Annotated in this window: 48 protein-coding genes and 2 pseudogenes (1 of these 50 running past the window's edge); 18 read left to right on the top strand and 32 right to left on the bottom strand. The window is 73.8% G+C overall.

The window, feature by feature from the left end; translation table 11 throughout:
• The 3 genes from JQX11_RS21595 to JQX11_RS21585 form a co-directional block, all read right to left on the bottom strand.
• A protein-coding gene (locus tag JQX11_RS21595) for a SigE family RNA polymerase sigma factor (RefSeq protein WP_204926787.1) crosses the window boundary here: on the bottom strand, positions 1-51 show its 5' end (the start). Its footprint begins 459 nt before the window's first position; the window shows 51 of its 510 coding nt (coding positions 1-51); its start codon is at positions 49-51; its stop codon lies off the left edge, out of view.
• A 146-nt stretch (positions 52-197) separates the two neighbouring features.
• Positions 198-3,194, bottom strand: coding sequence for a UPF0182 family membrane protein (locus JQX11_RS21590; protein ID WP_204926786.1), 2,997 nt, complete (start codon positions 3,192-3,194; stop codon positions 198-200).
• A 129-nt stretch (positions 3,195-3,323) separates the two neighbouring features.
• On the bottom strand, positions 3,324-4,337 hold the full coding sequence (locus JQX11_RS21585) for a YlbL family protein (RefSeq protein ID WP_204926785.1): 1,014 nt from the start codon (positions 4,335-4,337) through the stop codon (positions 3,324-3,326).
• A 182-nt stretch (positions 4,338-4,519) separates the two neighbouring features.
• Here JQX11_RS21585 and JQX11_RS21580 point away from each other — a divergent pair, with 182 nt between their 5' ends.
• Complete coding sequence (locus JQX11_RS21580) at positions 4,520-5,749, top strand: zinc-dependent metalloprotease (RefSeq protein WP_204926947.1); 1,230 nt, start codon at positions 4,520-4,522, stop codon at positions 5,747-5,749.
• A 178-nt stretch (positions 5,750-5,927) separates the two neighbouring features.
• Here JQX11_RS21580 and JQX11_RS21575 read toward each other — a convergent pair whose 3' ends face one another.
• Together JQX11_RS21575 and JQX11_RS21570 are read right to left on the bottom strand one after the other, a co-directional pair.
• The gene (locus JQX11_RS21575) at positions 5,928-6,527 is read right to left on the bottom strand and encodes a hypothetical protein (protein WP_204926784.1); all 600 of its coding nucleotides are present in this window, start codon (positions 6,525-6,527) and stop codon (positions 5,928-5,930) included.
• A 137-nt stretch (positions 6,528-6,664) separates the two neighbouring features.
• A complete protein-coding gene (locus JQX11_RS21570) occupies positions 6,665-7,195 on the bottom strand; it encodes a M48 metallopeptidase family protein (protein WP_088644234.1) in 531 nt (176 codons plus the stop codon).
• Between the two features lie 511 nt (positions 7,196-7,706).
• Here JQX11_RS21570 and JQX11_RS21565 point away from each other — a divergent pair.
• The 3 genes from JQX11_RS21565 to JQX11_RS21555 all read left to right on the top strand — a co-directional run bounded on the left by JQX11_RS21565 (position 7,707) and on the right by JQX11_RS21555 (position 10,759).
• On the top strand, positions 7,707-7,874 hold the full coding sequence (locus tag JQX11_RS21565) for a DUF5679 domain-containing protein (protein ID WP_007464795.1): 168 nt from the start codon (positions 7,707-7,709) through the stop codon (positions 7,872-7,874).
• A 282-nt stretch (positions 7,875-8,156) separates the two neighbouring features.
• Entirely contained in the window at positions 8,157-9,224 is a 1,068-nt protein-coding gene (locus JQX11_RS21560) for a ThiF family adenylyltransferase (RefSeq protein WP_204926783.1), read from the top strand.
• A 203-nt stretch (positions 9,225-9,427) separates the two neighbouring features.
• Positions 9,428-10,759 carry an ABC1 kinase family protein gene (locus JQX11_RS21555; protein WP_204926782.1) on the top strand — a complete coding sequence of 444 codons (1,332 nt, stop codon included), beginning with the start codon at positions 9,428-9,430 and terminating at the stop codon, positions 10,757-10,759.
• Between the two features lie 312 nt (positions 10,760-11,071).
• Here the strand turns inward: JQX11_RS21555 and JQX11_RS21550 are convergent, their stop codons facing one another.
• The 3 genes from JQX11_RS21550 to JQX11_RS21540 form a co-directional block, all read right to left on the bottom strand.
• Positions 11,072-11,437 (bottom strand): WhiB family transcriptional regulator, encoded by a 366-nt coding sequence (locus JQX11_RS21550; protein WP_204926781.1) that lies wholly within the window; start codon positions 11,435-11,437, stop codon positions 11,072-11,074.
• 131 nt (positions 11,438-11,568) lie between these two features.
• Positions 11,569-11,826 (bottom strand): hypothetical protein, encoded by a 258-nt coding sequence (locus tag JQX11_RS21545; protein ID WP_088644283.1) that lies wholly within the window; start codon positions 11,824-11,826, stop codon positions 11,569-11,571.
• A gap of 124 nt (positions 11,827-11,950) precedes the next feature.
• Positions 11,951-14,131 (bottom strand): ATP-dependent DNA helicase UvrD2, encoded by a 2,181-nt coding sequence (locus tag JQX11_RS21540; RefSeq protein ID WP_204926780.1) that lies wholly within the window; start codon positions 14,129-14,131, stop codon positions 11,951-11,953.
• Between the two features lie 88 nt (positions 14,132-14,219).
• Here JQX11_RS21540 and JQX11_RS21535 point away from each other — a divergent pair, with 88 nt between their 5' ends.
• Positions 14,220-14,462 (top strand): mycoredoxin, encoded by a 243-nt coding sequence (locus JQX11_RS21535; protein ID WP_204926779.1) that lies wholly within the window; start codon positions 14,220-14,222, stop codon positions 14,460-14,462.
• A 66-nt stretch (positions 14,463-14,528) separates the two neighbouring features.
• On the opposite strand, the gene JQX11_RS21530 is transcribed toward JQX11_RS21535, so the two are convergent.
• Positions 14,529-15,815 (bottom strand): MFS transporter, encoded by a 1,287-nt coding sequence (locus JQX11_RS21530; protein WP_204926946.1) that lies wholly within the window; start codon positions 15,813-15,815, stop codon positions 14,529-14,531.
• A gap of 233 nt (positions 15,816-16,048) precedes the next feature.
• Between JQX11_RS21530 and JQX11_RS21525 the strand changes: the two genes are divergently transcribed.
• The 3 genes from JQX11_RS21525 (at position 16,049) to JQX11_RS21515 (ending at position 17,814) form a co-directional block, all read left to right on the top strand.
• A complete protein-coding gene (locus JQX11_RS21525; protein WP_204926945.1) occupies positions 16,049-17,023 on the top strand; it encodes a helix-turn-helix domain-containing protein in 975 nt (324 codons plus the stop codon).
• Between the two features lie 73 nt (positions 17,024-17,096).
• Positions 17,097-17,315, top strand: coding sequence for a DUF397 domain-containing protein (locus JQX11_RS21520; protein WP_204926778.1), 219 nt, complete (start codon positions 17,097-17,099; stop codon positions 17,313-17,315).
• A gap of 235 nt (positions 17,316-17,550) precedes the next feature.
• On the top strand, positions 17,551-17,814 hold the full coding sequence (locus tag JQX11_RS21515) for a hypothetical protein (RefSeq protein WP_204926777.1): 264 nt from the start codon (positions 17,551-17,553) through the stop codon (positions 17,812-17,814).
• A 116-nt stretch (positions 17,815-17,930) separates the two neighbouring features.
• Here JQX11_RS21515 and nudC read toward each other — a convergent pair whose 3' ends face one another.
• Genes nudC through JQX11_RS21495 form a run of 4 tightly spaced genes read right to left on the bottom strand, consistent with a single transcriptional unit; the run spans position 17,931 to position 22,706 of the window.
• A complete protein-coding gene (gene nudC / locus JQX11_RS21510; protein WP_204926776.1) occupies positions 17,931-18,878 on the bottom strand; it encodes an NAD(+) diphosphatase in 948 nt (315 codons plus the stop codon).
• Entirely contained in the window at positions 18,875-20,200 is a 1,326-nt protein-coding gene (locus JQX11_RS21505) for a M16 family metallopeptidase (RefSeq protein ID WP_204926775.1), read from the bottom strand. Before JQX11_RS21505 ends, nudC begins: the two co-directional genes overlap by 4 nt.
• 55 nt (positions 20,201-20,255) lie before the next feature.
• On the bottom strand, positions 20,256-21,566 hold the full coding sequence (locus JQX11_RS21500) for a M16 family metallopeptidase (protein ID WP_204926774.1): 1,311 nt from the start codon (positions 21,564-21,566) through the stop codon (positions 20,256-20,258).
• 54 nt (positions 21,567-21,620) lie between these two features.
• A complete protein-coding gene (locus tag JQX11_RS21495) occupies positions 21,621-22,706 on the bottom strand; it encodes an LLM class flavin-dependent oxidoreductase (protein ID WP_204926773.1) in 1,086 nt (361 codons plus the stop codon).
• A gap of 188 nt (positions 22,707-22,894) precedes the next feature.
• On the opposite strand from JQX11_RS21495, the gene JQX11_RS21490 reads away from it, so the two are divergent.
• From JQX11_RS21490 to JQX11_RS21475, 4 genes are read left to right on the top strand one after another with little or no spacing between them, the layout of a single operon-like run.
• The gene (locus JQX11_RS21490) at positions 22,895-23,956 is read left to right on the top strand and encodes an ABC transporter substrate-binding protein (RefSeq protein ID WP_204926944.1); all 1,062 of its coding nucleotides are present in this window, start codon (positions 22,895-22,897) and stop codon (positions 23,954-23,956) included.
• Complete coding sequence (locus JQX11_RS21485) at positions 23,953-24,732, top strand: ABC transporter ATP-binding protein (RefSeq protein WP_204926772.1); 780 nt, start codon at positions 23,953-23,955, stop codon at positions 24,730-24,732. Before JQX11_RS21490 ends, JQX11_RS21485 begins: the two co-directional genes overlap by 4 nt.
• Positions 24,722-25,606, top strand: a complete 885-nt coding sequence (locus tag JQX11_RS21480) for an ABC transporter permease (protein WP_204926771.1) — start codon at positions 24,722-24,724, stop codon at positions 25,604-25,606. Before JQX11_RS21485 ends, JQX11_RS21480 begins: the two co-directional genes overlap by 11 nt.
• 1 nt (position 25,607) lies before the next feature.
• Entirely contained in the window at positions 25,608-26,096 is a 489-nt protein-coding gene (locus JQX11_RS21475; protein WP_204926770.1) for an RrF2 family transcriptional regulator, read from the top strand.
• Between the two features lie 109 nt (positions 26,097-26,205).
• On the opposite strand, the gene JQX11_RS21470 is transcribed toward JQX11_RS21475, so the two are convergent.
• The 7 genes and pseudogenes from JQX11_RS21470 to JQX11_RS21440 form a co-directional block, all read right to left on the bottom strand.
• Positions 26,206-26,406, bottom strand: a complete 201-nt coding sequence (locus JQX11_RS21470) for a hypothetical protein (RefSeq protein ID WP_088644250.1) — start codon at positions 26,404-26,406, stop codon at positions 26,206-26,208.
• Between the two features lie 347 nt (positions 26,407-26,753).
• Positions 26,754-28,121 (bottom strand): DEAD/DEAH box helicase, encoded by a 1,368-nt coding sequence (locus tag JQX11_RS21465; protein WP_204926769.1) that lies wholly within the window; start codon positions 28,119-28,121, stop codon positions 26,754-26,756.
• A 221-nt stretch (positions 28,122-28,342) separates the two neighbouring features.
• Positions 28,343-28,546, bottom strand: a complete 204-nt coding sequence (cspE, locus tag JQX11_RS21460) for a transcription antiterminator/RNA stability regulator CspE (RefSeq protein ID WP_007464836.1) — start codon at positions 28,544-28,546, stop codon at positions 28,343-28,345.
• Positions 28,547-28,746: 200 nt separating this feature from the next.
• The gene (locus JQX11_RS21455) at positions 28,747-32,214 is read right to left on the bottom strand and encodes an ATP-dependent helicase (protein WP_204926768.1); all 3,468 of its coding nucleotides are present in this window, start codon (positions 32,212-32,214) and stop codon (positions 28,747-28,749) included.
• A 61-nt stretch (positions 32,215-32,275) separates the two neighbouring features.
• On the bottom strand, positions 32,276-36,016 hold the full coding sequence (locus tag JQX11_RS21450) for an ATP-dependent helicase (RefSeq protein WP_204926767.1): 3,741 nt from the start codon (positions 36,014-36,016) through the stop codon (positions 32,276-32,278).
• 127 nt (positions 36,017-36,143) lie between these two features.
• On the bottom strand, positions 36,144-36,689 hold the full coding sequence (locus tag JQX11_RS21445; RefSeq protein WP_204926766.1) for an LOG family protein: 546 nt from the start codon (positions 36,687-36,689) through the stop codon (positions 36,144-36,146).
• 103 nt (positions 36,690-36,792) lie between these two features.
• Positions 36,793-37,614, bottom strand: a pseudogene (locus tag JQX11_RS21440) (LOG family protein); the annotation flags it as partial.
• 155 nt (positions 37,615-37,769) lie between these two features.
• On the opposite strand from JQX11_RS21440, the gene JQX11_RS21435 reads away from it, so the two are divergent.
• Positions 37,770-37,937 (top strand): hypothetical protein, encoded by a 168-nt coding sequence (locus JQX11_RS21435; RefSeq protein WP_204926964.1) that lies wholly within the window; start codon positions 37,770-37,772, stop codon positions 37,935-37,937.
• A 243-nt stretch (positions 37,938-38,180) separates the two neighbouring features.
• On the opposite strand, the gene dapE is transcribed toward JQX11_RS21435, so the two are convergent.
• Positions 38,181-39,254: a succinyl-diaminopimelate desuccinylase gene (dapE, locus tag JQX11_RS21430; RefSeq protein ID WP_204926765.1), complete on the bottom strand. Its 1,074-nt coding sequence runs from the start codon at positions 39,252-39,254 to the stop codon at positions 38,181-38,183.
• An 81-nt stretch (positions 39,255-39,335) separates the two neighbouring features.
• Here dapE and dapD point away from each other — a divergent pair, with 81 nt between their 5' ends.
• Positions 39,336-40,292, top strand: a complete 957-nt coding sequence (gene dapD / locus JQX11_RS21425; protein ID WP_204926764.1) for a 2,3,4,5-tetrahydropyridine-2,6-dicarboxylate N-succinyltransferase — start codon at positions 39,336-39,338, stop codon at positions 40,290-40,292.
• 50 nt (positions 40,293-40,342) lie between these two features.
• Here dapD and JQX11_RS21420 read toward each other — a convergent pair whose 3' ends face one another.
• Positions 40,343-43,681, bottom strand: coding sequence for a S8 family serine peptidase (locus JQX11_RS21420; RefSeq protein WP_204926763.1), 3,339 nt, complete (start codon positions 43,679-43,681; stop codon positions 40,343-40,345).
• 223 nt (positions 43,682-43,904) lie between these two features.
• Between JQX11_RS21420 and JQX11_RS21415 the strand changes: the two genes are divergently transcribed.
• Positions 43,905-44,462 carry a sugar O-acetyltransferase gene (locus JQX11_RS21415; protein WP_307826293.1) on the top strand — a complete coding sequence of 186 codons (558 nt, stop codon included), beginning with the start codon at positions 43,905-43,907 and terminating at the stop codon, positions 44,460-44,462.
• A 91-nt stretch (positions 44,463-44,553) separates the two neighbouring features.
• Positions 44,554-47,124 carry a hypothetical protein gene (locus JQX11_RS21410; RefSeq protein WP_204926762.1) on the top strand — a complete coding sequence of 857 codons (2,571 nt, stop codon included), beginning with the start codon at positions 44,554-44,556 and terminating at the stop codon, positions 47,122-47,124.
• Here the strand turns inward: JQX11_RS21410 and JQX11_RS21405 are convergent.
• The 5 genes from JQX11_RS21405 to fdxA all read right to left on the bottom strand — a co-directional run bounded on the left by JQX11_RS21405 (position 47,107) and on the right by fdxA (position 50,989).
• Positions 47,107-47,748 carry a nucleoside/nucleotide kinase family protein gene (locus JQX11_RS21405; protein ID WP_204926761.1) on the bottom strand — a complete coding sequence of 214 codons (642 nt, stop codon included), beginning with the start codon at positions 47,746-47,748 and terminating at the stop codon, positions 47,107-47,109. The two genes, JQX11_RS21410 and JQX11_RS21405, sit on opposite strands and share 18 nt — an antisense overlap.
• A complete protein-coding gene (locus tag JQX11_RS21400) occupies positions 47,748-48,386 on the bottom strand; it encodes an SIMPL domain-containing protein (protein ID WP_204926760.1) in 639 nt (212 codons plus the stop codon). The genes JQX11_RS21405 and JQX11_RS21400 overlap by 1 nt, the downstream gene beginning before the upstream one ends.
• Positions 48,387-48,433: 47 nt before the next feature.
• Positions 48,434-49,438, bottom strand: coding sequence for a prephenate dehydrogenase (locus tag JQX11_RS21395; protein WP_204926759.1), 1,005 nt, complete (start codon positions 49,436-49,438; stop codon positions 48,434-48,436).
• Between the two features lie 10 nt (positions 49,439-49,448).
• Positions 49,449-50,552 carry a succinyldiaminopimelate transaminase gene (dapC, locus tag JQX11_RS21390; protein WP_307826292.1) on the bottom strand — a complete coding sequence of 368 codons (1,104 nt, stop codon included), beginning with the start codon at positions 50,550-50,552 and terminating at the stop codon, positions 49,449-49,451.
• A 110-nt stretch (positions 50,553-50,662) separates the two neighbouring features.
• A complete protein-coding gene (gene fdxA / locus JQX11_RS21385; RefSeq protein WP_007072862.1) occupies positions 50,663-50,989 on the bottom strand; it encodes a ferredoxin in 327 nt (108 codons plus the stop codon).
• 79 nt (positions 50,990-51,068) lie between these two features.
• Between fdxA and JQX11_RS21380 the strand changes: the two genes are divergently transcribed.
• Positions 51,069-52,073, top strand: a complete 1,005-nt coding sequence (locus JQX11_RS21380) for a GNAT family N-acetyltransferase (protein WP_204926758.1) — start codon at positions 51,069-51,071, stop codon at positions 52,071-52,073.
• A gap of 105 nt (positions 52,074-52,178) precedes the next feature.
• On the opposite strand, the gene JQX11_RS21375 is transcribed toward JQX11_RS21380, so the two are convergent.
• The 3 genes from JQX11_RS21375 to mshB all read right to left on the bottom strand — a co-directional run bounded on the left by JQX11_RS21375 (position 52,179) and on the right by mshB (position 54,202).
• Positions 52,179-52,643 carry a hypothetical protein gene (locus tag JQX11_RS21375; protein WP_204926757.1) on the bottom strand — a complete coding sequence of 155 codons (465 nt, stop codon included), beginning with the start codon at positions 52,641-52,643 and terminating at the stop codon, positions 52,179-52,181.
• Positions 52,644-52,724: 81 nt separating this feature from the next.
• On the bottom strand, positions 52,725-53,168 hold the full coding sequence (locus tag JQX11_RS21370) for a hypothetical protein (RefSeq protein ID WP_204926756.1): 444 nt from the start codon (positions 53,166-53,168) through the stop codon (positions 52,725-52,727).
• Between the two features lie 17 nt (positions 53,169-53,185).
• Positions 53,186-54,202 (bottom strand): N-acetyl-1-D-myo-inositol-2-amino-2-deoxy-alpha-D-glucopyranoside deacetylase, encoded by a 1,017-nt coding sequence (gene mshB, locus JQX11_RS21365; protein ID WP_204926755.1) that lies wholly within the window; start codon positions 54,200-54,202, stop codon positions 53,186-53,188.
• 86 nt (positions 54,203-54,288) lie between these two features.
• Here mshB and JQX11_RS21360 point away from each other — a divergent pair, with 86 nt between their 5' ends.
• Complete coding sequence (locus JQX11_RS21360; RefSeq protein ID WP_204926754.1) at positions 54,289-56,433, top strand: S9 family peptidase; 2,145 nt, start codon at positions 54,289-54,291, stop codon at positions 56,431-56,433.
• A 148-nt stretch (positions 56,434-56,581) separates the two neighbouring features.
• Here JQX11_RS21360 and JQX11_RS21355 read toward each other — a convergent pair whose 3' ends face one another.
• On the bottom strand, positions 56,582-57,346 hold the full coding sequence (locus JQX11_RS21355; protein ID WP_204926753.1) for a class I SAM-dependent methyltransferase: 765 nt from the start codon (positions 57,344-57,346) through the stop codon (positions 56,582-56,584).
• Positions 57,347-57,555: 209 nt separating this feature from the next.
• Positions 57,556-57,671: pseudogene (locus JQX11_RS33705) on the bottom strand (IS30 family transposase); the annotation flags it as partial.

The raw sequence follows: 57,671 nt of genomic DNA, 5'->3' as shown, positions 1-57,671 counted from the left end.
CCGCGCCGAGGTGCTCCGGTAGAACTCGTCGAAACTCCGCTCGTCCCTCATGCCCGCACCACGTCCCCCCGTCCCGGCCACCTGCACTGGAGACGGTCAGCGGCATCGTCAGGTTGCGGGACGACTGGTCGGAAAAGCGACGGGGCCCACGATCCCGGTGGCGGATCGTGGGCCCCGTCGACGCGGGAGCGGGCCGGTCAGCCGCCGCCGGACGGCGTCGGCGTGGCGGGCGGGTTACCGCTGGGCGTGCCCGCCGGGTTGCCCTGCTGGGCCTGCTGGAAGGCGGTGATCGCCTCGTCCAGTGCCTTCAACGCGCGGCCGTACCGCTCGAAGTCGCCGGACGCCTGCGCGGCCTTGACCTCGGCGATCGCCGCCTGGACCCGCTGCGTGGCGGCGGCCAGGTCGGCGCTGGGCGGTGGGCTGCTCGCCCCGGGCGAAGCCGTGGGCGAGGGGGACGGCGGGGTGCCGCCCGAGGGCGGCGGCGTCTCGCCACCCGGTGGCGGGGTGGTTCCCTGCCCGGCCCGTTTGCCCTGCTCGACGAGCTGCTTGATGCCGTCGGTGACGTTGTTGGCCAGCACCACGTACGAGCCGCCGTCGCCGTAGGACAGGAGCACCTTCTGCAACAGCGGGTACGCGTCCTGCTGGTTGCTCTTGACGTAGACCGGCTCCACGTAGAGCATCCCGTTGCCGAACGGCAGGGAGAGCAGGTTGCCGTACTGCACCTGGGCCTGGTTGGAGGAGAGCAGGTTCAGCTCGGTGCGGATGGTCGCGTTGTTGGTCATCTGCTGGTGCACCTGCACCGGGCCGGAGATCCGGGTCTGGTCCGGTAGCTCCAGCACCTCCAGCTTCGGCCGCCCGTCGACGTACGACCCGGAGATCAGCGCGGCGAGGTTCTGCCTGCCGTTCGGGGTGACCGCCGAGGTGAGCTGGAACCGGGGGGCGTCCTGGTTGGGGAACTGGGTGAACAGGTAGTACGGCGGCTGCTTCTGCCCGCTGTCCGGCGCGTCCGGCACGTTGGGCACCTGCCAGAAGTCCTGGCCGGAGTAGAAGTCGCCGGGGTTGGTGACGTGGAACTTGGTGAGCAGGTTGCGCTGCACCTTGAACATGTCGGCCGGGTAGCGGAAGTGGGCGGCCAGGTCGGCCGGGATCGCGCTCTTGGGCAGCACCAGGTCCCCGCCGAACGCCTTGTTCCACGCCTTGAGCACCGGGTCGGCGTCGTCGAACTCGTAGAGCCGGACCGTGCCGTCGTACGCGTCGACGGTGGCCTTCACCGAGTTACGCATGTAGTTGACGTTCTCCCGGGCGAGCTGGAACGTGCCCCGGTTGGTCAGCTCGTCGGTGGTCTCCTGCTGGAGGTTGATCCGCTCGGCGTACGGGTAGGTCGCGGCCGTGGTGTAGCCGTCGATGATCCACTGGACCTTGCCGCCCACCACCGCCGGGTACGGGTCGCCGTCGAGGGTGAGGAACGGCGCGACCTTCTCCACCCGGTCCCGGGGGTTACGGACGTACAGCAGCTTGGAGTTGTCGTTGACCGCCTCGGAGAGCAGGAAGTTCGTCTCCTGCTCCTTGATCGAGTAGAGCAGCCGCCTGGTGAACGAGCCGATCTCGACGCCGCCCTCACCGGTGTAGGTGTAGTACTGCTCGCCACCGGTGGTCGGGGTGGGCCGGTCGAACTCGACGTCCTTGTCCGGGCTGGTCTGGCCGACGATGGCGTAGTCGTCGGGCTGCATCCGCTCGCCGTAGTAGATCCGCGGCTGGCTGGCCGGGATCTGCTCGGCCTGCGAGGAGCACGCCTCCTGTGCCTTCTCGCCGAGGAAGCCGGAGACGAAGTACGGCTGCCCACCGCAGACCACCTGGTTGGCCGGGGCCGCGACCAGGCCGTAGCCGTGGGTGTAGACGGTGTGCCGGTTGATCCAGTTGTTCTGCTGGTCGGTCAGCTCGCCGTAGTTGATCTCCCGGACCCCGACCACGTAGTCGGAGGTCTTGTTCTCCACCGAGTAGCGGTCGATGTCCAGCTTGGGGCCGAAGTCGTAGAACCCCCGGACCTGCTGGAGCTGGGTGTACGTCTCGGAGACGAGCTGCGGGTCGAGCAGCCGGACGTTCGGCACCACCGAGGTGTCGGTGGCCAGGCTGGCCGGGGGCACCAGGTTGCTCGCCGCGTACCCCTCGGTCTGCACCTCGGATATGTCGAACGCGTTGCGGGTGGCGTCGATGCTGCGCTGGATGTACGGGGCCTCCTTGTCCCGGGCGCTCGGCTTGACCTCGAAGGTCTGCACCGCCCAGGGGTAGATGCCGCCGATCGCGACGGCGGAGACGCCGAGCAGGGCCAGCGAGATGCCCGGCCAGACCAGGTTCCGCATCACCGCGTTGGAGAACACGATGATGGCGATGGCCACCACCACCGAGATGTACGCCAGGATCTCCTTGGCCGGCAGCAGCGCGTTGACGTCGGCGTAGCCGGCGCCGTACAGCTTGGCGCCCTCGTTGTACTCCAGCAGCATGGCCCGCCGGTCCAGCACGTACGCCACGGCCTTGAGCAGGACGAAGACCGCGACCAACGTGCTCAGGTGGGCTCGCGCCGCGCCTGTCATCCGGTCACCGACGCCCTGCAGGCGCACCCCGCCGAAGATGTAGTGCACGGCCAGCGCGCCGATCAGGGCCAGCACCACGGCGGTGAAGCCGACCCCGAGCAGGTAGCGCCAGAACGGCAGCTGGAAGACGTAGAAGCCGACGTCGATGCCGAACTCCGGGTCCTTGACGCCGAAGTCACCGCCGTTGCGGAACAGCAGCCACTGCGACCAGCGGCCCTGCGCGGAGAGCCCGGCGAACAGGCCGAGCACCACGGCGGTCAGGCTGATCCAGGTGCCGATGCGCGGGGTGAGCAGCATCCGGTACCGCTCCAGGGTGGCCTGCTCCAGCGAGTGCGGGCGCAGCTTCGGCCGCAGCCGGTACGCCAGCCACAGGTTCCCGCCCACGAACGCGGCCAGGCCGAGCCCGACGGCGAGGAAGAGCAGCAGCCGGGTGAGCAGCACGCCGGTGAACACCTGGGTGTAGCGGACCTCGTCGAACCACAGCCAGTCCGTCCACGCCTGCACCCCCCAGCCCAGCAGGGTGAACAGGAGGAACACCCCGACCAGGACCCCGATGGTGACGCGTCCGCGCCGACTCATCCTCGGCAGGGGGCTGCTACGCATGGCCACTGTTTGGCTCCGCACGCTCGATGTGATCGGCTCCGGACAGGCACCCAGAGTACGGGGTGTTCCTGAACGTGTCGGGTCAGGTCGTGCCCGGGTCGCCGCCGGTGTTCCGGCGTGGCCCCGCCCTCAGCAGCGGGCCGGTTCCCCACCGGCGCGCAACGTGTCCAACGCGGTCAATGCCTCGTCGAGCGAGCCGACCCTGAGCATGGGCAGACCGGGCTGCGGGTTGCGGACCGCCTCGGCGCAGTTGTCGGCGGGGACCAGGAACACCTTGGCCCCGGCCTTCTTCGCCCCGACCAGCTTCTGGGCGATGCCGCCGATCGGACCGACCCGACCCTCGTCGTCGATGGTGCCGGTGCCGGCGATGATCTTCCCGCCGGTCAGGTCCTCCGGCTTGAGCTTGTCGATGATGCCGAGGGCGAACATCAGCCCGGCGCTCGGGCCGCCGATGTCCTTCAGGTCGATCTTCAGGGTGAACGGGTGCGGCTGCCGCTGGTCGGGGACCACGCCGATACGCGGGCGGCCGTCGGATTCCCGGCTGGTGACGGTGGCGGTGCCGGCTGCGCCGTCGCGGACGTACCCGATGGTCAGCGCGGTGCCGGCGGGCTTGCCCCGGACCAGCTCGACCAGCCGGGACGCCGAGGTGACCTTCGCGCCGTCGACGGTGGTGACCACGTCGCCGGCCTTGAGCGCACCGGCCGCCGGCCCGTCCGCGGCGACCTCCTTCGCCACCACCTCGACCGGGTAGCCGAGCTTGACCAGCGCCGCGGTCTCGGCGCTGCTCTGCGAGTTCTGGAAGTCCTCCGCGTTGCGCTTCTCGACCTCCTCCTGCGACTCGCCCGGCGGGTAGACCAGTTCCCGGGGGACCACCGCCTCGTCCTTCGACAGCCAGCCGGCGATCGCGGCGCGCAGTTTCACCGTCGGCTGCACGCCGACCGTGGTCATCCGGAGCTGACCGGCGGAGGTGGAGGTCTCCCGGCCGCTGACCTGGATGACCTCCCGGCCGTCGTTGGTGCCGAGGGTGTTCACCGTCGGCCCGGGGCCGAGCACCACGTACGGGATGGGCGCGCCGAGCACGCCGATGCTCAGCAGGGTGGTGAGCAGAGCACCGAGGAGGACGGTCACGCCACGACGTCTCATGCGGCAGAGCGTACCGACCGGCGGCGGCGGGCCCGGCGGGCTGCGGCGGACTTCGCCCTCAGCGCAACGCCGACGGCGGCTACCAGGGGCGCGGCGCGCGTACCGTAGACGTCGTGCCTGATATTCCGTTCGGTTTCGCGCTCCCGGGTGGGCAACCACCAGACCCCAACGATCCCGCGCAGATGCAGCAGTTCATGTCACAGTTGCAGCACCTGCTCTCCGCGCCGGGCAGCGGGCCGGTCAACTGGGACCTGGCCCGCCAGGTGGCCGCCAGCCAGCTCGCGGCCACGGGTGACCCGATGGCCTCCCCCTACGAACGGCATGCGGTGGAGGAGGCGCTGCGCCTGGCCGACCTCTGGCTGGAGCCGGCCTCGGCCTGGCCGACGGGCATCCGCGTCTCCCTGGCGTGGAACCGCAACGAGTGGATCTACAAGACGCTCGACGTCTGGCGCAAGCTCTGCGACCCGGTGGCCAGCCGGATGGTCGGCGCGATGGGCGACCTGGTCCCGCCGGAGGCCCGCGCCCAGCTCGGCCCGATGCAGTCGATGGTCGCCACCCTCGGCGGGGCGCTCTTCGGCGGTCAGCTCGGGCAGGCCCTCGGGCAGCTCGCCGCCGAGGTGCTCTCCGCCGGTGACATCGGCCTGCCGCTCGGCCCGGCCGGCACCGCCGCGCTGATCCCGGCCAACATCCGGGTGTACGGCGAGGGCCTGGAGCTGCCGGAAGACGAGGTACGCCTCTACGTCGCCCTGCGCGAGGCGGCCCACCAGCGGCTCTTCGAGCACGTCCCGTGGCTGCGCGGGCACGTGCTGACCGCGGTCGAGAACTACGCGTCAGGCATCCGGGTCAACCGGGAGGCGATCGAGGAGGCGATGGGCCGGGTCGACCCGACCGACCCGGAGTCGATGCAGGCGATCGCCCTGGAAGGGATCTTCACTCCGGAGGACACCCCCGCGCAGAAGGCGTCGCTGGCCCGGCTGGAGACGGTGCTCGCGCTGGTCGAGGGCTGGGTCTGCCACGTGGTGGACAGCGCGGCGGCCGACCGGCTGCCCAACGTGGTCCGCCTCGGCGAGGCGTTCCGTCGCCGCCGGGCAGCCGGTGGGCCGGCCGAGCAGACCTTCGCCGCGCTGGTCGGTCTGGAGCTGCGCCCGCGCCGACTGCGGGAGGCGTCGGCGCTCTGGGCGGCGCTGACCGAGCACCGGGGCATCGCCGGCCGGGACGCGGTCTGGGGCCACCCCGACCTGCTCCCCTCGGACGCCGACTTCGCCGACCCGGTGGCGTTCGCGACCACCTCGACGGACCTCGACGACGAGCTGGCCACCTTCGACTTCACCGCGCCGGGCGGTCCCGAGGAGCAGGCGCCGGGCAGCCGTCCCCGTCCCGACGACACCGAGGGCGACACCGACCGGCCCTGACCGGTCCCGACCAGCCGCGACACCGGCCGGACCGCCCGACTCCCGGGCGGGCCCGGCCGGTCGCCGTTGGTCGGCCGGCGGCGCTGGTCAGGCCAGGTGCGGTGATCCGTCAGGTGCGGATGCCGGTGAGGTGCGGATGCCGGTCAGGCGCGCTGGTCGGGCCGGGTGCGGTGACCGGTCAGGTGCGGTGACCGGAGAGCAGGGCGCGGGTCGCCTCCCAGCCCTCGACGGCCGGGTTGAGGGCGGCCAGGTCGCCCGGGCCGCGCAACCGGTGCCAGCCGGGGGTGACCGCCACGTCGGCCGGGGCGGGGGCCGCGCGCCGCAGGTCCGCCGGCCCGGCCACGTCCAGGTCCAACGCCGGCAGCCACCCGGGTACGGGCAGCCGGGACGCCACCCCGAGCAGCCCCGGACCGCCCTCGACGGGGGCGACGGCGACGGGTCGGCTGGTCAGCGGTCGCAGCAGCTTGCCCAGGACGAGGCCCGGCAGGTCGGGGGCGTCGGCAGCCACCACGGCGGCCTGGTCGTACCCGTCCAGGGCGGCCAGCACGGCGGTGACGGTCGGCTCGGCCACCTCGTACACGGGGGTGTCGGGCCAGCGCACCGCGTCGGCCAGCCAGCGGTCGGCCGGGGTCACCGCGAGCGCGGACTCCACCTCGGCGAGGGTGGCGAACAGGTCCACCACGTCCTCGGCCAGGGCGGTACGCCACTGCGTCGGTTCCACCCCGGGCGGCGACCAGACCACCGGACCGAGCAACGCCACCACCACCCGTCGGACCATTCCCCGACCCTAGTGGGCGCGGTACGGGTGATCGACTCCTGTGGGCCGAAGTAGTGCCCTCGACGCCGCTCGGACACCGCTACCTGCGCCCCGATGAGTTGATCAGCCCAGGGCAGGACGGTCGACGGGTGTGGCGGTCAGCCGGCGATCGGCACGGCGGAGGCGGCGGCGACCCCCTCCAGGTAGCCCCGGGCCCGTTCGGTCTTGGCGTACCGGCCGACCAGGGCCCAGAAGCGGGCGTTGTGGCTCGGCACGATGAGGTGCGCCAACTCGTGCAGCAGCACGTAGTCGAGCACCCAGTCGGGCATCTCCTGGAGCCGGTGCGAGATCCGGATGGTCCGGTCGGCGGGGGTGCAGGAACCCCACCTGCCGTTCTGGTTGGTGACCCAGCGGACGCTGGCCGGCAGGGCGTCGCCACCCTGGTCGGCCAGGTACAGGTTGATCAGGCGCAGGGCCCGGTCGAGCAGTTCGGTGTCGTTACGGGCCAGCCGACCCTCCCGGGCGGCGAGCCGGGCGAGCATCCGGTCGACCCACTCGCTCTCCTCGGCCCGGGAGAACTGGTCCGGAATGAGCACCACGACCCGCTCGCCGTCCCGGTAGGCGGACACCGTGCGTCGCCGGCGCTGACTGCGCCGTACCTCGACGACTGGCTTCCGCGCCGCCGCCATCAGTGGGCCGCGCAGCCGTGGTTTCCTGCCACGATGGAAAGCTAATGCGTACTGACCAGGGGTCCGCAAGGGTCAACACCCCGACACGCGCCCGGAAAATGGTGGTTAGTAGTAAGGAGTCCGAAAAAAACTGGTGGTGACCATGAGCCTGAATCCCCGTCACCCTTCGTGGCGACGTGGCCGGCCACCCTCGGGCGCGATCTCCACCGTAGGTGATCGGCCTCGACCGCGCCGCCGCACCCCCGTCCGGGGGACCTCCCAGAGGGCTTCACACGGCGTGTCCCCGGCAAACTCACTTATCCCGCCTATTTCGGGATGCACACTCTCGACGTCGACTTGCTCACAGTGTCGATGCACCGCTGACATGGAACCGCCCAGACCTGGGTAGGGTCCGCCAACCGGCGGTCACGTGGGTGGCCGCGGAGAAGGACCCGGCGCCGGCGCCCCCACGGCCCGCCGCCGGGAGCACCGCCGGACCGACGTGCCCGGCGGACGAGACGAGGAGGCTACCGTGGCCGACCAGGCCCAGACCTACAACGGTTACTGCGTGAAGTGCAAGGAGAAGCGGGACTTCGAGGGGCACGTCGAGGTTTCGAAGACCGGGATGAACATGGCCAAGGGCAAGTGTCCGGTGTGCGGCACAACAGTGAACCGCATCCTGGGCAAGGCCAAGGTCTGACCAGTCCGGGTACGACGCGGGAGGGGCGGCCCGATGGGCCGCCCCTCCCGCGACTCCGGCCCGACCCGCGACTCCGGCCGAGCAGGCCCGCAGCATCCCATCGGCCCGCCCGTGGCGGCGTTCCGTCGTCCACCACCCGGGGGCAGATCTGTCGGCTGCCCGACATGACTCCCGGTGACCTGTGGATAACTCGCCGAATCCTGTGGACAGCGCTGGATCTGGCGCTGCACACCTGTGGACAACGATCGACGCACCGCAGGGACTCGGTCACGATTCGTCGTCATGAGCCCGCCCCACCCCGTGCCCTCCCGTACCGCGCTGCTGCGTCCCGCCCTGCTGCCGGGCCTGACCCGGCTCTGGCGGGACCGGCACACCCTGCAACTGGGGCTGATGCCCGGCCGGGCCGTCCTGCTGGAGGTGGCCGACTCGCGGGTCACCCGGCTGCTCGACCTGCTCGACGGCACCCGCAGTGAACGCGATGTGCTGGCGGACGCGGCGAGTGCCCGGGTCGATCCGGGCCAGGCCCGGGGGTTGATCGACACCCTGCACGCCGCCGGGCTGGTCGTACCGGCGCACACCCTGCTCCCCCGTGACCTGACCGGCCCCGACCGGACCCGGCTGGCCGCGGAGGCCGGGGCGCTCGCCCTGGCCGCACCCACCCTGCCCGGCACCCCGGCCCAGGTGCTGCGTCGCCGTCGTGTCGCCCGGGTGGTGGTGACCGGGTCGGGCCGGCTCGGTGCGCCGGTCGCCATGGCGCTGGCGCAGGCCGGCGTCGGGCAGGTGGCGGTCGCGCTGACCGGTCCGGTGCAGCCGGGTGACCTGGTGGGCACCGGGCTGGCCGCCGCCGACGTCGGGCGGCCGCTGGCCGACGCGGTCCGGGCGGCCATCGACCGCGCCGCCCCGGGCACCCGCACCCGCCCGGCCGGCCGCCACCGGGTCGAGTTGGTGGTGCAGCTCGGTACGGACCGTCCGGCGAACCTGCTCGCCACCGGGTTCACCAGGCGTCGCCAGCCCCACCTGCTGCTCACCCTGCGGGAGGGGATGCCGGTGGTCGGCCCCCTGGTCCGGCCTCCGGTGGGCCCCTGCCTGCACTGCCTGGAGCTGCACCGCACCGACCGTGACCCGGGCTGGCCCGGGCTGGCCGCCCAGCTCGCCACCGGTCCGGCCGACCACTCCTGCGGCACCGCCACCCTGCTCACCGCCGCCGGTTACGCGGTCGCCGAGGTGCTGGCGCAGCTCGACGGCGGCACCCCGGAGACGGTGGGCTGCACGGTGGAGGTCGGGCCGGGCGGCCGGTTACGCCGTCGGGCCTGGGCCCCGCACCCCGACTGCTCCTGCTCGGGTCGCTGACGCGGGCCACCGCCCGACCAGCGGCAGCCACAGCCGGTCCGGGACGAACCCGGCGGGCCGGCCCGTCCAGGGCAGCGGACGGGCAGCAAACGGGCGGTGCGGGGATGACGGACGGGCGTCGCGGGGACACGGAACGGGGGACGGGGCCACCCAGCCCGGCTTCAGCGCAGCAGCGGGGCCATGAAGTCGGTAACAATGGCCAGGTGACCGACATCCCGCGCCGCGCCGTGTCCCGGACCGCCAAGCTCGCCGCTCTGCCGCTCGGCTTCGCCGGTCGGACCGTCCTCGGGATGGGCAAGCGGGTCACCGGCATCGCCTCCGACGTCATCTCCGCCGAGATCCAGCAACGCACCGCCGAGCAGTTGTTCAGCGTCCTCGGGCAGCTCAAGGGCGGGGCGATGAAGTTCGGCCAGGCGCTGTCGGTGTTCGAGGCGGCGTTGCCGGACGAGATCGCCGCGCCCTACCGGCAGGCGTTGACCAAGCTCCAGGAGGCCGCCCCGCCGCTGCCGGTGGCGAGCGTGCACAAGGTGCTCGCGGAGCAGCTCGGGCCGGACTGGCGGGACCGGTTCGTCGAGTTCGACGACGCCCCGGCCGCGGCGGCGAGCATCGGCCAGGTGCACCGGGCGGTGTGGCGGGACCCGGAGACCGGGGTGTCCCGGTCCGCCGCCGTCAAGATCCAGTATCCGGGCGCGGGGGACGCGCTGCTCGCCGACCTCAAGCAGCTCTCCCGGCTGGGCGGGATGTTCCGCGCCATCCAGCCCGGCCTGGACGTCAAGCCGCTCCTGGCCGAGCTGCGGGAACGGATCACCGAGGAGTTGGACTACGAGCTGGAGGCCGAGTCGCAGCGCGCCTTCGCCGCCGCGTACGCCGACGACCCGGAGATCTTCATCCCGGCGGTGCTCTCGTCGTCACCCCGGGTGCTGGTCACCGAGTGGATCGAGGGAACACCGCTGGCGGACATCATCCGGGAGGGCACCGAGGCGCAGCGCGACACGGCCGGCCGGTTGATGGCGACCCTGCACCTGTCCGCCCCGCCCCGGGCCGGGCTGTTGCACGCCGACCCGCACCCGGGCAACTTCCGGTTGCTGCCGGACGGCCGGCTCGGTGTGATCGACTTCGGCGCGGTGGCCCGGATGCCCGAGGGCACCCCGGAGCCGATCGGCCGGCTGCTCGGGCTGTCGTTGCGCGGCGACGCCGACGCGGTCGTCGCCGGACTGCGCGAGGAGGGCTTCGTCAATCCGACCGAGCCGATCGACGCCCAGGCGCTGCTGGACTACATCCGCCCGATGCTGGACCCGGTGGCGCAGGAGGAGTTCCGGTTCACCCGGGCCTGGCTGCGCGCCGAGGCGACCCGGCTGGCCAGCCCGAAGTCGCCCGCCTTCCAGTTCAGCCGGCAGCTCAACCTGCCGCCGTCGTACCTGCTGATCCACCGGGTGACGCTGGGCTCGATCGGGGTGCTCTGCCAGTTGGAGGCGAAGGCACCCTACCGGGGCATCCTGGAACGCTGGCTGCCCGGCTTCGCCCCGGTCGCCTGACCGGCGACGGCCGACCGGCACGACGCGGGGGCGGTGACCGTGAACCGGTCACCGCCCCCGCGTATCAGTGGTGGTTTCAGAGAACGCCCAGGTCGCGAGCCGACTGGCTCCGGCTGTTCATCGCGACGGTACGGGCGGAACGGTGCGCCTCAGTGCTCGTGGTGGTACGACCGGCCTGAGGCCGGCGCATTCGAGCCCGGGACAACGCTTCGTGGAGTAGTTGCATCTCGGTTCCGTTCGGCAGGTGCAGCATCGGGGTCAACTTTCTCTGGGCCGACGGGTGTCGGCGGTGGGTGGAACGGATCGGGTAGGTCAGGCTGCCAGTCGGACCGCGCTGCGCGAGGTGGCCAGACCACTGGCCGCCAGTCGCGCCTCGGCCTCGACCCGGAGGGCGGCGTCGCGGGCGAGGTCCTCCTTGCGCGGACGGCCCCGGGGCCGCTTACGCGGGACGACCGCGCCACGCTCGAAGATCTCGCCGCCCCAGACGCCCCACGGCTCGGCCCGCTCGACCGCCCCGGCCAGGCACTCGACGCGCAGCGGGCAGTCCCCGCAGAGCGACTTGGCCAGCTCCAGGTCGGTGGGCGAGTCGGAGAACCACAGGTCGGGGTCGAACTTCCGACAGGGCAGGTTCGCCTCCAGCTCGACGCTCACGTCGAGGGGGGCCAACGCCAGACTCATCTCCCGGTCACCTCTCTCTCACTTCGATCTCGTGGATCGCATTTCCGACGTACTTCGACGGGCAAAAAACTGAGGCCGCGGATCCCGGTGAGCGGGTTCCGCGGCCTCGAGGTGAGCCGGTGGTCTGAGTGTCAGACCGGTCTACCTCGAGGTGGAACGCCGCGGACATCCATGCGCTTCTTGGCGACATCGATGCCCAGACCCGTGAAGCCACTGGTCCCCTCGACTCCCGCAGTGGGTGCAACAGTCAGGTTCAGCTCGGCCTGAACCGAGACCTGGTGCACCTGCGGGATCGACGGTCGCGGAGCGGCAAGGGCCACCCACGCAGCCGACAGCGGAGCGCAGGCAGCTGGCATCGCCGCCGGACGCTCATAAGTGATGATCTCCACGGGTGCCACCTCCCTCACGTTCCTCGTGCCGATTCGGACTCAGCCCCCGTGAGCAGCCGTAATGGCGCTGCTCCCGAGGTGCGTCCTGAGGCTATTCCTCGCCACGGGGCGAGGGCAAACGAATTTACGACGAGATTTCGAGAGTTTTCTCCGGGCCGATCTCGTCGACCGTCGCACCGGCCACCAGCGCCAGCACCGCCTCGCCGTACAGGCCGAGTTTGCGCGGGCCGATGCCGGCGATCGCGATCAGCTCCTCGACCCGGCCCGGCCGCCGTTCGGCCAGCGCGACCAGGGTGGCGTCGGTGAAGACCACGTAGGCCGGGACCCGCTGCGCCCCGGCCACCCGGGCCCGCCAGTCGCACAGCCGCTCGTAGAGCTGCTCGTCGATGTCGGACGGGCAGGTGGGGCAGCGGCCCAGCTTGCGGTCGGCGCCGGCGACCAGGGTCGCGCCACAGATCCGGCAGGAGACCACCGGGGCCCGCCGCCGCTCGACCGCCCGCTTCGTCGCGCCCGCACCGCCCGCCCGGCCCGTACCGGCCCGTTCGCCGCCACCGCTGCGGTCCAGCTGGGGCAGGAAGCGCGACGGGCGGCGGGCCCGGCCCCCCGGGGAGCGGGCCGACGCGTACGACAGCCATAGCCACTGCCGGGCCCGGGTGATCCCGACGTAGAGCAGCCGCCGCTCCTCCTCGACCTGCTCCGGGGTGCGGGCGTACGAGGTGGGCAGGGTGCCCTCGGAGAGCCCGACCAGGAAGACCGCGTCCCACTCCAGCCCCTTGGCCGAGTGCAGGGAGGCCAGGGTGACCCCGTCCACCGTCGGCACGTGCTGCTGGGCGGCCCGCCGGGCCAGCTCGTCGTTGAAGTCGGCCAGGCTAACCGGACGCTCCACCGTCGCGGCCTCGCCGATCGGCAGCACCTCGGGGGTGGCCGCGTACTCCTCGGCGAGCTGGACCAGGGCGGCGAGCGCCTCCCAGCGTTCCCGGGCGGCGCCACCTGGCGGGGCGGTGTCGGGCGTCCAGCCGACGGCGGTCAGCGCCTCCCGGACGGCGATCGGCAGCGGCGTCTCGCCCGGGATCGAGCGGGTGGCGGCCCGCAGCGCCACCATCGCCTGGCGGACCTCGGCGCGCTCGAAGAACCGCTCCGCCCCCTGCACCACGTACGGGACGCCGACCTCGGTCAACGCCTTCTCGTACGCCTCGGACTGGGCGTTGGTGCGGAACAGCACGGCGATCTCCTTCGCCGGGGTGCCCCCGTCGACCAGCGTCCGGCAGCGGGCCGCCACCGCGCTCGCCTCGGCCGGCTCGTCGGTGAAGATCCGCAGCTCCGGTTCGGGGCCGGGCGGGCGCTGGCCGTGCAGCTCCAGCCGCAGCCGCGCCTCGGTGCCCCGGGCCTGCCCGATCACCGCGTTGGCCAGCCCGACCACCTGCGGGGTGGACCGGTAGTCGCGGACCAGCCGGACCACCGTGGCCGCCCGGTGCCGGCGCGGGAAGTCGATCAGGTACGCCGAGGTGGCCCCGGTGAACGAGTAGATCGTCTGGCTGGCGTCACCGACCACTGTCACGTCGTCCCGGCCGCCCAGCCAGGCGTCGAGCAGCCGCTGCTGGAGCGGGTTGACGTCCTGGTACTCGTCGACGACGAAGTGCCGGTACTGGCCGCGTACCTGCTCGGCGACGTCCGGGTGCTCCTCGATGCCCCACACCGCGGCGCGCAGCATGTCCTCGAAGTCGATCACCCCGGAGGAGCGTTTCAGCCGCTCGTACGCGGTGAACACCTCGGCCACCCTCGCCGGCTCGTACGGCGTCTCGCGCAGCGCCCTGCTCGCGGCGACCACGTACTCCCCCGGCTCGACGAGCGACGACTTGGCCCACTCGATCTCGCCGGCCAGGTCCCGGGCGGCGGCCCGGTCGGCCCGCATGCCGACCTTGGCGGCGGCCAGGGTCACCACCCGGACCTTGCTGTCCAGCAGCTCCGGCATGGCCCGCCCGGACAGCAGCCGGGGCGCGAAGTAGCGCACCTGGCGCAGCGCCGCCGCGTGGAACGTCCGGGCCTGCACGCCCGGCACCCCGATCAGGGCCAGCCGGTGCCGCATCTCGGCGGCGGCCCGCGCGGTGAAGGTGACCGCCAGCACGTGCCGGCCGACGATCTCGCCGGTCAGCACCCGGTGGGCGATCCGGGAGGTCACCGCGCGGGTCTTGCCGGTGCCGGCGCCGGCCAGCACGCAGACCGGGCCGGCCGGGGCGGTCACCGCCGACCGCTGCTCCGGATCCAGCCCGGCGAGCACCGCCTCCGCCGCCGAGTGAACCACCACAGCGAGGAATCATTCCAGCTCCGGCTGATGTTGTACCGGTCAGCCCGGCCTGACCCGGCGGGCGCGACGACCTCTGGAGGATCCGACGATGTTGACCATGTATTCCACCCCGTGGTGCGGCTACTGCCACCGGCTGAAGTCGCAGCTGGACCGGGAAGGCATCGGGTACGAGGTGGTCGACATCGAGCAGGACCCGAAGGCCGCGGAGTTCGTGATGGGCGTCAACGGTGGCAACCAGACCGTGCCGACGCTGCGCTTCGCCGACGGCAGCGCCCTGACCAACCCCTCGATCAACCAGGTCAAGCAGCACCTGGCCACGATCGCGGGCTGAGCCCGCCCCCGCTTCACGCAGCGGCCGACCCCCACCGGGGCCGGCCGCTGCGTCGTGTCGCGGGGGTCAGCGCCCGGGCAGCCGGTCGGCGGTCGGGTCGGGCAGCGGACGGCGGGGGGCCGGGATGCGGGCCACGGGCGGTGTCGTGGGCGGGACCGGCGGCTTCGGCGGGACCGGCGGGGTGAGCCGACGTCCCCGCCAGAGCCACAGGCCGGCGGCTGTGGTGACCACCCCGACGAGCACGAAGAGCAGCCGGTAGTCGAACACGCCGACGAGCAGCGCCCCCGCCCCGATGGAGACGGCCTGCGGCCCGCTGACCAGCGCCTCGGAGGCGGCGGTGACCCGACCGAGCAGCCCCGGCGGGGTACGCCGTTGGACCAGCGTGGTCAGCCCCACCATGGTCAACGGCAGGGACAGCCCGGCGAGCAGCAGGGCCAGCACGCCGAGCCGGAGGTCCGGCCAGGCCAGGATCAGCGCGGCCGGGCCGAACAGGGTCACCCCGACGGCGAGCGCGCCCAGTTCGCCGACCCGGCGCACCACCGTCGACGAGAGCAGGCCGCCCACCAGGCCGCCGATCCCCTGCACGGCGATCAGCACCCCGACGAAGGCGGCGTCTCGGCGCAGCCCCTGGTCGACGTACGCGAAGATCAGTGATTCGGTGAAGCCCATCACGAGCGAGCCCAGGCCGTAGCCGAGCAGGGCCCGGCGCAGGGCGGCCTCGTGGGTCAGGTGGCGCAGCCCCGCCCCCAGCTCGGCCGGCCAGCGCAGGGCCGCGGCGGCCGGCGGGTGCTCGGTCACCCGGAGCAGTCCCACCACGGCGGCGGCGACCACGAACCCGGTCATCGCCAGGCTGGTCAGCAGCCAGCCGCCGACCGTGGCGTAGAGGGCCGCGCCGGCCAGCGGGCCACCGAGGCGCAGGCCCTGCCGCACGGTCTGCAACGCCCCGTTCGCGTCGGCCAGCAGCTCGCTCGGCACGAGCTGGCGCAGCAGGCCGCTCAGGGTCGCGTGCAGGGTCAGGTAGGACAACCCGTAGCAGGCGGCCACCACGTAGATGATCCACACGTCGGCCCGGTCGCGGACCGCGAACAGCGGGCTGAGCAGCAGGGCCGTGCCCAGGTTCGCGACCACGAAGAACGGCCGGCGGCGGTAACGGTCGACCACCCAGCCGATCAGCGGGGCCAGCATCATCGGCGCGATGATCGCGAAGATGGTCGCGCCGGCCAGCCCGTCGGAACCGGTCAGGTCCTTGACCCAGATGGCCAGGGCGAGCAGCAGCATCGACTCGGCCGCCATGCTGGCCAGCAGCGCGACGAAGAGCAGACGGAAGTCGGGGCGGCGCAGGACGGTGCGCATGGATTCCCTCCGGCGGGGGGTGGCGTCCGGCTGGACGCGTACGGGGGAACTGCCGCCGGCGGGGACGGCGTCGTCCCGGGCCCGGCTGACACGTTCCACAGTCGTCTTTCTGTCGCAAGACACGCCCTCGCCGGGACCTCCGACGCCGGTCGCGCCGTCCATACTGACCGTGGGGGTCGAGTTTCATACAGTTACCGTCGCGTCTCGTGGCGGTCTACGGAATCGAGGACACCGTGCCTCCTGCCGTACCGAGCCCGATCCTGCGTCGCCGCAGGCTCGGCACTGACCTGCGTCGCCTGCGCGAGGCGGCGGGACTCACCGGCGACCAGGTGATCGAGCGCATCGGCTGGGCGTCGGCGTCGAAGCTGTCCCGGCTGGAGAACGGCCGCAGCCGGCCCGACCCGGAGGACGTGGCCGTCCTGCTCGACCTCTACCGGGCCGCCCCCGCCCTGCGGGAGGAGCTGCTGGTCATCACCGAGGAGGCCGGCGACATGCGCGCCTGGCGCAGGTCGTACCCGGTGATGACCCAGCAACAGCTGGGCTGGGCGGAGCTGGAGGCGGGCTGCGCCCAGATCCGCGAGTACAACCCGGTCCTGGTGCCGGGGCTGTTGCAGACCGAGGGGTACGCCCGGCTGCGGATCGTCTCGGCCAACGCCGCCGCCGCGTCGACCGACCCGTCCACCGGGGACGACCCGGAGACCGAGGTCAAAGCACGGTTGGGCCGGCAGTCCCTGCTGGACCGCCCGGACGGTCCCCGCTACACGGCGGTGTTGGAGGAGGCGGCGCTGGGCCGCCGGGCCTGCCCGCCGGACGTGCTGCGCGACCAGCTCGCCCACCTCTGCGAGCTGGCCATACTGCCGAACGTGACGCTGCACCTGCTGCTGCGCGACACCCGGATCGGCGAGTTCTACCTGCCGCCGACGGCCTTCTCGCTCTACCGGTTCACCGATTCGCAGGACCCGGAGACGCTGGCGATCGAAGGAGGCTTCATCGACGTCATGTCGACCGAGGCATCTACGGTAAATCGCTATAAAGTGACGTTTGAGTGGTTATGCTCGGCGGCGCTCTCCGCATCGGACACCCTTACCTGGCTCTTCGCGGCGACGGGACGGCTGACCGACACGGCAGCCTCGTCCTCGACGGCCCCGGGTCCGACAGCAGCGCCGGCCCAACGCCGCCGACAACCTGGGCGCCTGACGGAGCGGTGACACACCGACCCGTCGGGGCCGGGCGACCGCCGCTCGTTTCGTCGAAGCAGTTCCAGGAACCAGGAGCAGAACCATGAACGAGATCCAGACCGTGCCCGCCGACCTGCGCTGGCACAAGAGCAGCCGAAGCCAGACCTCCAACTGCGTGGAGGTCGCCCGGCTGCGCACCGCGACGACCGAGGTGGCACTGCGGGACAGCAAGGACCCGGACGGCCCGGTGCTGCTGTTCCCGCGCGCCGGCTGGCTCGGCTTCCTCCGGGGCACCAGGGACGGCCAGTTCACCCTCGACTGATCCGGTCACCGCAGCGGGGCCGTCGGCAGCCTGCCGACGGCCCCGCGTCGTCGCGCCGCCACACCCGTCGACTCCGCCCGGCGACCTGCCTGAGCAGGCATCGGATGATCGGACAGGACCCGGTCGAAGGCCGGCGATTCCCTTGCCGGGAGCAGCGGCGGGCGTAACATGACGATCCAGTGACGTGGAAGTTCCACACCGTAGCCGGCCATCCGCGGTCCGTCCGGAGACCACCATGCGTTACCTGATCGTCCGCACCGACATCCGCACCGCCGCCGACATCGACCTCGCCGCCACCTGGGCCGGCGGAGGTTGCCTACGCAACGAAACCACCACCCCCGAACTGCGCCGCCAGACCGTGCACGCCGAGGACCGGGACGCCGCCCTGCTACTGGCCCGGGCCCTGTCCACCGTAGGCGCCGTCCGCGCCGGTCGGCAGCGGGTCAAGGTGCTGCCGCTCGGCGAACCCGGCCGACGGCACCGGAACCCGCCCGGCTGACCCGCCGTCCGTCGTGGCCGGTCCGGCCCGCCGGGTCGACTCCCCGCCCGGCCACGACGGCCCGCGTTCCCGGCCCGGGGCCCGTCGCGGCAACGACGGCCCGGGGCCGGGACCGGTCAGCAGTGGCCGTCGAGCCAGCGGTGGATCAGGAACAACGCGATCGACGACGGCGGCGGCAGGATCACCCGGTCGCCGTCCCCGGCGTCCACCGCCCGACCGGCCAACACCGCGCCGATGTCCCGCCGGGTGAACCAGCGGGCGTACGCGATCTCCGTCGGGTCGACCCGCACCGGCTCCCCCGGGTCCGCCTCGGCCAGGTAGCCCAGCATCAGCGAGCCGGGGAACGGCCAGGCCTGACTGCCCGCGTACGTGATCCGCTCGACCCCGACGCCGACCTCCTCGCGGACCTCGCGCAGCACGGCCGCCTCGGCGGACTCCCCCGGCTCGACGTACCCGGCGAGGCAGGAGAACCGCCGCTGCCCCGGGGTCCGTGGCCAGGCGGCGTTGTTGCCGAGCAGGCAACGCCCGTCCGGGCCGTCCACGCCGTCGTGCACCAGGACGATCATCGCCGGGTCGGTACGCGGCCACATCCGGTCACCGTCCGTGCCCACCCGGGTCCAGCCGCCCTCGGCGACCTCGGTCCGGTGCCCCGACCGGGGTGACCAGCCGTGCCCCAGGTGCCAGTTGACCAGGGCGAGCGCGGTGGTGAAGATCCCCGCGTCCCGGTCGTCGAGCAGGTGGCCGATCTCCCGCAGGTTGGCCTCCCGGGTGCCCGGCAGCTCGGGCAGCGGGGCGTCCACCGCGAAGACCGGCACCCCGTCCGGCTCCACCCCGAGAAAGAGCGGGTACGCCTCCCCCGGCGCGCCGACCTCGGCGGCGTCCCGCAGCACCAGCACCGGCGGGTTCGCGTCGGCACGCACCAGCGCCCGCCCGTCCCGGGTCGAGTCCAGCACCAGCACCCGGGCCCGCTGCCACGCCTGCGCCAGCCACTGCGGGTCGGTACGCCGGTGCGCCGCCCGGTCCAGGGTGGACCGGGCCAGTGGCGGCGCGGTCTCCCCGCTCACGCCGACTCCGTCCGGACCGGGGTGAGGGCGGCCAGCGGACCGGCGATCCGTTCGGCGTCACCGAGCACCACCACCACCGCCCCCGCCGGAGCGAGGTAACGGGCACCCACCTCGGCGACGTCGTCGACGGTGACCTTCGCCAGCCGGGCGGCGTGCTCGGCGAGGAAGTCCAGCCGCAGCCCGCTGCCCGCGTACGCGCTGGTCAGGGCGGCCAGCCCGGCCTGGGTGGAGATGCCGAGCTGGAGCGTGCCCAGGGCGTACTGGCGGGCCTGTTCCAACTCGTCGGTCCCGGGCGGCAACGAGGCCAGCCGGCCCAACTCGTACGTGGTCTCCAGCAGGGCCGGCCCGGTCACCTCGGTGGCCACCTCGGCCCCGGCGACCAGCACCGACCCGGCCACCGAATGCTCGACCGAGGAGTGCGGGCCGTAGGTGTAGCCCTTGTCCTCCCTGATGTTCTCCGTCCAGCGGGACGAGAAGTACCCGCCGAAGATCAGGTTCGCCAGTTGCAGCGCGGCATGGTCCGGATGGGTCCGGGGCACCGCCGGCAACGCGATCCGCAGCGACGACTGCACCGAACCGGGCCGGTCCACCAGCAGCAGCGGACCGGGTTCCAGCGGCGGCGCGGGCGGCAACGTGGCGCCCCGGCTGTCCCCCGTCCAACCGCCCAGCGCCTTCTCCGCAGCATCCAGCGCGCGTTCCGGCTGCACGTCGCCGACCAGCACCAGCACCCCCTCGGCCGGGTGCACCCGCTCGGCGTGCAGCCGGCGCAACGCCGCCGGCCGGACCGCGCGGACCTGCTCCGGCTCCGGGGTCTGCACCGCGTACGGGTGCCGGCCGTACATCCGCCGCAGCAGCGCCGTCCGGGCCAGGTGGGCGGGCTGGCTCAGCGCCACCTGGATCCGGTCCACCAGCCGGTCCCGCTCGGTCTGCACCCAGTCGGCCGGGTAGCTGGCGTCGGTCAGCACGTCGGCCAGGATCTCCAGCATCCGGTCCAGCCCGGTGACCAGGCCCGCGCCGGAGAGCATCAACCGGTCCGGGTCCGCCCCGGCCGAGAGCCCACCGCCGACCTTCTGCAACTCGGCGGCGATCTCGGTGGCGGTACGGGTGCCGGTGCCGGCCAGCACCGTCTCGGCGAGCATCGCGCCCCGGGCCAGGTGGGTCCGGCCGAACGGCATCCACAGCCGCAGCTCGACCAGGGGTACGGCGGGCCGACGTACCGCGATCACGGTGAGCCCGTTGGGGAGCCGCCGCTCGGCCTGCCGGGGCAGCTTCAGCCGCCGGTTCGGCCCCAGCGGCGGAAGTGCCCGGTTGGCGGTGGTCACGGTGTTCCCTTCATTCGCGACTGCGGGGCTCGCAAACCCGGCTCACTCCTCGCGCTCATCGGGCACCTCCGGGGATGACCTCGATGGAGGCGCGGCGTTCCGGGCGCAGGGTGGCGGCGGCGGCGCGGACCTGGTCCTCGGTGACCTCGCCGACCAGCCGGGGCAGGTCGTTGAGCAGGCCCGGCTCGCCGCGCTGCTGCTCCAGCACCGCCATCCGCAGCGCCCGGCCGAGCACCGCGTCGGTGTCCCGCAGCAGGTGGGTGGCCATCCGCGCCTGGGTGCGGGCCAGTTCGCCGTCGGTCAGTCCGTCGGTGGCCAGCCGGTCCAGTTCCTCGTCGATGGTGCGCAGCGCCTTGTCGACGTCGCCGCCGGGCGGCAGGTGCGCCTGGAGCAGCAGTGCGGTGGGGTCGCGGACGTCGAACGGGTCACCCATGAAACCGAGGTAGCCGCCGAGGCCGGTGACGCTGCGGTCCCGCTGCACCATCCGCTCCACCAGCCGGGAGGCGTCCCCGTCGGTGAGCACCTCGGCGAGCACCACGTAGGGCAGGTAGCCGGCGAAGTCGCCGACCGGGTCGGGCACCCGCCACGCCGAGGCCACCGCCGGCAGCGGCGCCAACTGGTCGGTGTACGCGGTGCGCCGCTCGACGGTCAGGTCGGGCTCGGTGAAGTCGGGTCGCTCCGGGGCGGGGCGGGCCGGCACGTCGCCGAAGTGCCGTTCGACCAGGGCGGTCGCCTCCGCGACGTCGATGTCCCCGCTGACCGCGAGCACGGCGTTGCCGCTGGCGTAGTAGCGGCGGAAGAAGTCGGCGGCGTCGGCGACGGTGGCCGACTCCAGGTCGTCGAAGGAACCGTAGCCGTCGTGCGCGTTGGGGAAGGTGTCGAACATCACCGGCGGCAGGGTCAGCCAGGGGAACCCGCCGTACGGCCGGTTGAGGACGTTGACCCGGATCTCCTCCTTGACCACGTCGACCTGGTTGCGCAGGTTCTCCTCGGTCAGCCGGGGGCCGCGCATCCGGTCGGCCTCCAGGAACAGCGCCCGTTCCAGGGCGTTGCCGGGAAGCGTCTCGTAGTAGTCGGTGTAGTCCAGGTGGGTGGAGCCGTTGAAGGTGCCGCCGGCACCCTGCACGTGCCGGAAGTGGGCCAGTTTCTCCAGGTTCTCCGAGCCCTGGAACATCAGGTGCTCGAAGAGGTGGGCGAAACCGGTACGCCCCTGCGGCTCGGAGCGGATGCCGACGTCGTAGACCACCGCCACGCCGATCACCGAGGCGCTGCGGTCCGGGGTGAGCACCACCCGTAGGCCGTTGTCGAGGGTGAACCGCTCGACCGGGTATTTCGTCGCTGGAATTCTCGCTCTCCGGGTCGGCACGTGATCGACCCTAGCGTGTCGCCAGCGGTGACACGGCCGTCCTCGGCCTGCGTCTCAGTGCGACACCGCGACGGGCAGCGCGGTGACCCGGGGCAGCACCTCCGCGCCGACGCGTTCCGCCTCCTCCCGGTGCGGCCAGCCGGAGAGGATGAACTCGTCGACGCCGCTGTGGGCGTACTCGTCGATCCGGGCGGCGACCTCGGCGTAGCTGCCGACCAGGGCGGTGCCCGCGCCCTCGCGGACCAGGCCGATGCCGGCCCACAGGTTCGTCGCGACGGCGAGGCGTCCGCTACCGCCGCCGTGCAGCGCGGTCATCCGGGCCTGGCCGACGGAGTCCATCCGGCCGAACCGGGCCTGGGCGGCGGCGATCCGCTCCGGGCTCATCCCGGCCCGCAGCCGGTCGGCCTCGGCCCACGCCTCGGCGGCGGTGTGCCGGGCGATGACGTGCAGCCGTAGCCCGGTGCGCAGGGTACGGCCCAGCTCGGCGGCGCGGGCCCGAACCCGGGCCACCCGGGTGGCGATCGCCGCCGGCGGCTCGCCCCACATCAGGTACGCGTCGGCCTGCCGGGCGGCGACCGCCTCGGCGGCCGGGGACGCGCCACCGAGGTAGACCGGCGGCGGGTCGGCCAGCGGGCGGGCGAGCCCGCCGCCGTCGACCCGGTAGTGCTCACCGGCGAAGTCGAACGGGCCGCCGCGCCAGGAGCGGCGGAGCACCTCGATGAACTCACCGGTACGCGCGTAGCGGGCGTCGTGGTCGAGGAAGTCGCCGTACGCCCGCTGCTCGGTGGGGTCGCCGCCGGTGACGACGTTGAGCGCGAGCCGGCCGCCGGAGACCGCCTGGAACGCCTCGGCCTGCTGGGCGACCAGGGTGGGCAGGGCGAAGCCGGCGCGCACGGCGACCAGCAGGCCGATCCGCTCGGTGTGCTGGGCGACCGCCGCGCAGACGATCCACGGGTCGGGGCAGCCGGAGCCGACCGGGGTGAGCAGGGCGCTGAATCCGTGCGCCTCGGCGGCCCGCGCCACCTCGGTCAGATATCCGACGGTGGCGACCCGCGCGTGCCGGGCCGCACCGGCGGTGACGGTGGCTGCGCCGGCCTGGTCGCCGTCGCCGGAGGTGGGGAGGAACCAGTGGAAGGTCATGTCGGCAGCCCTCTCGCCGTGTCCCGCCCGGTGTACCTCGCCGGGGGCAGCTAAACCTATCAAGAAGGTAGGAAAACCAGGAATATCCGAGACTCGAAATCTCATCATGCGGACGGGGCTTGACGCCGCTGGAGCCCTGACCCACTCTTCCTACCAACTAAATAGGAATACTGCGGATTGGACAGATGATGAGACGGCTCCCCTTCCGTCGGCTGCTCTCCCTCGCCACCCTCGCCGCCGTCGGCGTGGCCACGATGGGAACCACCGCCGCGTGCGGCGACGACGACAGCGCCGGCGGCGACTCCGGTCCCGTCACGCTGCGGCTGGGCTACTTCCCCAACATCACGCACGCCCCGGCCGTGGTCGGCGTCGAGAAGGGCATCTTCGCCGAGAAGCTCGGCAGCGACGTCAAGCTGGAGACCAAGACCTTCAACGCCGGCCCGGCCGCCATCGAGGCGATCTTCTCCGGCGCGCTCGACGCCACGTACATCGGCCCGAACCCGACGGTGAACGCCTTCTCCAAGTCCAAGGGCGAGGCCGTCCGGGTCATCTCCGGCGCCGCCTCCGGCGGGGTCGCCCTGGTGGTCAAGCCCGGGATCACCTCGGTCGAGCAGTTGCGCGGCAAGAAGATCGCCACCCCGCAGCTCGGCAACACCCAGGACGTCGCCCTGCGCTACTGGCTCAAGGAGAAGGGCCTCAAGACCACCAAGGAGGGCGGCGGTGACGTCAAGATCGTCCCGCAGGAGAACGCCCAGACGGTCGAGACCTTCTCCAGCGGCTCGATCGACGGCGCCTGGGTGCCCGAGCCGTTCGTCTCCCGGCTGGTCAACGCCGGCGGCACGGTCCTCGTCGACGAGCGGGACCTCTGGCCGGACAAGAAGTTCGTCATCACCAACCTGATCGTCTCCACCAAGTTCCTCAAGGCCCACCCCGAGACGGTCAAGAAGCTGGTCGAGGGGCAGGTCGCGGCGAACGACTTCGTCAACACCAAGCCGGACGACGCCCAGCAGGCCATCTCCGACCACATCGGCAAGATCACCGGCAAGCCGCTGGACCTGAAACTGATCAAGCAGGCGTGGCCCACCCTGCTGTTCACCAACGACCCGATCGCGTCCTCGCTCAAGACCGGGCTCGACCACGCCGTCGCGGTCGAACTGACCCAGCCGGTCGACCTCAACGGCCTCTACGACCTGAAGTACCTCAACGAGGTGCTCAAGACGCAGGGCCAGGCCGAGGTCACCCAGCCGTGACGTCGACCACGACGCCGCCGCAGAGCGCGACCACCGCGGTCGCGCTCTCCGGCGTGACCAAGGTGTACGGGCGCGGGACGAACGCCGTCCTAGCCCTGGACGGGGTCAGCCTCGACGTCCGGCCCGGGGAGTTCGTCTGCCTCGTCGGCGCGTCCGGCTGCGGCAAGAGCACCCTGCTCAACCTCGTCGCCGGGCTGGACCGGGCACAGGGCGGCACCATCACGGTGGCCGACGACGCCCACCCCGGCCTGATGTTCCAGGAGCCGGCGCTCTTCCCGTGGCTGACCGTCGAGGCCAACGTCGAGGTGCCGTTGAAGCTGCGCGGGCTGCCCCGGGCCGAGCGTCGGGAGAAGGTGGCTGAGCTGCTGAGCACCGTCCACCTGTCCGACTTCGGCCGCAAGCGCCCGCACGAGCTGTCCGGCGGCATGCGGCAGCGGGTCGCCCTGGCCCGCACCCTCGCCCTGGACACCCCGGTCCTGCTGATGGACGAGCCGTTCGGCGCCCTCGACGCGATGACCCGGGACATCCTGCACGACGAACTCGAACGGATCTGGACCGAGCGGCAGCTCACCGTGCTGTTCGTGACGCACAACGTCCGGGAGGCGGCCCGGCTCGCCGACCGGATCATCCTGCTCAGCAGCCGCCCCGGGCGGATCATCTGGTCCACGGAGGTGACCGTGCCCCGACCCCGGCGCATCGACTCCCCCGAGATCGCCGCGATCGCCTCCGAGGTCACCGACCGACTCCGTACCGAGGTGGGCCGCCATGGCAAATGACACCCTGACCGGCGCGGCCCGCACCGACGCGGAGATCTCCGGGCTCGACGCCCTGGAGATCGCCGGCCGGGAGAAGGAGGTCTCCCGGGGGGCCCGGCTCTGGGCGTCCACCTGGCCCAAGCTCGCCGCGCTCGCCATCGCCATCGGGCTCTGGCAGGTGGTGGTCTGGAGCGGGTGGAAGCCGCCGTACTCGCTGCCCGGCCCGGTCACCGTCGCCGAGGAACTGGCCCGGCAGGCCGGCGGCCGGCAGCTCTGGGACGGACTCGCCACCACGCTGCAACGGGCCGCGCTCGGGTACGTCTTCTCGGTCGCGGTCGGCCTGCTCGTCGGCCTGGCGGTGGCCCGGTCGAAGGTGCTGCGGGCGGCGATCGGCTCGATGATCACCGCGTTGCAGACGATGCCGTCGATCGCCTGGTTCCCGCTGGCCATCCTGCTGTTCGAGCTGAGCGAGAAGGCGATCTTCTTCGTGGTGGTGCTCGGTGCCGCGCCGTCCATCGCCAACGGGGTGATCAGCGGCGTCGACTACGTGCCGCCGCTGCTGGTCCGGGCCGGGCGCAACCTCGGCGCCCGGGGGCTGAACCTCTACCGGTACGTCATCGCGCCGGCCGCGCTGCCGGCCATCGTCGCCGGGCTCAAGCAGGGCTGGGCCTTCTCCTGGCGCAGCCTGATGGCCGGTGAGCTGCTGGTGGTCGGCATCTCGCAGACGTCACTGGGTGCCCAGCTCACCTACTCCCGGGAGTTGTCCGACGCACCCTGGCTGCTCGCCACGATGATCGTCATCCTGGTCGTCGGGCTGGTGGTCGACGCCGCGTTCGGGGCGGCCGACCGGGCGATCCGCCGTCGCTGGGGCGTGCTGGACCAGGCTGGTCAGTGACGTGTACATCTCCGCGCGCAGCGATTACGCGCTCCGGGCCATGCTCGCCGTCGCCGCAGGCGGCGATGGCGAGCCCATCCGCCCCGACGGCGGTGACGGCGACGGCCGACCCGACGGCCGTCCCGACGGCGGTGGGGAGCTGGTCAAGGCGGCGAGTCTGGCGCGGGCGCAGGGCATCCCGCTGAGCTTCCTCCAGGGCATCCTGCTCGACCTGCGCCGCGCCGGCCTGCTGCACAGTCACCGGGGCACCGAGGGCGGCTACGCGTTGACGCGTCCCGCCTCGGAGATCAGCGTCGGGGACGTGCTGCGCGCCGTCAGTGGTTCGCTGACCACCGTACGGGGGCTGCCCGCCGAGGACGCCGGCTACCACGGGGTGGCCGCCGGCCTGCGCGACGTGTGGCTCGCGGTGGACGGCGCGATCGCCGTGGTGGTGGACCGGACCACGCTGACCGACCTGCTCATCCACCAGGAGCAGGCCCCGGCCCGCTGACGCCGGTCGCCCGTCGACCCGGGCCGCCCGTCCGGCCGTCGGTCCCCCAGGACCCGACGGTCGGACGGGACGCCCGGACCTACCGCCCCCACCGGCCCCCGCGGGAGGCTCAGCCGGCGGTCAGCTCGACCGTCGGCGGACGCCCCTCGTCGGGGCTGTGCAGTTCGACCAGCCCGGCCGGGGCGGCGCGCCCCGGCCTCGGGTGCCAGGGTGCGAACGCCGCGACCATGGCGAGCAGGAGCCCGGCACCCGCTACGGCGAACACCACCAGTAGCTCGCGCCCCGCTCCCGACTCAGCGTCGCCCCCCATGGTCACCCCTCCCGTGCCCGGCCGTGCCGGCCGGTTCTTCCCCCGGGAGCAAGCTTCGACCAGTCGGGTCGATTGGAACAGTCACCGATCGGACGCAATAGAGCCGGCAAGCCGACCGACCCGGACGCATGATCACCGAGGGTCCACACCCGACCCCGTACCGTCCCCGAACTGCGACGACACGCGCCACGCGCCAGACCCGACTGCAAGATCAACACGCCTGGGCCGATGGTGCGGTCACCCGGCCAGCCGTCACCACAACATCGGCCCACTTGAGTCGATCTTCGCCGAGTGGTCGCCCCCGGGCGCGCCAGCGGCGGGACCGGGAACGCGCGGCGGTCAGGCGGTCAGGCGGTCCGGGGGCGACGCGGACGGCGGGACCGGCCCGAGGTCCGGTGCGGACGGCCACCCTCGCCGCCGCCACCGACGGCGGCCCGCGAACGGCCACCCTCGCCACCGGCAGCATGGGACCGACCGCCCTCGCCACCGGCACGGGACCGGGCAGCCGGGGCGGGCTGCGGGACGACGATGGTCACCGGCACGCCGGACGGCTCACGGGCACCGGTCACCCGGGCCAGCGCGCCGTCGCCGAGGCGCACCTGGGTCGACTGCGGGGAGATGCCGGCGATGCTCATCAGCCGGGAGACGTCCCGGCGCTGCTCCGGCAGGACCAGGGTCACCACCTGACCGGCCTCACCGGCCCGCGCGGTCCGGCCACCCCGGTGCAGGTAGTCCTTCGCCTCGGTCGGCGGGTCCACGTTGACCACCATGTCGAGGCCGTCGACGTGGATGCCCCGGGCCGCCACGTCGGTGGCGACCAGGGCGGTCACCTGACCGGTGCGGAACTGCTCCAGGATGCGGGTGCGCTGCGGCTGGGACTTCCCCCCGTGCAGCGCCGCGGCGCGTACGCCCTTGGCGAGCAGTTGCCGGGCCATCCGGTCGGCGCGGTGCTTGGTCGCCATGAACAGGATGGTGCGGCCCTCACGGGCGGCGATCTGGGTCAGCGCGGCGGGCTTGTCGGCCGCGTCGACGTGCAGGACGTGGTGGGTCATCGCGGTCACCGTGGCGGTGCCCGGGTCCACCGAGTGCGACACCGGGTTGCTGAGGAACCGGCGCACGAGGCGGTCCACCCCGCCGTCCAGGGTCGCCGAGAAGAGCATCCGCTGGCCGTTCGGGGCGACCTGCTCCAGCAGCTTGGTCACCTGCGGCAGGAAGCCCATGTCGGCCATCTGGTCAGCCTCGTCGAGCACGGTGATGGCGACCTGGTCGAGCCGGGCGTCACCCCGGTTGATCAGGTCGTGCAGCCGGCCCGGGGTGGCGACCAGCACCTCGGCACCGGCGCGCAGGGCGTCCGCCTGCCGTTGCAGGGAGAGCCCACCGACCACGGTGACACAGCGCAGCCCCAGCGCCCGGGCGTACGGGGTGAGTGCCGTGGTGACCTGGGCGGCCAGTTCACGGGTGGGGACCAGCACCAGGGCGAGCGGACGGCCGGGGCGGGCCCGGTTACCGGCGGTGCGGTGCAGCAGCGGAAGCCCGAAGGCGAGGGTCTTGCCCGAGCCGGTGCGGCCCCGGCCGAGCACGTCCCGGCCGGCCAGCGAATCCGGCAGGGTGGCCGTCTGGATCGGGAACGGCTCGGTGATGCCCTGCTTGGTCAGCTCGGCGAGCAGCGCCGGCGCGAGGCCGGTCGCGGCGAAGGTGGGAATGGTCATGGTCATGCGGAATGCCTTCCTCGACGCGGCACGTGTCGAGGGAGGGCGCCGGGAACCGGCGCGGTCGCCGACGGAGCAGTCCGTCGGGGACTCACAAGCACGAACCGATGGGATACGGGCCGGTCCGCCGCAGCACGCCGCGTCCCGCCGGAGCGGGGGGCGGCGCGGCGGACCGGTCCGTCACCAGGTCCGGAGGACCCGGTGGGTGTTACCGGTCGATCCGAAGATCAGAGCGGGCGGATGTTCTCCGCCTGCGGGCCCTTCTGGCCCTGGGTCACCTCGAACTCGACCCGCTGGTTCTCGTCCAGGCTCCGGTAGCCGGAGGACTGGATCGCCGAGAAGTGGGCGAAGACGTCGGCGCCGCCGCCGTCCGGGGTGATGAAGCCGAAGCCCTTGTCAGCGTTGAACCACTTGACGGTGCCAATTGCCATCTGTTTCGTCTCCTTGACGGAACGTCGGACCCGCACCTGTTGCGGGCCCGAAGAGCAGCGCTCCGCGCGGGGTGCGCGAATCGCCTGTTGTTTTTGGTCGCCCCGCCCGGAGAGCTCCGGACACAACAAAGAGCGCCTGGGGCCACAATCCGCCAGGCGCACACAGAGTCTCTGGAAACCAAAACTGCAACAAGAACAACCTACCACGGATCTCCCGCCGCGCCACCCCCCACCGGATTTTCCGGCAACCCGGCGATGATCGCGGTCAGCCCGTCGGCGTCCAGCAGGTCGGCCGGGCGCACCGTCACCCCCTCCCGGACGTAGTGGAAGGCGGCCCCCACCCGGTCCACCGGCACCCCGGCCAGCTCCGCCCAGGCCAGCCGGTAGACGGCGAGCTGCACCGCGACCACCCCGGCCTCCGCGCCGGTCGGCTGCCGTCCGGTCTTCCAGTCGACCACGTCGTACCGGCCGCCGGGGCGGGAGAAGACGGCGTCCATCCGGCCCCGGACGACCACCCCGGCCAGCACTGTGGCGAACGGCACCTCCACCTCCACCGGCACCCGGTCGGCCCACTCGCTGGCCAGGAAGCGCTCCTGGAGCTCGGCCAGCGCCCCGTCGGGCGCGGCGTCCGCGTCGGCGGCACCCGGCAACTCGTCCACGTCGAGCAGCCGGTCGATCCCGAACCGGGACTCCAGCCAGGCGTGGAAGGCGGTGCCCCGCCGGGCGTACGGGCTGGGCGGGGTGGGCATCGGCCGGCGCAGCGTACGGGCCAGTTGGGCCGGGTCCCGGCGCAGGGCCACCAGCTGGGTCACCGACAGGTGGTCGGGCAGCGTCACCTCGACCGCCTCGGCCTGCCGCAGCAGCTCCGCCCGCTCGGCCAGGAGCAGGTCCGCCTCCCGCCGCCACCGCACCACCTCCGGATCGGGCTCCGGACCGGCCGCCTGCGGATCAGCCGCCTCCCCGCCCGTCACCTGCGGGCCCGCCGGCTGCGGATCAGCCAGGTCACCGCTGGCCGGGGCGGGCGCACGGCGGGCCGCGTCGGGGTCGGCGAGGAAGCGGCGGACCAGGGCCGCCGCCTCGGTCAGCGCCGGCCGGCGCGGGCCCAGCGGGTCGGCCGGCCACTCCGCCCGCAACACCAGCGCGGTGGTCGGATTGACCGCGTCACCTGCCGGTTCGGGTGCCCACTCGTCGATCAGCAGTCCGTCGCCACCGGCCAGGCAGGCGTCGTACACCTCACGGAGCAGCACCGACGGGCCCCGGAACCGCTTGGTCCCCTCGCCCCACCAGTACCCGGAGCAGAGCAGCAGCCGCCGGGGCCGGGTCACCGCCACGTACGCCAGCCGGCGCTCCTCGCGTTCGTCGTGGGCCCGCCAGGCGTCGGTGAAGTCGGCCACCGCCCGGGCCACCCCCCGCTGGTCGGTCACCTCGGCCAGGTCGAGCGCGGGCAGCCCGTCGGCGTCCCCGCGCAGCGGGAACGGCAACACCCCGAGCCCGCCCAGCCAGTGGTCGGAGTTGCGGACCTGACCGGGCCAGCCGCCCCGGGTCAGCCCGGCGACCGCGACGACGTCCCACTCCAGTCCCTTGGCGGCGTGCGCGGTGAGCACCTGCACGGCACCCTCCACCACCTCCACCTCGCCCGGGGACAACCCCCGCTCCTCGTCCTCGGCGGCGGCCAGGTAGGCCAGGAAACCGGCGAGCGTCGCCGCCGGGGTCTCGCCGCTGAACCGGGCCGCCACGTCACCGAGCGCGTCCAGGTGCCCCCGGGCCAGTCCGGCGTCGCCGGTGCCGTCCCGGCCGGCCCGGACCGCCACCTCGACGTCCAGGCCGATGGTGCGTTCCACGTCCGCGATCAGCTCCGGCAACGTCTGGTCCAGCCGGTAGCGCAGCAGGGCCAGTTCCATCCCGTACGACCGCAGCCGCGCGTAGCCCTCCGCCGAGTACGCCTGCGCTGGCCCCAGGTCGGCCAGCGCCTCCACCAGGGTCGCCTCGTCGAGGGCGTCCACCACGATCTCCGGACCGTCGTCGCCGGTCACCTCCCGGCGGGCGCGGGCGATGGCGCGCGCCCGCCGGTGCAGGGCCACCAGGTCACGTGGCCCGATCCGCCAGCGTGCCCCGGTCAGCAGGCGCAGCAGGGCCGCGCCGTCGGTCGGGTCGGCGAGCACCCGCAGGGTGCAGACCACGTCCCGTACCTCCGGGGTGTCCAGCAGCCCGCCCAGGCCGACCACCTCGACCGGCAGCCCCCGGGCCCGCAGGGCCGCCTCGATCGCCGGGATCTGGCTGCGTACCCGGACCAGCACGGCGGTGGGGGGACGCTGCGGCACCGGGATGTGCTCGGGCAGCGCGCCGGGCATCCGGGCCGCTCCCCGCCAGGCGGCGAGCACGCTGTCGGCGATCCAGCCCGCCTCGTCGACGTACGTGGGCAGCAGCGCGCAGTGCACGGTGCCGGCGGCCCGCCCGCGCGGGCTGCGGTGCGGGATCGGGTCGCGGACGCTCAACGCGGCGTGCAGCTCCGGCACCCGGGCGCCGGCCGCGCGCAGCGGCACCGACAGCGCGTTGGCCACCCCGAGGATCTCCGGCCGGTTGCGCCAGCTCGTGGTGAGGCTCATCGCCCCGGCGGGGCTGCCGTCGGCACGGGCGAAGTCGGTGGGGAACCGGTCGAGCGTGCCGGCGCTGGCCCCCCGCCAACCGTAGATCGACTGGCAGGGGTCGCCGACCGCGGTGACCGGGTGACCGCCGCCGAACAGGTGGTTGAGCAGCACCACCTGGGCGTGGCTGGTGTCCTGGTACTCGTCGAGCAGCACCACCCGGTAACGGTCCCGTTCGACCGCGCCGACCGCCGGGTGGTCGCGGGCCACCCGGGCGGCGCGGGCGAGCTGGTCGGCGAAGTCCATCGCCTCGAAGTCGTCCTTGCGCCTGGCGTACGCCCGCACCAGCGGCAGCAGCTTCAGCCGGGTGCGTTGCAGCTGGAGGGCCTTGCGGACGTCGGCGTAGACCCGGCCCGGGTGGGACTGCACCTCGGCGAAGAACCGGCCCGTCCAGGCGGCCAGGGTGTCCGGGTCGACCAGGTGTTCGTCCAGCTCGCCGGCCAGCGCGAGCACGGCGTCGGTGATGGTGCTGGGCATCCGGTCGACCTCGGCCATGTCGCCGTCGTAGTTGCGCACCAGCAGGTCGACGAGTTGCCACCGGGACGCCTCGGTGAGCAGCCGGGTGGTGGGCTCGTAGCCGGCCCGCAGCCCGTGCTCGGTGACGATCCGCCCCGCGTACGAGTGGTAGGTGGCGACGGTGGGCTCGCCGGCCAGCGGATCGTCAAGCGGGTTGCGGGCCCGCCGCCCGAGCCGCCGCACCAACTGGTCGAGCCGGGTACGCACCCGGTGCGCCAGCTCACCGGCCGCCTTGCGGGTGAAGGTCAGCCCGAGGATCTGCTCCGGGCGGACGTAGGAGTTGGCGACCAGCCAGACCACCCGGGCGGCCATCGTCTCGGTCTTGCCCGAACCGGCGCCCGCCACCACCAGCAGCGGCGCGACCGGCGCCGCGATGATCGCGGCCTGCTCGGTCGTGGGGGCGGGCAGCCGCAGCAGCCGGGCCAGCTCCACCGGCGTGTAGCGCGGCCCGGCGTCGGCGGTGCGCGGCGCGGGGGTGGCGGCGCTGAACAGGGTCGGCTGGGTCACCGCTCTCCCCTCGTCGCACACCGCGGCCCCGGCCGCCCGGTCGGCGGCGCGGCCGACACGTTCACTCCCCGCCCGCCCGGTGCTCGCCGGTCGCCGGCGGCTCGACGACCTGCCGGCCCTGACCGGAGACCGGGCAGCTGGTCCGCACCGGGCAGACCCGGCACTTCGCGTTGGCGACGGCGGCGAAGGTCGAGGCGGCCATCGTATCGGCGGTGCGCCGGACCAGGGCGGTGGCCCAGCCGGCCTCGGGGCCCTGGCCGGCGGCGGCCTGGGTCTGCTCGCGGGCGTCCTTCGCGCCGGTGCCGAGCTGCACCAGCGCCGCACCCCCGGCCTCGTCGCCGAACTCGGCGAACCCGCCCGCCTCCACCGCCGCCTGGTACGCCCCGAGCTGCGGATGCTCGGCCACCTCCCGCTCGGTGACCGTCGTCGACTTGCCGGTCTTGAGGTCGATCACCACGAGTCGACCGTCGGCGTCGACCTCCAGCCGGTCGACCCGGCCGGTCAGCTCGATCGGACGGGTCGGGTCGTCGAGGCGGACCGCGAACTCGTGTTCGATGGCGAGCAGCCGGCGCGGGTTGCCGGCCAGCCAGCGCAGCAGCTTGTCCACCATGGCCTCGGCGCGTTCCCGTTCCGGACCGACCATCCACCGGGCCGCCAACTCGATCGCGTCGAACCGGGCGGCCACGTACTCCAGCAGGGCCGTCCGGTCGGCGCTGGCGTCCTCGGCCAGCATCGCGGCGGCGTGCACCAGGTTGCCGACGCCCTGGGCGGCGCTGGCCGGCCCGCTGCCGCCGTGCCGTTCGAGCAGCCAGCGCAGGCTGCACCGCAGCGCGCTCTCCATCCCCGACGGGGTGACCCGCACCGGTTCGCCCTCGTCGGCCAGCGGCCGGTCGTCGGAGAGGCTGCGCAGGCCCCACCAGTCGTCGGGATGCGCGCCGGGGATGCCGGCGGCGGCCAGCCGGGCCAGTTCGGCCGCCGCCGCGCGCCGCCGGGCCACCGACGCCGCCGGATCGACGATCGCGGTACGCAGCTCCGCCACCAGCGCGGAGAGGGTGAGCGCCCGGGGTGGCCGCCCGACGGGCAGCTCCTGGGTCGAGCCCTCCCCCGGTTCCCCGGCCGGGTCCTCACCCGGCCCGCCGGGCAGGTCCCCGACCGCCATCCCGGGTGGCTGCACGCCCGCCATCCCGGGTGGCTGCTCGCCAGCCTTCCCGGGGACCCCGTCGGATGACCGACCCGGTCCGCTGTCGGCCGCGTGACCCCGCTCCCCCTCGGCCGCCTCGTCCCCCGCGCCGCCCTCACCGGGCCCGCCGCCGGGCGAGCCCGGGGTGGGGCTGCCGTCGGGGGCGATCGGGGTGGGGCCGTTTCCGTCCTGGTCGGTGACGCCGAGTTCGTGCAGGAAGCGGCTGGGCTGCTCCTCGTGGTCGTCGCCGCCGACGGCCGCCGAGGCGACGGCGGTGACCAGCAGCCGACGCCGGGCCCGGGTCACCGCGACGTGGAACAGCCGGCGTTCCTCGTCGAGCAGGGCGGAGGTCTGGCCGACCAGGCTGGCCCGGGTGCCGGTGCCGTCCGCCCGGCCGACCAGTACGTCGACCAGCCGTTCGGAGCCGAGCAGGCTGCCCCGCAACCGCAGGTCGGGCCAGACGCCCTCCTGCACGCCGGCCACCGCGACCAGGTCCCACTCCAGGCCCTTCGCCGCGTGCGCGGTGAGCAGGCGGACCGCCTCGCCCCGGTCGGCGCTGGCCGCCAGGGTGTCGGCCGGCAGGTCCTGGCCGAGGACGTGGTCGAGGAAGACCTCGGTGCGCGCGCCGGGCAACCGGTCGACGAACCGGGCCGCCGCGTCGAAGAGCACCAGTACCGCGTCGAGGTCCCGGTCGGCAGCCTCGGCCCGCCAGCGCTGGGCGGTCTCGTGCTCCCCGGTGGCCGCCCGCCCCCGGTTGATCGCCCCGGCCCAGCGCTCGGCGAGACCGCTGGCGTCCCACACCGCCCAGAGCACGTCCTCGGCGGTCGCCCCGGGCACGGCCGCCGCCGTCCGCGCGGTGGCGAGCAGCTCCGCCACCGTACGGGCCGGCTCGACCCAGCGCCGTTCGATGCCGGCCAGCTCCGCCGGGTCGGCCAGCGCCTCGACGATCAGCTCGCCGGAGGGCCGCCGGTCGCCCCGGGCCAGCGCGAGTGCCCGCAACCCCTGCCGCAGCCGCCGCTCGGCGAGCGGATCGGCCCCACCCAACGGGGAGTGCAGCAGCGCGATCGCGGACTCCTCGTCGAGCCGGGCCGGTTCGAGCGCGCAGCGCAGCAGGAGCAGCAGCGGGGCGACCGCCGGTTGCAGGTGCAACGGCAGGTCCTCGCCGTGCACGACGGTGGGCACCCCGGCGGTGTGCAGCGCCCGGCGCAGCGACGGCAGGTGCAGGTGGGTCGAGCGGACCAGCACCGCCATCGCCGACCAGGGCACCCCGTCGAGCAGGTGGGCGGAGCGCAGCGCGTGGGCCAGCCAGGCGGCCTCGCTGGTGGCCGAGCGGAAGGTACGCACCTCGACCCTGCCGGGCGGCGCGTCGGGCAGGGGCCGCAGCCGCCGGTGCCCGGCGGGGCCGCGCAGCCGCCGGGCGAGTCGACCGGTGGCCCCGAGCAGCACCGCACCCGCCCGGTACGAGGTGGTCAGGGTGACCTGCGCCGCCGGTGCCCCGGAGGCGGTGCGGAACCGGTGCGGGAAGGCGGTCACCACGGCCGGGTCGGCACCCCGGAAGGCGTACGTGGAGGAATCCGGGTCGGCGAACGCCACCAGGGACCGGCCACCGCCGGCCAGGACGGCCAGCAGGTCCTGTTGGGCCGGGTCGGTGTCGGCCAGCTCGTCGACGTAGACGTGGGCCAGCCGACGGCGTTCGGCCGCCATCAGCTCCGGATCGTCGAGGAGCATGCCGGTGGCCGCCCGCACCAGCTCGGCCGGGTCGTACGCCACGGAACCCCGGTTGCCGACGTCGCGCAGGGCGAGGACGGCGACGTACTCCCGCAGGAACCGGGCGGCGGCCGGCCAGTCGGCGCGGCCCAGCTTCTCCCCCAGCCGGGCCAGCTCCACCGGCCCGACGCCGCGTTCGGCGGCCCGCATCAGCAGGTCACGGAGCTGGGCGGCGAACGCCCGGGTACGCAGGGCGGGGAGCAGGTCGTCCGGCCAGCCGACCGGGTCGTCGCCGGGTTCACCGCCGACGACGTCGAGCAGCTCCCGGATGATCAGATCCTGTTCGGGGCCGGTGAGCAGCCGGGGGGAGGGTTCGCCCCGCTCGGCGGCGGCCCGGCGCAGCAGCCCGAAGGCGTACGCCGGGAAGGTGCGTACCAGCGGTTCCCGCAGCACCCGGTGGCCGTCGGCGGCGATCCGGGCCTCGATCCGGTGCCGCAGCCCGGTGGCCTGCCGGCGGCTGAAGGTGAGCACCAGCAGGCGTTCCGGGTCGACCCCCTCGGCGACCCGGGCGGCGACCGCCTCGACCAGGGTGCCGGTCTTGCCGGTGCCCGGCCCGCCGAGCACCAGCATCGGCCCGTCGGTGTGCGCCACCACCTGTGCCTGGAGCGGATCGTGCCGCCGCCCGTCGGGGGGCAGGTCGTCGCCCGCCGGCCTCCGGGGCGGTGGCCGCCCGTCGGGACGCGCGGCATCGCCCGCCGGCCCTCCGGGCCGCGGCTCCCCCTCGACGCCGGCGCCGGCCCGACCCGGTCCCTCGGCCGTCCCGCCGTGTTGACCGTCCCCCCGAACGCTCGCGGCGGACCGCCCGTCGTGCGGGCCTGGTCCGGCAGGTCGGCGCACCAGCCGGTACCCCTGCACCCCCACATCCCACCATGTCGGTACGACACCACCCACCGCACCACCCCGCCCGGGTCCGACCCGGCGCGGCGTGTCCCGGCTCGGACCCGCGCGGCATGCCCCGGCTCGGCCTGGCCCGGCCCCTCGGTCAGGGCAGCCGGGCCTCCAGGGCGTCGATCGCGGTGGCGACGGTCGGGGTGACCGTGAGCAGGTCCAGGCCGGCCGGCTTCAGGAAGGTCTGGTCGGTGATGGTGGCCAGCCAGTCGAGCAACGGACGGTAGAAGCCGTCGGTGTCGACCAGCACCATCGGCTTGGCGTGCATGGCCAGGGTGGCGGTGGTCCAGACCTCGAACAGCTCGTCCAGGGTGCCCAGTCCGCCGGGCAGGGTTAGGAACGCGTCCGATTTCTCGATCATGACGGTCTTGCGGCTGCCCATGCTGTCGGTGACGAGCAGTTCGTCCGAGGCCAGGTCGGCGACCTCCAGGTCCACCAACGCCTGCGGGATCACCCCGACGGTGCGTCCGCCGGCCGCCCGCGCCCCGTCGACGAGCGCGCCCATCATGCCGACGCAGCCGCCGCCGCTGACCAGCGTGTGCCCGCGCCGGGCCAGCTCCGCGCCGGTCTCGGCGGCCAGCTCCAGCCAGCGCTGGTCGAGGGTACGGGAGGACGCGCAGAAGACACAGATCGCCGCCACCCGTTCAGCCCTCCCGACCGTCGACGACGCCCCGGCCCGCGCCACCGGCCCCGGTGCCGTTGGACGCCGTACCCGGGGAGGTGGTGGTGTCGGCGGCCCGGCGGGCGGCCTGCTGGTCGGCGGCGGTACGCGCCACCGCCGCCTCGCGGACCGCCTCCTGGTCGGCGGCGAGTGCCGCCTCGGCCTCGACGATGTGCCGGACCGCGGCGTCCACGTCGTCGGTGAGGCAGATCAGCTCCAGGTCCACCGGGCCGATCTTGCCCTCGGCGGCCATGCTGTCCCGCAGCCAGTCGAGCAGCCCCCGCCAGTAGTCGGTGCCCATCAGCACCACCGGGAACCGGGTCACCTTCCCGGTCTGCACCAACGTCAGCGCCTCGAACAGCTCGTCCATGGTGCCGAACCCACCCGGCAGCACGACGAACGCCTGGGCGTACTTGACGAACATGGTCTTGCGGGCGAAGAAGTAGCGGAAGTCGATGGCCAGGTCGACCCAGTCGTTGAGCCCCTGCTCGAAGGGGAGTTCGATGCCCAGCCCGACGGAGAGACCGCCGGCCTCGCTGGCCCCCCGGTTGGCCGCCTCCATCACGCCGGGGCCACCGCCGGTGATCACCGCGTAACCGGCCCGCGCGAGGCCCGCGCCCAACTCCTCGGCCAGCCGGCACTCGGGACTGTCGGGTTTACTACGGGCGGAGCCGAAGACGCTCACCGCGGGCGGCAGATCCGCTAACGTGTCGAAACCCTCGACGAACTCGGCGAGGATGCGCAGCGCCCGCCAGGCGTCCTTCGTCTTCCAGTCGCTGCGCCCCCGGGAGTCGAGTAACCGCTGGTCGGCAGTGCTGGTGGGGATCGCGCCACGGCGCAGCGTGACCGCCCCCCGGTGCCGCTCCGGATCGCGGCCCGACTGCCGCCCGTTGGTCTGACTCATGACAGCCACCGTAGTGGAGACGCACGTCAGGGCGGTGCCGGCCGACGGGTCGCAGAAAAAGTTCGCGATCTTGGGCAACTAATTCTGTCGCCCGTACGTCTTACTATTCACATACCGGGTATGGCCCGGCGCGCGCCTTCGGGGGAGGAGCAAGCGTGATCAGCAGCAACGAACGGATGCGGATCCGTCGGCAGATGCAGCGACGGATCAACGAGGTGGTGGCCGAGCGCCGCCGCGCCCGACAGTTGGAGGTGCCGGTGGAGCCGGCCGCTCCGTCCGTCGAGCCCACCGAGCCGGACAATCCCCGCCTCACCAGCGTCTGACCCGACCGGCACGCCGCCTCACACCCCTGGCCCGCCCACGCTCCACGCGTACGTACCGAGGCCCCCGTGGTCCCCCGACCCCGGGGGCCTCACCACACCCACCCCAGCCCCGCCAACCCCCCGCCACGGCGCTGCCACACTCGGTGATCAAGAGGTTTGCGTCACGGGAGAGCGCTCTCGATGACGCAAACCTCTTGATCACCGGGGCGAACCCGGGGCGGGGTGGGGTGGGGGGTGGGGGAGTCAGGCGGGGGTTAGCCAGCGGTGGAGGGTGGCGGCGCCGTCGCGGATCTTGGTGAGTTCGACGTGTTCGTCCCTGTGGTGGGCGAGGTTGGGGTCGCCGGGGCCGAAGTTCAGCGCGGGGATGCCCATCGCCGCGAAGCGGGCCACGTCGGTCCAGCCCAGCTTGCCGATCGGGGCGGCGCCCACGGCCGCCAGGAACTCCTGGGCCACCGGCGCGTCGAGTCCCGGGGCAGCCCCGGCCGCCGCGTCGGTGATCGCCAGGTCGTAGCCGGCGAAGACCTCCCGCAGGTGCGCCTCGGCCGCCGCCGGGTCACGATCCGGGGCGTACCGGTAGTTGATCTCGATTTCGCAGCGGTCGGGAACGACGTTGCCGGCCACGCCGCCGTCGATCCGAACCGCGTTGAGGCCCTCGCGGTAGTCGCAGCCGTCGATGGTGACCCGCCGGGCCTGGTACTCGCCGAGGCGGCGGAGCACCTCGCCCGCGCCGTGGATGGCGTTGACCCCGCGCCAGGAGCGGGCCACGTGGGCGCGTTCGCCCGGCACCGTGACGATCGCCCGCATGGTGCCCTGGCAGCCGGCCTCCACGATGCCGTACGTCGGTTCCAGCAGCACCGCGAAGTCGGCCCGCAGCCACTCCGGGTGGGCCTCGGCGACCAGGGTGAGCCCGTTGTACCGGGACTCGATCTCCTCGGCCTCGTAGAAGAAGTACGTCACGTCGTACCGGGGGTCGGGCAGGGTCACCGCCAGGTGCAGGGCGAAGGCCACCCCCGACTTCATGTCGGAGGTGCCGCAGCCGTACATCAGGTCCCCGCGCATGGTCGACGGGAAGTTGTCGTTGTGCGGCACCGTGTCCAGGTGCCCGGCGAGCACCACCCGGGAGGACCGGCCGAGATCCGTACGCGCCATCACGGTGTTGCCGTGCCGGAAGGTGCTCAGGTGCGGCACCCGGCGCAGCACCTCCTCGACGCAGTCGGCGATGGCCTTCTCGTCAAGGGAGACGGACTCGATGTCGACCAGGGCGCGGGTCAGCGCCACCGGATCGGCCAGGACCTCGGGGGTCAGCGGGTTCTCCATGATTCGCACGGTACCGTCCTGAACGGTGGGCGTGAGGGGTGAGCCCACCGGCCCCGCAGCCGCGAACGAGAGGGTAGAACAGTGACGTCCCAATCCGCCTGGGGTATCGGCCTGGCCACCGTGACCGCCGCCGAGCAGGTGCTCGACACCTGGTACCCGACCGGCAAGCTGGGTCTGGGTGAGCTGCCGCTGGTCCCCGGCGAGGACCAGGCCGACGTGCTGGACCTGCCGCCCGGCGCGATCGGCGAGCGGGCCCTGCCGGGCCTGCGTACGGTGCAGGTGGTCACCGTGATCGGCGCGCTGGACGAGCCGATCAAGGACGCCGCCGACGCGTACCTGCGGCTGCACCTGCTCTCCCACCGTCTGGTGCGGCCCAACGAACTGAACCTCGACGGCATCTTCGGCAAACTGGCCAACGTCGCCTGGACCTCGGCCGGCCCGTGCCCGCCCGAGCGGGTGGACGAGCTGCGGGTGATCGAGCGGGCCACCGGCCGTCACCTGGCCGTGTACGGGGTGGACAAGTTCCCGCGGATGACCGACTACGTGGTGCCCGCCGGGGTGCGGATCGCCGACGCGGACCGGGTCCGGCTCGGTGCCCACCTCGCCGCCGGCACCACCGTGATGCACGAGGGCTTCGTCAACTTCAACGCCGGCACGCTTGGCACCTCGATGGTCGAGGGCCGGATCGTGCAGGGCGTGGTGGTCGGTGACGGCTCCGACATCGGCGGCGGCGCGTCGATCATGGGCACCCTCTCCGGCGGCGGCACCGACCGGGTGCGCATCGGGGCACGGAGCCTGATCGGCGCGAACGCCGGGGTCGGCATCTCGCTCGGCGACGACTGCGTGGTCGAGGCCGGCTGCTACATCACCGCCGCCTCGAAGATCACCCTGCCGGACGGCCGGGTGGTGAAGGCCCGCGAGCTGTCCGGCGTCGACGGCCTGCTGTTCTGGCGCAACTCGGTGACCGGGGCGCTGGAGGCGAAGCCGCGCACCGGCCAGGGCATCACGCTCAACGCCGCCCTGCACGCCAACGACTGAGCCGCACGGTCCGGGCCCGCGACGAGACCGTCGCGGGCCCGGACGTCTGATCACCTCAGGCGGTACGCCTGGATGATCCGGGTGCTCGCGGTGTTGCCCTCGGTGTCCCGGGCGGTCGCCCGCAGGGACGCGTACCCGGCCCCCGTCGGATGCTTGACCAGCGCCACCGTGCCCTGGCCCGGCACCTTCACCACGGTCGCCCGCCGCCAGGTCTTCCCCCCGTCGTACGACACGTCGACGCTGAGCTTCGCCAGCTTGGCGGTGCCGGCACCCGGCTGCCGCCGTACCTGCACGGGAACGGCGAAGACCTGCCCGGCCGGGGCGGTGTTGTCGACCCTCAGCTGCGGGGTGAACCGGATCTCCGACAGCGGCAGCGGCTTCGGCGTGTCACCGGCCACGTGCCCGGAGCGGAAGGTCCAGCTCGCCTCCACCTCGGTGCCGAGGTCGGTGAGGCTCCGGTCGGCCGCGACGGTCAGCTTGTAGTCGCCGGCCGCCTTCGGCACGGTGAACTCGCCGTACCCCGGGTTGTCGGTCTCCTCCACCAGGGTGCCGTTGCGCCACAGCGCGGTACGGGCGCTGTCGGTCAGTGACCCGCCGGGGTGCCCGGCCGCGTCGGCGTGCAGCGCCACGCTCACCAGGATGGTGTCCTCGATCCGGGTGACACCGTCCCCCGGCCAGCGCGGGGCGGGCAGGGACGGCCCGAGCGGCGCGGCCCCCCAGGTCTCGGTGACCCGCCGGCCGGCCTGGTACTTGGTGGGCGGACTCAGCAGGATCGCCTGGACGTCCAGCCAGCCCTCCGGGTCGGGGATGCCGAAGTCCAGCTCGGACTCCCAGCGCATCCGCTTGGTGCTGTAGTGCTCGGTGCGCTGGCCGGGCAGGTCGGTGGGCAGGACGACCGCCCAGCCGCCGAGGTTGTAGCCGCTGTCCGGGAAGACCAGCCGTTCGGCTTCCATCTTCGGGTACGGGTCACGGAACTTGTGCACCACCGTGGCCAGGTCGCCCCGCCGGTAGTCGCGTACCAGCCCGCTCGGCAGCTTGCCCGGCACGACCTCGCCCAGCGCGTACAGGTAGGGGCTGGACTCGGCCTCCCGGTCGGCCCACTGGCTGTTGAAGGTGGCGACGAACTCGTCGGCCGCCACCGCCTTGCCGAGTTGGCCGGTGGACAGCCCGTCGAAGGTGTCGAACGAGACGATGCCGAAGCCGAAGCTGCCGTCGTCGGGCAGGAGGTAGTTGGCGCTGATGTCGACCAGGGCGACCTTGGCGTCGGCCTGCGGGACGGTCATCCGTACCGGCTTGGCCTTCCGCAGGTCGACGGTGACCGCGGTGTCCCCGTCGACCACCAGTTCCGGCTGGGCGAGCATGGCCAGGCCGCCCGACTCCTCGTCCGGGCCCGGCTCGAAGAAGACGCTGCTCAGCCCGTACCGGCCCTTGGGGACCCGGAGTTCGACGACGCCGTCGGCCTCGAACACGTCGCGCACGTCGCCGTCGGTGAGGTCGACCAGGGCGGTCGAGTAGTCGCCGCCCGGCTTGCCGCTGCGGTCGAGGTGGGTGAGCGTGACGGTGTAGCTCTCCACCTCCCGGTGCACGGCCAGCGGGGTCACCGCGACGGTGCCGCCGGAGCGGGCCACCACCCGGCCGGTCCAGTAACCGTCGACGCCGAGCCGGGTGTTCGCGGTGACGGTGGTCTCGGCCCGGCCGCCCGCCGGGACGGTGATCCGGTTGACGCCGAGGGTGAACATGCCGGCCGGTGCGGCCGTCCCGCCCGGTCCCTTCACCTCGACGGTCAGGTCGAGGGTGAGCGGCGTGGTGCCGCCGTTGTGCCAGGCGACGGTCCGGGTGATCGGGGCGTCGTCGCCGTGCGGCCACAGGGCCCGGCCGAACGAGACGCTGACCGGGTCGGTGGTGACCTGCTCGGTGATCGCCCGGGTCAGGTCCACCCGGCCGGCGCCCTGCTCGTAGGCGGTCTGCGTCGGGTGCGGCTTGGCGGCGGCCATCAGGGTCGCCTTGAGCTGCCCGGCCTTCCAGCCCGGGTGCTGCTGGGCGAGCAGCGCCACCGAGCCGGCCACGTGCGGGGTGGCCATCGACGTGCCGGAGAGCGCGACGTACCTCGTGCCGACCGGGTCGCCGATCTGACCGTCGACGGAGCGGGCGGCCACGATGTCGACGCCGGGGGCGGTGATGTCGGGCTTGAGCGCGTCGTCGCCGACGCGGGGGCCACGGCTGGAGAAGTCGGCGAGTTCGTCGTCCCGGTCGACCGCGCCGACGGCGAGCGCGGCGTCGGCGGTGGACGGCGAGCCGACCGAGCCGTCCGAGCCGTCGTTGCCGGCGGCGATGACGAAGAGGCTGCCGGTCTGGGCGGTCAGCGTCTGGACGGCCTCCTCCAGCGGGTCGACCTCGGGGGTGTCGCCGCCACCGAGGCTCATGTTGACCACGGCGGCCTTCTTCTCGGTGGTGGCCCACTGCATGCCGGCCAGGATTGCCGACTCGGCGCAGCCGAACTCCTCGCAGACCTTGCCGTCGAGCAGCGTGGCGTCCGGCGCGACGCCCCGGTACTTCCCGCCGGAGGCGGCACCGCTGCCGGCGATGGTGGAGGCGACGTGGGTGCCGTGCCCGACGATGTCCCGCTGGTCGGGCAGGTCGCTGAAGTTGCGGGCCTCGGTCACCTTGCCGGCGAGGTCCGGGTGGGTGGCGTCGATGCCGGTGTCCAGCACCGCGACGGTCACCCCCTTGCCGGTCCAGCCCGCCGCCCAGGCGGTGGGCGCGCCGATCTGGGGCACGCTGTGGTCGAGGGAGAGCGCCCGCCGACCGTCCAGCCAGATCCGCTCGACGCCCCCTGCCGCGTCGAGCCGGGCTCCGGCGTCGCCGCCGGTCAGCGTCGACCAGACCGCGCCGGTCGAGGACTTGCCGGCGGTCAGTGCCGCGCCCTGGATCGCCGGCAGGTCGCGGGTCACCCGGGTGCCCGGTAGCGCGGCCGCGCCGCGCCGGGCCTGCCCCTCGCGGTACGACACCAGCAGCGGCAGGTTGTCGCGGTGGGCGTCGTCGTAGCGGGCGGCGATCAGGCCGGTGACGTCGAACAGCCGCTTGTCGACCTGCCCGGAGCGCACCAGCGGCACCGCGTCGCGGGGCACCACGGAGAGGTGACCGCGTTCGCGGCGGACCAGGAACTGCTGGTGTTCCCGGCCGACGCCGGGGCGCACGGCCGCGCCGCCGGTGCGGGTGACGGTGACCTGGTCCCCGGTGATCAGGGTGACGGTGCTGGAGCCGGCGGTGGGCGTGGCGGGCCGGGGCGCGGCGGGGCCGGCGGGCGCGGCGTGCGCGCCCGTCGCCGGCAGACCGAGGGCCAGGGCGAGCACCAGCCCGCCGGCCGCGGTTCTTCTGCTTCGGTGCAACGGAACCTCCTCCTGGGACGTTTACCTACATGAGCCCATCGAGATGACATGAGCCATCGAGATGACATGAGCCCGTCGAGATGACCGGAGTCACATCGATGTCCCAGAATTACATACCCAGTATGTAAAAAGAAGTCCGGGGGATGACCGTCCGGACACATTGCCGAGACACGACCGACCCGATTCCACTCCGTCCGCCCGTCCGATCGGCGACGATCACCTGGTGACGTCCATGAGGGAACGCATGCTCGCCGGCGAGCCGTACGTCGCCGACGATCCCGAGATCGTCGCGGACCTCGACCGCGCCGCGCGACTGGTCGAACGCTTCAACCGCAGCCCCGCCGACGACCCGCAGGGCCGGCTCGCCGCCCTGCGCGACCTGCTCGGCAGCGTCGGCGAGGACGCCTGGGTACGCCCGCCACTGCACTGCGACTACGGCTGGCAGACCCACCTCGGGGACCGCAGCTTCGTCAACTTCAACGCCGTCCTGCTCGACGTCGCCCGGATCACCATCGGCGCGGACGTCCAGATCGGACCGAACGTGCAGCTGCTCACCGCCACCCACCCCGTCGAGGCCCGGGCGCGGCGGGCCAAGTGGGAGGCCGCCCAGCCGATCACCATCGGGGACAACGTCTGGCTCGGCGGCGGGGTGATCGTCCTCGCCGGAGTGACCGTCGGGGAGAACACGGTGGTCGGCGCGGGCGCGGTGGTCACCCGCGACCTACCCCCCGACGCGGTCGCCGTGGGTAACCCCGCACGGGTGATCCGCACCCTGCAGTAACAGCTTGAGCTGCGAAAACCTCGACGCAACCGTGGGCGAACGGCAAATTCCGATGCACTCTGGGTAGTGACTTCGTCACCAGGGAGCACCGATGGCCGAGCGGGTACTCGAACTTCGGGTACACGGCGTGTCCAACACCCCGCCCGACCAGATCCTCGGCCTGCCCGCCGACCCGACCGGCACCGGCCCGCAACCCCGGCTCGTGTCCGGCGGCGACGTCACCGGCTTCTACCGCGCCAGCGACTCCGCCCCCGACGACCCCCTCGTCGTCGAGGCGTACAGCTGGGGGCAGTTGACCTCGGGGGCGCGGACCGCGCGGGACGTCGAACGCGCCCTGTGGACGCTGCTGCTGCCGTTCACCCTCGCCAACGTCGCCCTGTACGCCCGCCCCGGCATCCCGCCCGACCCGGACACCGAACGCTGGGGCAGCCGCTCCGGCATCACCGCCTGGCTGATCCGGCTGTTCTGCCTCAGCCTCACCGGCACCCTGGTGCTCGCCGCCACCGGCATCGGGGTCGACCTGATCGCCTGGCAGTGCGTCGACCAGGAGTGCCTGCGGCAACTGCCCGGCCCGTGGGAGTTCCTCGGCCGGGGCTGGTGGCGCGCGGACGCCCACGCGCTCGCCGTCGGCCTGCTGGTGCCGTTGGCGACGCTGCTGGTGCTCGGCATCGTGTCCTGGCGCACCTACCAGTACGAGGCCGAGATGCCCGCCGAACCCCGATCCCTGGCGGGCGACGGGGAGCACCCGGCCGAGCCGGCATCCGACCCGGCCAACCCGTTGCAGGACCCCACCTTCTGGGGCGGGGAGGGGCAGCTACGCCGGGCCGCCGTGCTGCACCTGTGCGTCGGCGCGGCGCTCGCCGCGGCGGTGCCCGTCGGCGCGGTGCTGGTGCTGGACCCGGCCCGGGGCGTCCGCGCCGTGGTCGCCGTCCCGACCGTCGCCGCCCTGGTCACGGTCGTGGTGATCGCGGTGGTGGCGGTGGGCCGCCCCTGGCTGACCCGGCGCGGCGGGGCCAGCCCGCTCGGCCGGTGGAGCCTCACCGTCGGCGTGCTCACCGGCCTCGCGCTGGCCGGCACCTTCACCCTCCTGCTGCTGCCGGACGGCCCCGCCGGCACCCCGCTGGCGCAGTTGCGCCCACCGGTCGGCTGCACCCGCGACCCCGGCCTGGCCGGCTGCCGCGCCGACCACTCGCTGCCCGGCTACGACGGGCTGGTCGCCTGGCTCGCCACCTACCAGGTGCTGCTGCTGATCGCCATCGGCACGGTCACCCGCTCCGGCCGCCGCGCGCTGCCCGTCCCCGGCACCGCCGCCGTGCTGCTGCCCCTCGGCGTGGCCTGGCTCGACGGCCGGCTGCCCGGCGTCCCCGCCGCCCCCGACGGGCTGCGGGTCTGGATGCTCGCCGCCCCGGCCATCGCGCTCGCCGCCGCCGGCCTGCTGCTGCCCCGCACCGGCAGCGACGCCGGCCAGCAACCGCTCGGCGTGCACACCGACGTCGCCTGGGGCGGACGCGGAGCCGCCGTGATCGCCGGCTTCGGCTGGATGATGGCCATCGCCTACTGCGCCGGCCTGCTCTACTGGGTCACCGACCGGCTCGACGGGGCCGCCTCACCCAGCGGGTTCTCCCCGATCGTGCCGCCCCTGCCGGTGATCTGGGCCGGGCTGGCCTTCACCCTCGCCACCGCCGCCCTGCTCGGCACGCTGGTCCGCGCGGGGGTGCTCTTCCACCGGCTGCGCCGCGTCGAGTACCGGCGGCTCGCCACCGCCGGGCAGGCCCTCTCCGCACACGACCTGCGCCGCTGCCGGCACGTCAGCACCTTCCGCGCGCTGCACCGCCTGGTCGGTGAGCACGCGGTACGGCTGATCGGCTGCTACGCCACCATCGCGGCGGTGCTGGTGGCGCTGTCCTGCGTGGCGGCGCTGACCCGGACCCGCCCGGCACCGGCCGGCGCGTCGGGCTGGCCAGGGCTGGTGCACACCGCCGCCGACCTCGGGGACACCCTGCTGGGCTGGCTGCCGCTGGTGGTCGCCGGCCTCGGCATGCTCGTCTACCGCAACGACACCGTCCGACGCAGCGTCGGGGTGCTGTGGGACGTCGGCACCTTCTGGCCGCGCGCCGCGCACCCGCTCGCCCCACCCAGCTACGCCGAACGCGCCGTCCCCGAGTTGCAGACCCGGATCGCCGGCATCCTGGCGCTGGCCGAGCGCGACCCCCGCCGGATGGACGGGGTGATCCTCTCCGGACACAGCCAGGGCACGGTGATCTGCGCGGCGACGGTGCTCCAACTGCCGACCCGGTGGCGGCGACGGATCTGGTTCCTGTCGTACGGCTGCCAACTCACCCGGCTCTACGGGCGGGTCTTCCCCGCCTACTTCGGCCCGACCCGGCTCCGGGTGCTCGCCGACGCCCTGACCTGGCCCTCCGGCCACGTCGCGTGGACCAACTTCTGGCGGAACACCGACCCGCTCGGCTGGCAGGTCAACGCCGGGGAACGGGACGTGCCGGTGACCGACCCGGAGGCGCTGCACCCCAGCGGGGGCGAGGTCGCCGACCCGCCGATCCGCAACCACAGCGGCTACCCGGAGGCGGTGGAGTTCCACCGGGAGCGGGCCCTGGTGGCCCGGCTGCTGCGGCGTACCGTCCCGTCACCCCGGGTCGGTTGACCGGATCACCAGGTCGGCCCGGTCGGCGGTGCCCGCCACCACGGCGGCGTTCGCCTCGTCGCTGCCGTACGCCCAGGCATGCGCCGCCTCCGGCGACCGCCCGTACGCGACGTGCCGGGCCACCAGCCGGCGCAGCCGTGCCCCGGCGTCCAGGTCGAGGAACCACGCCTCGTGCAGCAGCGACCGCACCTCGTCCCACGGCGGCTCGGCGAGCAGCAGGTAGTTGCCCTCCGTCACCACCAGCCGGACCGAGGGCGGCACCTCCACCGCCCCGGCCACCGGCTCCTCCAGGTCACGGCGGAACAGTGGCGCGTACACGGCGGTCGGCTCCAGCCGGCGCAACCGGCGCAGCAGCGACACGTACCCGTTGGCGTCGAAGGTGTCGACCGCGCCCTTGCGGTCGGCCCGGCCCAACCGGACCAGCTCGGCCTGGGCGAGGTGGAAGCCGTCCATCGGCACCAGTCGGGCGCCCGGGCCGACCGCCGCGACGATCCGCTCGGCCAGGGTGGACTTGCCCGCCCCCGGCGCACCGGCGATGCCCAGCAGTTGCCGGGGGCCGGCGTCGGCGAGCGACCGGGCCCGGGCCACCAGGTCGTCGAGGGAGAACGGACGCGCCCCGGGCATCAGGCCAGGACCGGCTCGCTGATGGTGAACCGGGCCCGCACCACCGCGTGCACCGACTGCGGGCGGGGGTCCAGGTCCAGCTCCGGCGGGCCGCCCTGGCGGGCCTGGCGGGTGAACATCGCCCCGCCCATGCCGGAGCCCTCGTCGGTGTCGGCCAACTCCAGCAGCGCGGTCACCCGCGCACCGAGCGCCTCGGCGTACTCCCGGGCCCGACGCAGCGCGTCGGCGATCGCCGCGTGCCGGGCCTCCCGGTGGGCCGGGCTGTCCGGGCGCAACGACCACCACGGGCCGGCCACCTCGACGTGGTCCTGCTCGGCCAGCCGCAGCATCAGCTCGGCCAGCGAGCCGAAGTCGGTGACGGTGACCGTGGTGGAGACGCTGCCCAGGTAGCCGACGACCCGCTCGCCGGAACGGTTCGTCTCGGGCCGGACCCGCAGCTCACCGGCCTCCCGGCGGTCCACCGCCGGCTCGTGCTCGTCGAGCAGCACCCGCACGGCGGCGGCCCGCTCGGCGAGCCGGGTCAGCGCGACCTGGCGGTCCCGTTCCCGGGCCGTCGCGGTCACCTCGAAGCGGGCCAGTTCGGGCGGCACCTCCCGGTACGCCTCACCGCGCACCGCCACCACCGGTCCGTCCGCCACGCATCCACCCTAGCGGCGCGACCGGCGTGCCGCCGGCAACCGCGCGGTCAGGCCGGCCGCAGCCCGGTGTACGTCACCGTCCCCCGCGCCACCGTGCAGCCGGTGAGGTGCCCGCCGGACTCGCCGACCGACCGGACGAACGCCAGCTCCCCGGCGGGGTCGGCGTCGAGGTCGAACGCCCGGCGGACGGGCTGTTCCCGGCCCGACCCGGCCGCCCGCACCGCGCCGGCCCGCTCGTAGTGGGCCACCAGCGTGGGCAGGTCGTCGTCGCGGACCGCCTCGGCGAGCGCGTCGAGCGCGGCCCGCACCTCGGCCAACTGCCGCAGCACCTGCTCCCGGTTGGCCAGCAGCATGGCGGCGGTCCGCCGGGCCGGGGTGGTCGCCACCCGGGTGCCGTCGCGGAAGCTGCCGGCCGCGAGCCGGACCACCGCGTCACGCACCGACGAGTCGGCGGCGGCCCCCGCCAGACCGCCGGCCAGCAGGTGCGGCACGTGCGAGGACAGCGCCACGACCCGGTCGTGCACCTGCGGCGACATCGGTACGACGTGCGCGCGCAAGACGTCGACGACCAGCCCGACCAGCGTCCGGAACGGCACCAGCCCGTCGACGCTCGGGCACAGCACCCAGGCCGCGTCGGTGAACAGGCCGGCCTGGGCGGCGGTGAGCCCGGCCCGCTCGGTGCCGGCCATCGGGTGCCCGGGGACGAACCGGCCGGTCAACCCGTGTGCCCCGGCGAACCCGGCGACGGCCGCCTTGGTGCTGCCCACGTCGGTGACGATGCACCGGTCACCGGTCAGCCCCGCCACCGTGAGCAGGGTCTCCGGCAGGCTGGGCAGCGGGCCGCCGAGGAACACCACGTCCCGGTCGCGGACCGCGTCGCCGAGGTCGTCGCGGAAGTCGATTCCCCGGCGACGGCCCTCGGCCCGGGTCACCGGGTCCGGATCCCAGCCGGTCACCCGGACGCCCGCCTCGTGCAGCCGCAGCAGGATCGACCCGCCGATCAGGCCGGTGCCCACCACGGCGACCCGGAGCCGGCCGACGTCCTCACCCACCGCCGGCGTCCTACGGCTGGGCGAGCCGCTGCGCGACCGCCGCGACCTGCGCGTCGGACCCGGTGAGCGCCACCCGGACGTGCCGCTGCCCGGCCGGGCCGTAGAACGCCCCGGCGGCGACCAGGACGCCCCGGCGGGCCAGCCAGTCGACGGTGTCCCAGCAGTCCTCGTCGCGGGTGAGCCAGAGGTAGAGGCCCGCCTCGGAGTGCTCCAGCCGGAACCCGGCCCCGGTGAACGCGGCGAGCAGCGTCTCCCGCCGGGCCCGGTAGCGTTCCCGCTGCTCGTCGGCGTGTTCCTGGTCGCCGAGCGCGGCCACCATGGCGGCCTGCACCGGCGCCGGGACGATCATGCCGGCGTGCTTGCGGATCTTCAGCAGCTCGGCGACGAGCGCCGGGTCACCGGCGACGAATCCGGCCCGGTAGCCGGCCAGGTTGGACCGCTTGGACAGTGAGTGCACCGCCAGCACCGAGTCGTACGAGCCACCGCAGACCTCCGGCGCGAGCACCGACACCGGGGCGGCGTCGGCAGTCCACCCCAGCGGGAGGTAGCACTCGTCGCTGGCCACCACGGCACCGCGCTCCCGCGCCCAGTCGACCACCTTGCGCAGGTGGGCGGCGGGCAGCACCCGACCGGTCGGGTTGCCGGGCGAGTTGACCCAGACCAGGCGTACCCGTGAGGTGGGACCGACCGCGGTCAGCGCGTCGGCACGGACGACCGTGGCACCGGCCAGCCGGGCCCCGTCCTCGTATGTCGGATAGGCGATCGTGGGCACCACGACCACGTCGCCGGGGCCGATCCCGAGCAGGGTGGGCAGCCAGGCGACCAGTTCCTTGGAACCGATCGTCGGCAGCACCCCGAGCCCGTCGACACCGGCGGCGCAGGCGCGCGCCACCCAGCCGGCGACGGCCTGCCGCAGCGCCGGGGTGCCCGCTGTCAGCGGGTAACCCGGCGCGTCGGACGCGTCGGCCAGGGCCTGCCGGATCACCGGGGGCACCGGGTCGACGGGCGTGCCCATGGAGAGGTTGATCAGGCCGTCCGGGTGCGCCGCGGCCAGGGTGGCCGCGGCGTCCAGGGTGTCCCAGGTGAACTCGGGCAACCGGGCCGACACCGGCACGGGCCGACCCGGCGACGCCGGAGCGAGCCCGGCCGGACGCTCCGGCGCGGCCCCGGCCGGTGCCGCTGCGGGCCCGGCCGGTACCCCCGGTGTCACGGCGGCGGGCCGGTTCAGTGGCCCTCGCCGCGCGGCGGCTGGCCGGCGACGAACGTCGCGTCCTTCTCCACCTTGCCGATCTTCGACGCACCGCCCGGCGAGCCCAGGTCCTCGAAGAACTCGTAGTTGGCGCCCGTGTAGTCCTTCCACTGCTCGGGGACGTCGTCCTCGTAGAAGATGGCCTCCACCGGGCAGACCGGCTCACAGGCACCACAGTCGACGCATTCGTCGGGGTGGATGTAGAGCATCCGGTTGCCCTCGTAAATGCAGTCGACCGGGCATTCCTCGATGCATGCCTTGTCGAGCACATCCACGCACGGCTCGGCGATGATGTAGGTCACCGGTCTTCTCCTCCGCAAGACTCGCCGCGATCACCCGCGACGCTAAGAGCCTAGTATCTCGCCGGGGAGGAGGTCGATCGTGCTCCGACAGCAGGATGTGGGACACCGGATCGTGGTTCGCCGCATTGTGGGGATTCGTGAGGGCCGGCCCCTCTTCTCGGACGCCCTCGGCGAGCTTGTCGAGCTGAGCGAGACCCATCTCACCATCGCCACCGCCCAGGGTCGGCTCCGGGTGCCGGTGGCCGAGGTGCACCGGGCCAAGCGGGTGCCGCCCACCCGCCGGCCGACCGCCTCGGCCGTGGTCGAGCTGGAACTCGCGGCCGACGAGGCGTGGCCCGCGCCGGTACGCGGCCGGCTCGGCGACTGGCTGCTGCGTTCCGCCGACGGTTGGACCGGACGTGCCAACTCGGCCCTGCCGGTGGGCGACCCGGACCGGCCGCTGCCGGCGGCGGTCGACGCCATCGAACGCTGGTACGCCGGACACGGCCAACCCCCCATGGTCAACACGCCGTTGCCGCTGGCCGTGCCGGTCGGCGCCGAACTGGACGCCCGGGGTTGGACCGCCCGTCCGCTGACCCTGGTCCAGACCGTCCCCCTGACCACCCTGCTCTCCGACCCGCACCGCGTGTCCCACGAGGGTGGCCCGGCCCCGGGGGGCGCGGACCGGGACGCTGACGGCCCGGCCGTGGTGCTCGACGTCGCGCCGTCCGAGGAGTGGCTCGCGGTCGCCGCCGGGCGCAAGGGCGGCCTGCCCGACTCCGCCCGGCACATCCTCACCGCCGTGGCCCGGCTCCGCTTCGCCCAGGTGTACGCCGACGGCACGCTGCTGGCGACGGGCCGGGGCACGGTCACCGGGCAGGGCCGCTGGCTGGGGCTCAGCCTGATCGAGGTGACCCCGTCGGCACGCCGGCAGGGGCTGGCCGCCCGGGTGGTCCGGGCCCTGGCCGCATGGGGCGCGGCCGAGGGGGCGACGCACGCCTTCCTGCAGGTGGAGCAGCGCAACACCGGGGCGGTGGCGCTCTACCGCAAGCTCGGCTTCACCACCCACCACACCTACCTGACCCGGGTCGCCCCGCCGGGCTGACCCGGGTCGGCCGCTTGGCCCTGTGGGCCGAGGTTGCGGTGTCCCATCGGTCCGGACACCGCTACCTACGCCCCGTTGAGTTGATCAAGCCTCGGCGGGCAGCGGTCAGCGCCGGACCACCCGACGCGGCTTGCCCACGTTGCGCTCGGCGTACCGCCGCAGTTGCTGCGAGCGGTGGTCCCGGCCGAGCGTGATCAGCACCAGGTAGCCGAGCGCCACGCCGGCCGCCGCAGCGACGAGGTAGAGCCAGATCTGGGCGAAGAACAGCCCCGCACCCCCGCCGAACGGGTTGTTCCCGACCAGCAGCGGGCCGACGAGCACCGTCAGCAGCAGCGCCACGGCCACCGCCGCAGCCACGTCGGCACCCCACCGCGCCGCCGGAACAGCCTTACCCCAGGTGAACACCACCCCGGCCAGGATCAGCCCGACCACGACGAACATGCCCAGCGAGACCCGGTCGGCGGCGGTGTCGTTCCCGTCGAAGCCGAGTTTGATGATCACCCGGGCCACCACGTTGACCGCGAACAGGGCCGCCGCGAGTACCCCGACCGCCCGCCACCGCTGCGTCATCACACGCCTCCCGCCGTACCACCCGCCCCGTCGGCGGGTCTCCTGGCAGGAATATCTACCACCGCAGGCTGTGTGTCGTCATCACCCGTCGTGGCGGCGCGGCTGCGGGCTGAGCATCTGCCGGAACGCCATCACCGCGAACGTCATCGCCCCGGTGGTGATCATCGCCAGCCCTACCCAGTTGTCCCCGGCGACCAACAGGTCACCCTCGGCGGTCCGCACCGCCGCCACCGCCATCAACACGAACCACGGCAGCGCCGGCAACGCCACCGCCCACCTGCGGCCGACCGTGGCGTACGCGAACCAGCTCACCGCGACCGCCCCCAGGATCGTGACCACCACCGACACCCCGATCAGCTGCCCGCCGGCCCGGACGGTGGACAGCAGCAGCCCGATCACGGCGGTGAGCACCCCGCCGACCACGGCGACCAGCCCACCGACCACCCGCAGCACGACGTCGAGCAGGTGCGCCGTCCAGCCGGGCGGCGGCGGGACGGCGGCGGTCTCCTCCTCGACGACCGGCATCGGCGTGGCGGGCAGGGTCACCGGAGCCCGGCCGTCGCCGTGGCCGCCGACGACGCGTCACCCGCCGCCGGGGCGTGCCGCTGCGGCGGGCGCGCCGCCGCGACCGGCCGTCCGGCCGCCGGGTCGGGCCGGTCGCCCGGCAGGTCCGCCGGGTCCGGGTCGATCCCGGCGAACAGGTCGCTCTCCCAGCCGTACCGGCCGGTGCCGGGGCCCTTCTCCCCCACCGCCAGCGTGAAGTACTCCACGCCCATGAACTCCGCGCCGAAGTTGCCGGCGATCGCGTACAGCCAGGAGTTGGCCGGGATCTGGGTGGCGTGCGCCCGCATCGCCGCCTCCTTGGCGGCGTGCTGGTCGGTGCCGTCGATCCGGGCGGCGATCTGGTCGTCGGGGGTGCCGAACGGCAGGTCGTCGACGCTGTCGATCGCGGCGAAGGGGTTGTCCGACGACTCGGTGAAGTGGCTCATCCCGGCCTCCAGGACGCTGCGCGGCAGCGCCGTCCAGTAGACCTTGGCCGGGGCGATGCCCTCCGCGCCGGCCAGCTCGTGCGCGCGCATCGCCACCCGGTGCGCCTGGATGTGGTCCGGGTGCCCGTAGAAGCCGTTCGGGTCGTAGGTGACCATGACCTGCGGCCGGACCTCCCGGATCACCGCCAGGAGCTGCCCGGCGGCCTCGTCGAGGTCGGCCGCCCAGAACGCCCGGGGATGCCCGTTCGTGGGCATGCCCATCATCCCCGAGTCCCGGTAGCGGCCCGCACCGCCGAGGAACCGGTGGTCGGTGACGCCGAGCGCGGCGCAGGCGGCGGCCAGCTCACCGATCCGGAACCCGCCGAGCTGGTCGGCCTCGGCGGCGGCGAGCTGCGCCAGCGCCGGCACGTGGATCTCGCCCTCCTCGCCGAGGGTGCAGGTCACCAGCGTGACGTGGGCCCCGGCGGCGGCGTAGTGCGCCATCGTCGACCCGGTGCCGATGGACTCGTCGTCGGGGTGCGCGTGGACCAGCAGCAGGCGTCGGTCGGGCAGCGTCGTCACGACCGTCACTCTAACCGGCGGTCCCCGGGCCCCGGGGCGTACGCGTCCAGGCAGGTAGGCCACATCACGCCCGGCCCGGCTCTACGATCCGGGTTGTGGACTTTCCCGAGCTGGCCGCCCGTACCCGTCGGTTCAGCCACGGGGCGCCGCGCGCCGTTTCCGTGGCAGACGACGGTTCCCGGGTGGTCTTCCTCCGCTCGGGCGGCCCGGAGGATCCGGCCGACGCGCTCTGGGCGCTGGAGACCGCCTCCGCCGAGGAACGGCTGATCGCCGACCCGGCCATGCTGCTCGGCGAGGACGCCGACCCGACGGCGCTGGCCCCGGGCGAGCGGGCGTTGCGCGAACGTCGCCGGCTCACCGCCGCCGGCATCGGCTCGTACGCGCTGGACGGCGCGGGCCGGGTGGCGGTGTTCGCGCTGGCCGGCCGGTTGTTCCGGGCCGACCTGGTGCACGGCGACGTGATCGAGGTGACCACCGTCGGGCCGGTGATCGACCCCCGGCCCGACCCGACCGGGCAGCGGGTGGCGTACGTGACCGACGCCGCCGACGGGGTACGCCGGGGCGAGCTGCGGGTGGTCGCCCCGGACGGCACCGACTCCCTGCTGGCCGGTGAGGACGGCGGGGTGACCTGGGGGCTCGCCGAGCACGTGGCGGCGGAGGAGTTCGGCCGGTTCCGGGGCTACTGGTGGGCCCCGGACGGACGGATGGTGCTCGCCGCCCGGGTCGACGAGTCCCGGCTGCCCCGCTGGCACCTGCACGACCCGGCGGACCCGGCGACCCCGCCGACCACCGTCGCGTACCCCCGGGCGGGTGGGCCGAACGCCGAGGTCAGCCTGCACCTGCTCGACCTGGACGACGGCTGGGTCGACGTGCACTGGGACCGGGAGACCTACCCGTACCTGGCGTCGGTCGACTGGGCCGACGGCAACCCGCTGATCACCGTGCTGCGCCGGTCGCAGCAGCACGGCCTGGTGCTGGCGGTGGACCCGCGTACCGGGGAGACGCAGGTGCACGCCGAGCTGGCCGACCCGCGCTGGGTGGAGCCGATCCCGGGCACCCCGGCGCACCTTCCCGACGGCCGGGTGCTGGTCGGCGGCGAACTGGCCCACGACGGGTACGACGCCCGCTGCCTGTTCGCCGACGGCACCCTGCTCACCCCGCCCTCGCTGTACGTGCGGCGGGTGGTGGGCCGGCTGCCCTCCGGCCCCGGCCCGGCCGACCTGCTGGTGGAGGCGAGCGAGGGCGAACCGAGCCAACGGCACCTCTACCGGGTCCGTACGGCGATCGGTGGTGGGGTGGACGCCCGCCGGATGAGCAGCACCCCCGGCTGGCACACGGCGGCGGTCGGCGGGGACACCCTGGTCGTCGGCACCGCCTCGCTTGACGACGCGGGGACGACCTGGTCGGTGTGGCGCGGCGACGGCGAGGTGGCCCGGCTGCGGTCGCTGGCCGCCACCCCCTCGTCGGCACCCCGGCCGATGCTGGTCCGGGTGACCGACAGACGGTTACCGACGGCGGTGCTCTACCCGTCCGAGCACGTCAAGGGCACCCGGTTGCCGGTGCTGCTGGACGTCTACGGCGGCCCCGGCCACCAGGAGGTGGTGGCCGCCCGGTCGGCCTGGCTGGAGCGGCAGTGGTGGGCGGACTCCGGGTTCGCCGTGGTCACCGTCGACAACCGGGGTACGCCGGGCGTCGCGCCGTCGTTCGAGAAGGCGATCCACCGGCGGGTGGCCGACGTGATCCTGACCGACCAGGTGGACGCGTTGACCGCGCTCGCCGGCAAGCACCCCGACCTGGACCTTGCGCGGGTGGCGATCCGGGGGTGGTCGTTCGGCGGCTGGCTGGCCGGGCTGGCGGTGCTGCGCCATCCGGAGCTGTTCCGGTGCGGCATCGCCGGTGCCCCGGTCAGCGACTGGACGCTGTACGACACCGCGTACACCGAGCGCTACCTCGGCCTGCCCGACGACGGCATCGACGTGTACGGGCACCACTCGTTGGTGGAGCTGGCGGCGGAGCCGCTGCATCCCGGCGAACCGGCCCGGCCGCTGCTGCTGGTGCACGGCATGGTCGACGACAACGTGGTGGCCGCGCACACGCTGCGGCTGTCGGCGGCGCTGCTGTCGACCGGCCGGCCGCACGCGGTGCTGCCGTTGACCGGGGCCACCCACATGGCGGCCGGGGGGCTGTCCGAACGCCTGCTCCGCCTGGAACTCGACTTCCTCCGCACCCACCTGGGCTGAGCTGTGGCGGGACCGTCCCGCCGGATCAGGTCGGGGGTCGCCGGGCGGGCGACCGCGCGGTGCAGCGGGCGGTGCGGCGACCGGGCGGGTCAGCGGGCGGTGCGGCGACCGGGCGGGTCAGCGGGCGGCGGACCGCCGACCGGGCGGGTCAGCCGGCGGTGGGGCGGCGGGCCAGCAGGGCGAACGCGTTCGGCAGGCGGCCCCGGAAGGCCGCCGCGTCGACGTCGCCCATCCGCCAGAACGGCTCCGCGTACTCGTCGAGCCGCCGGATCTCCAGGCCGGCGGTGACCACGGCGGTGACGATCCGGCCGAGCGTCCACTGCCACATCACCGCCCCGTGGGCCGGGAAACTGTCGTCGGCGCACACGAACGAGCGGCCGAAGTAGCTGCGGTCGGGTCGGATGCGCGGCTCGTCGGGGTCCCAGGTCCACAGGTCGGTGGCCGGGTGACCGTCGTGGACGAACAGGTGGCCGCCGGGGCGCAGCAGCCGGGCCATCTCCGCGGCCCAGGCGTCGATGTCGGGCATCCAGATCAACGCGCCCTTGCCGGTGTAGACGAGGTCGACGCAGCCGTCGCGCAGCGGCACGCCGGGGACCGTCCCGAGCAGGTAGTGACAGGCGGCACCGAGGTGATCGGCGCGCCCCCGCGCGCCGTGGATCGCGTGCTCGCTGTAGTCGACGCCGATCACCATCCGGGCACCGGCGTCGACCAGGGCGATGTCGTCCTGGCCGTTGCCGCTCTGCGGATGGACCACCAGCGGTCGGGTCGCCAGGATGTCGCGCAGCAGCGCGCGTTCACTGGGGACGAGCGTGACGCCGGCCGCCGCCTCGGCCGTCATCTGGTCGTTGGCCCAGACCCGATCCTGGTGGGCCAGTTCCCAGGCGGTCCGGTTGGCGCGCGACGTCGGGTCCATGCCCTGCACTCTCCCGACCGACCGACCGACGGTCAATCGATTTGCATCTCTGTCCGGGGGTCGACGCCGGCCCGGATCGACTCAGCGTCACGGATATAGCGGTATCCGAGCCCCATGACACCCCAACATCGCCCCAATGACCCCCCACCCGCCCACGCCCCGCCTTGCCCCGGCGATCAAGAGGTTAGCGTCATCCTGCGGCGGCGGTTTCATGGGGTCGGTGCAAGTAGTAGTCGATCAAGGGCTTCGGCGGGAGTGTCCCATCCGAGGGTCTGTCGGGGGCGGCCGTTGAGTTGGATCGCGACGGTGTCGAGGTCGTTTTGGG

Origin of the sequence: Micromonospora humida (assembly GCF_016901255.1) — a bacterium.
In the GTDB taxonomy this organism is placed as follows: Bacteria; Actinomycetota; Actinomycetes; order Mycobacteriales; family Micromonosporaceae; genus Micromonospora; species Micromonospora wenchangensis.
This window is presented reverse-complemented; position numbering and strand designations above follow the sequence as displayed.

Excerpts from the sequence above, each read along its gene's own strand:
- JQX11_RS21515 (WP_204926777.1), top strand. The coding sequence starts at position 17,551 with ATGCGTTACCTGATCGTCCGCACCGACATCCGCACCGCCGCCGACATC.
- JQX11_RS21355 (WP_204926753.1), bottom strand. The coding sequence starts at position 57,346 with ATGGACCCGACGTCGCGCGCCAACCGGACCGCCTGGGAACTGGCCCAC.
- cspE (WP_007464836.1), bottom strand. The coding sequence starts at position 28,546 with ATGGCAATTGGCACCGTCAAGTGGTTCAACGCTGACAAGGGCTTCGGC.
- JQX11_RS21490 (WP_204926944.1), top strand. The coding sequence starts at position 22,895 with ATGAGACGGCTCCCCTTCCGTCGGCTGCTCTCCCTCGCCACCCTCGCC.
- JQX11_RS21520 (WP_204926778.1), top strand. The coding sequence starts at position 17,097 with ATGAACGAGATCCAGACCGTGCCCGCCGACCTGCGCTGGCACAAGAGC.
- JQX11_RS21410 (WP_204926762.1), top strand. The coding sequence starts at position 44,554 with ATGGCCGAGCGGGTACTCGAACTTCGGGTACACGGCGTGTCCAACACC.
- JQX11_RS21585 (WP_204926785.1), bottom strand. The coding sequence starts at position 4,337 with ATGAGACGTCGTGGCGTGACCGTCCTCCTCGGTGCTCTGCTCACCACC.
- JQX11_RS21575 (WP_204926784.1), bottom strand. The coding sequence starts at position 6,527 with ATGGTCCGACGGGTGGTGGTGGCGTTGCTCGGTCCGGTGGTCTGGTCG.
- JQX11_RS21590 (WP_204926786.1), bottom strand. The coding sequence starts at position 3,194 with ATGCGTAGCAGCCCCCTGCCGAGGATGAGTCGGCGCGGACGCGTCACC.
- JQX11_RS21550 (WP_204926781.1), bottom strand. The coding sequence starts at position 11,437 with ATGAGTCTGGCGTTGGCCCCCCTCGACGTGAGCGTCGAGCTGGAGGCG.
- JQX11_RS21465 (WP_204926769.1), bottom strand. The coding sequence starts at position 28,121 with ATGACCATGACCATTCCCACCTTCGCCGCGACCGGCCTCGCGCCGGCG.
- JQX11_RS21580 (WP_204926947.1), top strand. The coding sequence starts at position 4,520 with ATGCAGCAGTTCATGTCACAGTTGCAGCACCTGCTCTCCGCGCCGGGC.
- JQX11_RS21560 (WP_204926783.1), top strand. The coding sequence starts at position 8,157 with ATGAGCCCGCCCCACCCCGTGCCCTCCCGTACCGCGCTGCTGCGTCCC.
- JQX11_RS21405 (WP_204926761.1), bottom strand. The coding sequence starts at position 47,748 with ATGCCCGGGGCGCGTCCGTTCTCCCTCGACGACCTGGTGGCCCGGGCC.
- JQX11_RS21570 (WP_088644234.1), bottom strand. The coding sequence starts at position 7,195 with ATGGCGGCGGCGCGGAAGCCAGTCGTCGAGGTACGGCGCAGTCAGCGC.
- JQX11_RS21535 (WP_204926779.1), top strand. The coding sequence starts at position 14,220 with ATGTTGACCATGTATTCCACCCCGTGGTGCGGCTACTGCCACCGGCTG.
- JQX11_RS21480 (WP_204926771.1), top strand. The coding sequence starts at position 24,722 with ATGGCAAATGACACCCTGACCGGCGCGGCCCGCACCGACGCGGAGATC.
- JQX11_RS21530 (WP_204926946.1), bottom strand. The coding sequence starts at position 15,815 with ATGCGCACCGTCCTGCGCCGCCCCGACTTCCGTCTGCTCTTCGTCGCG.
- dapE (WP_204926765.1), bottom strand. The coding sequence starts at position 39,254 with ATGGAGAACCCGCTGACCCCCGAGGTCCTGGCCGATCCGGTGGCGCTG.
- JQX11_RS21495 (WP_204926773.1), bottom strand. The coding sequence starts at position 22,706 with ATGACCTTCCACTGGTTCCTCCCCACCTCCGGCGACGGCGACCAGGCC.
- JQX11_RS21370 (WP_204926756.1), bottom strand. The coding sequence starts at position 53,168 with ATGCCGGTCGTCGAGGAGGAGACCGCCGCCGTCCCGCCGCCGCCCGGC.
- JQX11_RS21375 (WP_204926757.1), bottom strand. The coding sequence starts at position 52,643 with ATGACGCAGCGGTGGCGGGCGGTCGGGGTACTCGCGGCGGCCCTGTTC.
- JQX11_RS21470 (WP_088644250.1), bottom strand. The coding sequence starts at position 26,406 with ATGGGGGGCGACGCTGAGTCGGGAGCGGGGCGCGAGCTACTGGTGGTG.